This window comes from Streptomyces sp. NPDC007907, from assembly GCF_042959365.1.
Classification (GTDB): domain Bacteria; phylum Actinomycetota; class Actinomycetes; order Streptomycetales; family Streptomycetaceae; genus Streptomyces; species Streptomyces indiaensis.
The window spans coordinates 57,672-104,769 of sequence record NZ_JBIBKR010000008.1 but is presented as its reverse complement, the minus strand read 5'-3'; the positions used below and the strand labels follow the sequence as shown (position 1 = coordinate 104,769).

Sequence of the window (47,098 nt, the reverse complement as noted above, 5' to 3'; positions counted from 1 at the left end):
TCCCCCCGCCCCCCCCGCCCCGGGGGGGGGCGGGGGCGGGGGGGGCGGGGGGGGGGGGCGGGGGCGGGGGGGGGGGGGGGGGGGGCGGGCCCCCCCCCCCCCCCCCCCCCCCCCCCCCCCCCCTGGTCTTGCACCTGAGGGGTACTCAGGAGTCAGTGTGCGGTCAGGAGTTGACCTGCGTCGTGACCAGGTTGGAGAAGGTGGTCAGCCGGGTGTAGACGCCCGGGTAGCCGGCCTGGGCGCAGCCTTCGCCCCAGGAAGTGATGCCTGCCAGGACGCCCCCGATGAGCAGGGGGCCGCCGCTGTCGCCCTGGCAGGTGTCCACGCCACCGGAGGTGTATCCGGCGCACACCATGTCGCTCTTCACGTAGTCGGAGCCGTAGGAGCTTCCGCAACTGGAGTCGGACACGGTCGGTACGGTCGCGGTGCGCAGCTGGTTGGAGGAGCTGCCGTTCGAGGCGGTGGTGCCCCAGCCGAGGATGCGGGCGGTGGTGCCGGCCGCGTACGCCGAGGTCTGGGAGGCGGAGACGTACTTCGCCGGGGTGTACGGCATGGACGTCGACAGCGTCAGCACGGCCACGTCGTCGCCGCGGGAGACGTCGGTGTAGCTCGGGTGGATCCATATTCTGCTGACTCTGCTGACCGTGCCGTTGGTGCCGTTGAGGTAGGTGCGGCCGCCGACGACGCGCACGCTGCTCGTGGACTCGCCGACCATGCAGTGCGCGGCGGTGACGACCTTCGTCGGCGAGACCAGCGTGCCGCCGCAGAACTGGTTCTGCGAGGCGTCCGTGATCTGCATGACGAACGGGTACGCGGACGTCGTCGTCGTGGTGCCCCCGACGATCGGCTGGGGTGCGGCGACGGCCGAGGGGGCGGCGAGCAGCGCGGTCGTGGCGGCGGCAGCGGTCGCCGCGGCGACGGCGGCGAGCTTCCTGGCAGCGTTGAGCCCGAACATGGGTCTCCTTGGGGAGTTGCCGGTGGGGGGTCGCGCGGGTGGTGGAGCACGGGGACCCTGACGCCATTGTTCGGATCTCCGTGTGCCCGGCGAGCGGCACGCCCCCAAGCTAGAGCCCCACGGGGAGCGCCCCCAATGAGGGAACCCCCTAAGGGAGTTGGGCAGGGATAACCCTCGGTCAGGTCCCGTAAACCCAGGTGGGTCAGCTCGGGCGGCGGCCCGCGGCCAGCCGGACGATGTCAACCCGGGAGCGGATCCCGAGCTTGCGGTAGACCCGGGTGAGGGTCGCCTCGACCGTCTTGACGCTGATGAACAGACGGGCCGCGATCTCCCGGTTGGTCGCGCCCTCCATCACCAGCGAGGCGACCTGACGCTCCATCGCGGCGAGGCCCTCCAGCGCGTCCAGGGCGGCGGGCGGCGCGGTGGCGGCCGGTGCCACCGCCGTGGGTCCCGCGGTGGCGGCCGCGTCGACCTGCCGCAGCCAGGGCAGCGCGCGGCAGCGCCGGAACAGCCGTGCGGCCTCGTCGTACGACGCGGGTCCTCCCGGCAGGGGCCTGGCCCCCGGGCGGGGGGAGGCGGCCGCCTGGGCGCGCAGGCGGGCCAGGGCGAAGGCGGCCCGCGCCTCCTCCAGGCCGTAGCCGAGCCGACCGAGCCGGTCCTGCACGGACGTCAGCCGGGCGACGGCGGCCTCGTGGTCTCCCCGTGCCGCCCGCACCAGCGCCTCGGCCCGGTCCAGGACGGCCAGGACGCTCTGCCGGCCCAGCCGCAGCGCGTGCGTCCGGGTGGTGTCGATGACGTCCTGGGCCTCTCCCGGCTCGCCGATGCGGACCAGGGCCTCGGCGAGGTCGCCGTGCCAGCGGCCGCGCCCGGGGTCGTTGATGCCGAGGCCCTGCTCCAGCTCCCGCACCCGGCGCAGCGAACGGACGGTGGCGGCCGGGTCGCCGGCCACCAACTGGGCGTAGCCCAGCGCCGCGAGGGCCCGGGACAGGTACATCTGGTCGCCGTCGACCTCCGCGTGGTCCGCCGCCTCCCGGGCCAGGGCCAGGGCCCGCTCGACGTCCCCGGCCGAGGCCTCCGCGAGGGAGGCGAGCATGGCGGAGGCGCCTTCGCCTATCCCGGAGTCCCGGGCCAGCCGCAGACTCTCACGGGCCAGGTCCAGGGCCCGTCCGCAGTGCCCGGAGCGCAGCTCGGTGTCGGCGAGGAAGCGCAGGAAGTGCACCTCGCTCTCGACCATGCCGCGCCGCCGCACCTCGCGCAGCAGCGCGGTGATGGTCGCCCGCGCCTCGGGCAGCTGGTCGCTCATGATCAGCCAGCGGAACCGGGCCGACCCGGCACCGTTGTGGTGGCAGGCCACGTAGGGGTCCTGGGGCTCCTTGAGGGCCCGTTTCACGGTCACGGGGGCGTCCGGGTGGCCCATCAGGGTCTCGGTGGAGGCCTGGAAGGACAGTGCCATGAGCTCGGTGCGCCGGTCCCCACCCCGTGCGGCCAGCTCCGCCGCGTGCGCGGCCTCCTGCCGGGCCTCGGCGAAGTCGCCCTCGACGACCAGACCGCGCCAGGCCAGCTGGTAGTGGACCTGGGCGAGCAGGCACGGGTCGTCGCCCGCGTCGGCCAGGACCTGCGGGAAGACGGCGTCGACCTCGCCGAGGGCCTGGCCGGCCGCCTCGATGACCACCATCCAGGCCCGGACCCGCTCGGCCGGCACGGTGGCACGCGTCAGTACGTCGCGTGCGATGTCCCGGGCGAGATCGGCCTCACCGGCGGTGATCGCGTCCTCCGCGGCCTGTAGACGCCGCTCGTCGGGGCCGGGGGTGCTGTCGGCCGGGGTGTGCCGGGCGGACAGCAGTCCGAGCGAGGCGGCGACGGACGGGGCCCCGCGGTCCCGGGCCAGCGCACCGGCCTCGGCGAGCCGGGTGGCGACCTCCGGGTCGGTGCCGGTGGTCGCCAGGGCCAGGTGGCGGGCCCGCTCGATGGGGTCGGAGGCCGCCGTGGACAGCGCGGCGTGCACCGCCCGCCGCTCCTGCGCCGGGGCCTCCGCGTAGAGGGCGGCCGAGATCAGCGGATGCGCGAACCGCAGGGCCGGCGCCTCCGTGTCCGTGGCCAGCAGTCCCAGGGCCGCCGCCTGGGCCGTCTCGGCCTCGGCGTGCTCCCGCCCGGCCGCGTGCAGCAGCGCCACGGTGGGACGGGCACCGGCGCTGGCCACCAGGAGGGTGCGGCGTGCCTCGTCGGACAGCATCTCCAGCCGGCTCAGCACCAGGGCCCGCAGCGAGGTGGGCACCGGCAGCGGTTCGCCCGGGCGCGGCCGGGCGGGGCTCTCGGCCAGGGCCCGGCCCAGCTCCAGCGCGAAGAGCGGGTTGCCGCCGCTGGTGCGGTGGATGTCGCGGATCGTGGACCGGGACAGAGGGGTGTAGCCGCGGTGGTCGAGCAGCGTGGAGACCTGCGTGCGGTTCAGCGGGCCCAGCCGCACGGCGAGCGTGTCCGGCGGGGACGCGGGCAGGTGGCGGTCGTACTCCTGGCCCTCGGTCCGCACAGCGCACAGCATCTGCACGGGCGTGTCACCCAGCCGGCGGGCCGCGAAGCCGAGCAGTTCCGCACTGGCGGCGTCCAGCCACTGCAGATCGTCGGCGACCACGAGCACCGGGCCCTTCGCGGCCAGGGCGCGCAGCGCCGACAGCACCGCGAGACGCAGCGCGAGCCCGTCGCGCTGGAGCGTGGACTCGCCGCGGCCGGTGAGCGCCGACTCCAGGGCGGTGCGCTGGGCGCCGGGCAGCGCACCGGACACGTCGTCCAGGACCAGCCCGAACAGATCGGCCAGCGCCAGGAACGGCAGGTGGGATTCCGACTCGGTCGCCGAGCAGCGCAACACCGTCCGGTCCGGACCACCGTAATCCGCGGCCAGCGCCCGCAGGACGGTCGACTTTCCAATTCCGGCCGGGCCGTGGAGCAGCACACTGCCCCCTCGGCCGAGCTGTTCACGCGCCGAGGCGAACAGCTCCTCCCGGCCGATGACCTGGTCGGGGCGGCTTCTGGGAGGCTCCTGGAAGTCCCGTCGTGCGGTCACCGCTCCCCTCCCTGTGTCGTGTCCTGGCCAATATTAGGCAACAGTTCTTTGAATTTCGGAGGGACGGCCTCGTGAGGGAAATAACAACATGTGACGGCTGGAGAATTCTCCGGACTCCCGAATGCCCCGGAAGACGGGGCCGGCGCCCTCGCGGGGACCCCTCGGCGCAGCGCTCGTACACGCATCACGGAAAACACCCCAAACCTACGGCAACCACCCCGCTCGGCGCGCGGCGACCACGGCCTCGCCGCGGGTACGGGCCCGCAGCTTCCGCATGGCCGACCGCAGATACCCCTTGACGGTCTCCGGCGTCACGCCCAGCCGCTCCGCGGCGACCGCATTCGTCGCCCCCGCCGCCACGCACGCCAGCACGTCCACCTCGCGCGGCGCGAGCCGGACCCGGGGCGGCCCGGCCGACTCGTCCGTCAGCAGCGCACACGCGCCGAGCAGCTCCGCGCGCAGTTCCGGGTCCGCGATCCGCGTGGCCAGCGCCCGCAGGGCCGCGTGCGCCTCGCGCACCCGCTCCCACCCCGGGCCCGCCCCGGCCGCGGCGGTCAGGGTGCGGGCCTCGTCCCGGACCACCAGCGCCCGCTCCACGTCCTGCGCCGCCTCCACGGCCGCGTCCAGCATCCGCCCGCCCAGCGGCAGGGCGGTGCGCAGCGCCCCGTACAGCACCCCGCGCACCCGGTGCCGCACCACCACCGGCACGGCCAGCACCGAACGCAGCCCCTCCGCGCCGACCGGGGCGTCGTACTCGTGGCTGATCTGCCGCGACGCCGAGTAGTCGGTCACCACGCACGGCCGGGCCAGCGCGACCGTCTTGCCGCCCAGACCGGTACCGGACGTCACCACCAGCGACCGCAGGGCGTGCGTCGCCGTGCCGCTCAGTTCGCTGATGCGCATCCGCTGCCCGGCCTCCATCAGGCCGCCGAAGGCGACGGGCAGGCCGGTTCCCCGGCGCAGCCGCAGCAGCGCATCGCGTATCTCGACCGCGTCGGACGCGTCCGTCGTCACCTGATCGCCCCTTCACTACGGCTCCTGTGCGGGCGCACCCCCCGTTCGGGGGTAGTGAGACCTGCATCACGGATTACACGATGGCTCAGAGCCGCCCGGCAATGGTCCGGCACCCAGGAGGACAGATGACATCGGCGACGGAGCTGTTCCGCGACGCGCGGGATTTCCTGCTCGAACACCGCGAGGACTACCCGACCGCCTACGAGGGCTTCCGCTGGCCCCGCCCCGAGTACTTCAACTGGGCGCTCGACTGGTTCGACGAGATCGCCTGCGGCAACGCCCGCACCGCCCTGCACCTCGTCGAGGAGGACGGCGGCGAGACCCGGCTGTCCTTCGCGGAGATGTCGGTGCGGTCGGCGCAGTTCGCCACGTGGCTGCGGGAGCAGGGCGTGCGCGCCGAGGACCGGATCCTCGTCATGCTCGGCAACCAGGCCGAACTGTGGATCACCGCCCTCGCCGCGATGAAACTGCGCGCGGTGGTCATCCCGGCCACGCCGTTGCTGGGCCCGGCCGACCTGCGCGACCGCGTCGAGCGCGGCCGGGTGCGGCACGTCATCGCGCGCGTGGCGGACACCGGCAAGTTCGCCGAGGTCCCCGGCGACTACACCCGCATCGCCGCGGGCGAGGCCGGTACCGTGCCGCCGGGCTGGCTGCCGCTGGACGACGCCCACGGCGCCTCGGCGGACTTCGCCCCCGACGGCCCGACCCGGGCCGACGACCCGCTGATGCTGTACTTCACCTCGGGCACCACCGCCCGGCCCAAGCTCGTCGAGCACACCCACACGTCGTACCCGATCGGCCATCTGTCGACCATGTACTGGATCGGGCTGCAACCCGGCGACGTGCACCTGAACATCTCCTCACCCGGCTGGGCCAAGCACGCCTGGTCCAACCTGTTCGCCCCGTGGAACGCCGAGGCGACGGTCTTCCTGCACAACTACACGCGTTTCGACGCCGTCCGTCTCATGACCGAGATGGACCGGGCGGGCGTCACCACCTTCTGCGCCCCGCCCACCGTGTGGCGCATGCTGATCCAGGCCGACCTGACGCAACTGCGCACCCCGCCCCGCGAGGTCGTCGCGGCCGGCGAGCCGCTCAACCCGGAGGTCATCGAGCAGGTCCGCCGCGCCTGGAACATCACCATCCGCGATGGTTTCGGCCAGACCGAGACGGCCGTCCAGGTCGCCAACAGCCCCGGCCAGCCGCTCAAGACCGGCTCGATGGGCCGGCCGAGCCCCGGTTACCGCGTCGAACTCCTCGATCCCGTGTCCGGCGCGCCGGGCGCGGCGGAGGGCGAGATCGCGCTGGACCTGTCCGACCGCCCCGTCGGCCTGATGACCGGCTACCACGGCGACGCCGACCGCACGGCCGAGGCGATGGCCGGCGGCTACTACCGCACGGGCGACGTGGCCTCCAGGGACGACGAGGGCTATCTGACGTACATCGGCCGCAGCGACGACGTCTTCAAGGCCTCCGACTACAAGATCAGCCCGTTCGAGCTGGAGAGCGCGCTGCTGGAGCACGAGGCGGTCGCCGAGGCGGCGGTCGTGCCCGCCCCGGACGAGCTGCGGCTGGCCGTTCCCAAGGCGTACGTCGTGCTGGCCGAGGGCTGGCAGCCCGGCCCCGACACCGCCAAGGTCCTCTTCGAGCACTCCCGCGAGGCCCTGGCCCCCTACAAGCGCATCCGCCGGCTGGAGTTCGGCGACCTGCCCAAGACCGTCTCCGGCAAGATCCGCCGGATCGAGCTGCGTGAGGCCACGGCGGCCGGCTCGGACGCCGAGTACCGCGAGGAGGACTTCCGGTGAACTCCTACAGCCACGGCACCGGCGCGACGGCGCTGCTCGGGGACACCATCGGCGCCAACCTGGACCGGGCCGTGGCGGCCTGGCCGGACCGCGAGGTCCTGGTCGACGTGCCGTCCGGACGGCGCTGGACGTACGCCGAGTTCGGCGCGGCGGTCGACGAACTCGCCTCCGCGCTGCACGCCTGCGGCGTCACCAAGGGCGACCGGGTGGGCATCTGGGCGGTCAACTGTCCCGAGTGGGTGCTCGTCCAGTACGCCACCGCCCGCATCGGCGCGATCATGGTGAACATCAACCCGGCGTACCGCACCCACGAGGTGGAGTACGTCCTGAAGCAGGCGGGCGTGTCCCTGCTGTTCGCCTCCCTCGGCCACAAGACGAGCGACTACCGGGCGATGGTCGAGCAGGTCCGCGGCGGCATCCCGCAGTTGCGGGAGGTGGTCCACTTCGGTGACCCGGGCTGGGAGGCGCTGCTCGCGAGGGCGACCCCCGACGCCACGTACGAGGAGCTCTCCTGCGACGACCCGATCAACATCCAGTACACCTCGGGCACCACGGGCTTCCCGAAGGGCGCGACCCTCTCCCACCACAACATCCTCAACAACGGCTTCTTCGTGGGTGAGTCGATCGCCTACACCGAGCAGGACAGGATCTGCATCCCTGTCCCCTTCTACCACTGCTTCGGCATGGTCATGGGGAATCTGGCCGCCTCTTCGCACGGCGCCTGCATGGTCATCCCGGCCCCCTCCTTCGACCCGAAGGCGACCCTGGACGCGGTCCAGCAGGAGCGCTGCACGTCCCTCTACGGCGTCCCGACCATGTTCATCGCGGAGCTGAACCTCCCCGACTTCGCCTCCTACGACCTCTCCTCCCTGCGCACCGGCATCATGGCGGGCTCGCCCTGCCCCGTGGAGGTGATGAAACGGGTGGTCGCGGAGATGCACATGGCGGAGGTGTCCATCTGCTACGGCATGACCGAGACGTCCCCGGTGTCGCTGCAGACCCGCAGGGACGACGACCTGGAGCACCGCACCGGCACGGTCGGCCGGGTCCTGCCGCACATCGAGGTCAAGGTCGTCGACCCGGCGACGGGCGTCACCCGACCGCGCGGCAGCGCGGGGGAGTTGTGCACCCGCGGCTACAGCGTGATGCTCGGCTACTGGAACGAGCCGGAGAAGACCGCCGAGTCCGTCGACGCGGGCCGCTGGATGCACACGGGCGACCTCGCCGTCATGCGCGAGGACGGCTACGTCGAGATCGTCGGCCGCATCAAGGACATGATCATCCGGGGCGGGGAGAACATCTACCCCCGCGAGATCGAGGAGTTCCTCTACGGCCACCCGAAGATCCAGGACGTCCAGGTCGTCGGCGTCCCGCACGAGCACTACGGCGAGGAGGTCCTGGCCTGCGTCATCGCCCGCGACCCGGCCGACCCGCCGACGCTGGAGGAGCTCCGGGCCTTCTGCGAGGGGCAGTTGGCGCACTACAAGGTCCCGGCCCGGGTGCGGATCCTCGACTCCTTCCCGATGACGGTGTCCGGGAAGGTCCGCAAGGTGGAGCTGCGCGAGAGGTTCGCCGACGGCTGAGCGGCGCGCCGGTCACAACGAGGCACGCATACACACCCGTGGCCAGAGGTCCAGGCCGTGTGCCGCCTCCGCCGCGCGGATCTCGCGGAGGCCGGGCGTGAGGTCCGCCTCGGCCATGGGCCGGAATCCGAGGCGGGCGTAGTACGGGGCGTTCCACGGGACCTCCGTGAAGGTGGTCAGCGTCAGGGCGGTCAGGCCCTCCTCGCGGGCGCGGTCGGCGGCGTGGGCCAGCAGGGCGCGGCCGATGCCCTGGCGCGCGGCACGCGGGTGGACCGAGACCTGCTCGATGTGCAGGGCGCCGTCGACGGGTTCGGCCAGGAGGTAGGCGACCGGCCGGTCCCGCCCGTCGGCGGCGACCCAGCAGCGGCCCGCCCGCCGGTAGCGCTCCAGGACGTCCGCGGTCGGCGGTTCGTCGTCGGCGATCTCCGGCATGCCGAGGTCGCGGAAGGGGGCACCGGCGGCCCGTTCGATGTCCTGCAGGGCGGGGAGTTCGGCCGGGGTCGCGGGGCGGATGCGCATGCGGTGAGTATGCGGGGCGCGGGCGTGGTCAGGGGGCCCGGTTCCCGGTTCCGGATGCGGCCAGGGCGTCGGCCGGGGCGTTCACCGGCCGCGGTGTGCCGGTGAGGTCGAGCACGAACAGGGCGACGCCCAGGGCGTCCGCGCGGGCCCGGGCGTCGTCCGCGTACCCGGCGAGGGAGAAGTAGACGCCCTCCACGGACTCCGTCATGGCCGTGAGCCACAGGCACTCGACGTCCCGCAGGGTCGCCGGGCGTACGGCCGGGTCCACCTGCGCGACGACACCGCGGGCGGCCAGACCTATGCCGGAGGGCGGACGCTGGTCGGCCCTGCGGACACCCCGGTAGCCGAGCCAGCGCAGGTACAGGGCGGTGGCCGTGACGGCGTCGCGCGCCGTACGGATCGTGACGGAGGGGAAAGGGGGCCGCGCGGCCGGGGCGGCGGGCCGGACCGTGTCGGTCTCCGGGGCCGGCGCGACCTCCGCACCGGGCGTGCCGTCACCGTCGGCGGCACTCTCCCCGTCCTCCACCACCGCAACCCGCAGCACCACCCCGCACGCGCACCCCACCTCCGGGCGCGGCCATTCACCGCGCCGCCCGCACGAGGCGCACCGCACCGCCACCCAGTCGTCCTGCCAAACCCGGTGCGAGACGGGCGTCGCCGCGCCGCCCCGGTCCAGGCGCGGGGCGACCGGTGCGCCGCACACGCACGGGTACGCCGGTGTCGTGTAGCGGTGCTCGCGGCGGCAGGCCGGGCAGCGCACCGAGGCGGTCTCGGCCATGGCACTCCAGAACCGTGTCGTATCGGGACGGCGGGCCCATCGTGCTCCCTCCGGCCCCGCCCTGTCCGGCGCTTTCCGTCTCTTGACGCCCCTCGCTCGCCCCACCTACATTAATTCCAGATCGTAGAAAACAATTTCCGCCATACGGAAGAGCTCACCGCGGGGCGCGACGGGAGTGCGAATCCGACAGCCGAAGCAGGAGTACTCGATGGCTCGAATGACCGCTGCCCGCGCAGCAGTTGAGATCCTCAAGCGCGAGGGCGTCACCGACGCGTTCGGTGTCCCCGGCGCGGCGATCAACCCGTTCTACGCGGCGCTCAAGGCCTCCGGCGGCATCGCCCACACCCTCGCCCGGCACGTCGAGGGTGCCTCGCACATGGCCGAGGGCTACACCCGCACCCACCCGGGCAACATCGGCGTCTGCATCGGCACCTCGGGCCCGGCCGGCACCGACATGATCACGGGCCTGTACTCCGCGACCGGCGACTCCATCCCGATCCTGTGCATCACGGGCCAGGCCCCGACCGCCGTGATCCACAAGGAGGACTTCCAGGCCGTCGACATCGCCTCCATCGCCAAGCCGGTCACCAAGATGGCCGTCACGGTGCTGGAGGCCGCGCAGGTCCCGGGCGTCTTCCAGCAGGCGTTCCACCTGATGCGCTCCGGCCGCCCCGGCCCGGTCCTCATCGATCTGCCGATCGACGTGCAGCTGACGGAGATCGAGTTCGACGCGGAGACGTACGAGCCGCTCCCGGTCTACAAGCCCGCCGCGACCCGGGCCCAGATCGAGAAGGCGATCGGGATGCTGATCGCGTCCGAGCGGCCGCTGATCGTCGCGGGCGGCGGCATCGTCAACGCCGACGCGGCCGAACTCCTCGTCGAGTTCGCCGAGCTGACCGGCACTCCGGTCGTCCCGACCCTGATGGGCTGGGGCCTGCTGCCCGACGACCACGAGCTGAACGCCGGCATGGTCGGCCTGCAGACCTCGCACCGCTACGGCAACGCGACCTTCCTGGAGTCCGACTTCGTCCTCGGCATCGGCAACCGCTGGGCCAACCGCCACACCGGCAAGCTCGACGTCTACACGGCCGGGCGGACGTTCGTCCACGTCGACATCGAGCCCACCCAGATCGGCAGGATCTTCGCCCCGGACTACGGGATCGCCTCCGACGCCAAGGCCGCGCTGGGGCTGTTCGTCGAGGTGGCACGTGAGCTGAAGGCGGCGGGCAGGCTGCCCGACCGCTCCGCGTGGGCCGCGTCCGCGCAGGAGCGCAAGGCGACCCTCCAGCGCCGCACGCACTTCGACGACATCCCGATCAAGCCGCAGCGTGTCTACGAGGAGATGAACAAGGCCTTCGGCCCGGAGACCCGGTACGTCTCCACGATCGGCCTGTCGCAGATCGCCGGCGCGCAGATGCTGCACGTGTACCGGCCCCGCCACTGGATCAACTGCGGCCAGGCCGGCCCGCTCGGCTGGACCATCCCGGCCGCGCTGGGCGTGGCCAAGGCCGACCCGGAGGCCTCGGTCGTCGCCCTCTCCGGCGACTACGACTTCCAGTTCATGCTGGAGGAACTGGCGGTCGGCGCGCAGCACCGGATCCCGTACGTCCACGTCCTGGTGAACAACTCCTACCTGGGCCTGATCCGCCAGGCGCAGCGGGCGTTCGAGATCGACTTCCAGGTCAACCTGGAGTTCGAGAACCTCAACTCGCCGGAGCTCGGCGTCTACGGCGTCGACCACGTCAAGGTCGCCGAGGGCCTCGGCTGCAAGGCGATCCGCGTCACCGACCCGGCCGACCTGGGTGCGGCCTTCGAACAGGCCAGGAAGCTGGCCGCGGAGTACCGGGTCCCGGTCGTCGTCGAGGCGATCCTGGAACGCGTCACCAACATCTCCATGTCGGCGACCAACGACATCGGCAACGTCGTGGAGTTCGAGGAACTCGCCACGGAGCCGGGCCACGCGCCCACGTCCATCAGGACGCTGAAGGTCTGACGCACAGGGCAGCAGAGGGGCGGCCCGTCCATCGTGGACGGGCCGCCCCTCCGGCGTGTGCGTGAGGGCGGGCCGCTCCCCTGCTGGTACGTGCCTACCGGGTCGCGTCCTCGCGCATGACCGCCCCCGCACGCACCGCTCGGGCGCCGCCCGGACCGCCTCCCCGCGCCAGGCCGCTCACGCGCGCACGGGGTCAGCTTCCGCTGCCACCGCAGCCACCCCCGCCGGTACCGCAGTAGTGGTGACCCCCGCCCCCGCGGTTTCTGCCGCGCGGCGAATCCTTGAGGAGGGTCGCTCCGCCCACGTCCGCCCGGCGGATCAGGCCCGTCCGCAGGGCGAAGCGGGGCATCAGCAGGCGCAGGGCCGCCTCGCCGTGCGGGGCGACCAGCAGCAGCCGTATGAGGGCCACCGCGAGGCGGATGTCGGCAGTGGGATCTCGTGCGGCTCCGGCCGGGCCGCCGTACCGTCGCTCGTGGCTTCACCCCCGTACCGGGCCCGCCGCCCCACGTGCCGAAGGGCCCTGTGACGGGAATGTGCCCGGCCCCGGGGGCGGTTGAAGCCCCCGGGGCCGGGTTCAGAGGTGAAGGTGAGGGTGCCGTACGGGCTGTACGACCGGTGCTGTAGACGCACTCACGCCTCGTGGTGCTCCGACAGCCCCGGCCAGTCGTCCGGCCCGCCGCCCTGCCACTCGACGAGGTCGCTCTCCGCGACGTCGGTGACGTACAGGTCGGCCAGGCGCAGGATCTCGGCGACGTCGTCCGTGTGGGTGGCGACGCCCAGCGGCTCCTCGCCCAGGGTGACCCGGCGGGAGCCGTCCAGGGCGGGAGCGTGGACCACGACGTGCGGTTGCTCGGTGGGAGGTGCCATGCCTTCAGGCTGCTGCGAACGGGACGGTTCCGCACCCTGGGAGGGCTGGGCCGCCCGGCGGTGCGAGGCTGGGCGCGACAGGACGTTCGCGCCGCCGGACGGTGTCGGGGGAGAGGGATGGGTGGTGCTGGGACCGCGGCGGGTGCGACGGGCTCCGGGGCCGGCTTCCCTCAGGTCGAGAAGCCGGTCCGGGCCCTTCACCACCGCACTGGCTCGCACGCCGCCGCGGTCCGCGCCCTGGCCGTGTCCGTGCCCGGGGGACCACCCCTCATCCGGGCCTCCCCGGGCGGTCGGACACGGTCAGGGAGTTCAGTCCTCGCGCAGGGCGTGGACCGCCTCCTGCACGCGCCGCCCGTACTCGGGGTCGGCGGCGTGGAAGTGCGCGAGGTTCTTCTCGATCACGTCGTCGCGGGAGACCCGGGACAGGCCCCCCGCGATGTTCGCGATCAGACGGGACCGCTCCTCGGCGGACATCAGCCGGTACAGCTCGCCCGCCTGGAAGAAGTCGTCGTCCTTGGTGTGCGCGGGCGCCTCATGGGTGCCGGTGTGGCCGGAGACCGCCAGCGGCGCCGACAGCGGGCGGCCGGTCTCGACGGGGCCGTCGTAGGAGTTCGGCTCGTAGTTCTTGGCGTACCGGCCCTGTGGGTTGGACGCCATGAGGCCGTCCCGGCCGTAGTTCCGCGCGGTCGTGGCCTTCGGCGCGTTGACGGCCAGCAGCGTGTGGTTGACGCCCAGGCGGTAGCGGTGGGCGTCCGCGTAGGCGAACAGCCGGCCCTGGAGCATCTTGTCGGGAGAGGGACCGATGCCCGGCACGAAGTTGTTCGGAGAGAACGCGGCCTGCTCGACCTCCGCGAAGACGTTGTCCGGGTTGCGGTCCAGCACGAGCCTGCCCACGCGCCGGAGCGGGTAGTCCGCGTGCGGCCACACCTTGGTCAGGTCGAACGGGTTGAAGCGGTAGTCCGCCGCCTCCGCCGCCGGCATCAGCTGCACGTGGAGCGTCCAGGACGGGTGCACACCCCGCTCGATCGCCTGGAGCAGGTCCGTCTGGTGCGAGTCGGGGTCCTTGCCCGCGATTTCGGCGGCCTGCTCGCTGCTCAGGGAGCGGATGCCCTGGTTGGTCTTGAAGTGGTACTTGACGAAGAAGGCCTCGCCCCGGCTGTTGGTCCACTGGTAGGTGTGCGAGCCGTAGCCGTTCATGTGCCGGTACGAGGCCGGGATGCCGCGGTCGCCCATCAGCCAGGTCACCTGGTGCGTGGCCTCGGGGGAGTGCGCCCAGAAGTCCCAGACGTTGTCCGGCTCCTGACGGCCCGTGAACGGATCGCGCTTCTGGGAGTGGATGAAGTCGGGGAACTTGACCGGGTCCTTGATGAAGAACACCGGGGTGTTGTTCCCGACGAGGTCGTAATTGCCTTCCCCGGTGTAGAACTTCACCGCGAAGCCGCGGGGGTCGCGCACCGCGTCCGCGCCGCCGAGCGAGTCGGCCACGGTCGAGAAGCGCACGAACACCTCGGTGCGCCGGCCGACCTCGCTGAGGAAGTCGGCGTGGGTGAAGTCCGTGACGTCGTCGGTCACTTCGAAGTGGCCGTAGGCACCCGAGCCGCGGGCGTGCACCACGCGCTCCGGGATGCGCTCACGGTTGAAGCGCGCCAGCTTCTCCAGCAGATGCTGGTCCTGGAGCAGGAGCGGGCCGCCGACACCGGCGGTGGCGGAGTTCTGGTTGTCGGCGACGGGGGCGCCGGACTCGGTGGTGAGCACGCGCTGCGACATCGTGACCTTCCGTACGAGAGGGCAGCGGAAACAGTTTTCCGCTTTGTGGAGCCTAGGGTCGGGGCGAGCGGAGCGTCAACAGTTTGTTGAAGCGGTGGGCATGGCTGGTTCCGGGCGGCGCCGCCGCTTTGGGCGCGACAGGACAGGTGTCAGCGGCGGCGCCGCCCGGGGATCGGGGGACCCCCGGGTCACGAGGGTCTGCGGAGGGTCAGAGCCGGGCGCCGGAGAGCCGCTCCACGGCCCGCAGCAGCGCCGAGTGATCCAGGCCGCCGTCGCCCTGCGCACGCAGGCTCGCGACCAGCTGGGCGACCACGGCACCGACCGGCAGGGCCGCGCCGACGTTGCGGGCGGCGTCGGTGACGATGCCCATGTCCTTGTGGTGCAGGTCGATCCGGAAGCCCGGCTTGAAGTCCCGGCCGAGGAAGTTGTCCTTCTTGCGGGTCAGCACGGTCGAGCCGGCGAGTCCGCCGCCCAGGACGTCCAGGGCGGCCTTCAGGTCCACGCCGGACTTCTCCAGGAAGACCACTGCCTCGGCGCACGCCTGGATGTTCACGGCGACGATCAGCTGGTTGGCGGCCTTCACGGTCTGGCCGGAGCCGTGCGGACCGCACAGCACGACGGTCTTGCCGAGCGCCTGGAAGATCGGCTCGGCCTCGGCGAAGTCCGCCTGCTCACCGCCCACCATGATCGACAGCACGGCCTCGATCGCACCGGCCTCGCCGCCGGACACCGGGGCGTCCAGGACGCGGATGCCCTGGTCGGCCGCCGCCTTCGCCAGGTCGACCGAGGTCTGCGGGGTGATCGAGGACATGTCGATCAGCAGCGCGCCGGACCGCGCGTTCTCCAGGATGCCGTCGGGGCCGTAGGCGATCGCCTCGACCTGCGGGGAGGCCGGGACCATCGTGATGACGACGTCGGCGTCCTCGACGGCCTCGGCGATCGAGCCGGCCGCGGTGCCACCGGCGGCGGCCAGGCGGTCCAGCTTGTCCTGCTCCAGTGTGTAGCCGGTGACCTGGTAACCCGCCTTGATCAGGTTCTCGGACATGGGGGAGCCCATGATGCCGAGTCCGATCCAGGCGACCTTGGGGAGTGTGCTCATGATGGGTGCCTTTCGGGTACGGGGTCAGCGGGACAGCCAGCCGAAGGCCTCGGCGCTCGGGCGGTCGCCCGGCTTGTACTCGAGGCCGACCCAGCCGTCGTAACCCGCCTTGTTCAGCTGGTCGAGGAGGTCTTCGAGGGGCAGCGAGCCCGTGCCGGGCGCGCCGCGGCCCGGGTTGTCGGCGATCTGGACGTGCCCGGTCGCAGCCGCGAACCGCTCGATCACCGCCGGCAGGTCCTCGCCGTTCATCGACAGGTGGTAGAGGTCCATGAGGAAGCGTGCGTTGCCGAGCCCCGTCGCCTCGTTGACCTTGTCGACGACCTCGACGGCGGCGGGCGCGGACACCAGCGGGTACAGCGGCGACTCGGGCTTGTTCAACGCCTCGATCAGCAGGATCGCGCCGATCCGGTCGGCGGCCCGGGCCGCCAGGGCCAGGTTCTCCAGCGCGAGCGCGTCCTGCTCGGCCGGGTCCACGCCCTCGACGCGGTTGCCGTACAGGGCGTTGAGCGCCGTGCAGCCCAGGGAGGCGGCGAAGTCGGCGGTCACGTCGATGTTGGCGCGGAACCGCTCCGACTCCTCGCCGGGGACCGACAGGGCGCCGCGGTCCGGGCCCGGGAGCTGTCCGGCGTAGAAGTTCAGGCCGGTGAGCCTGACGCCGGCGTCCTCGATCGCGCGCTTGAGGGCGTCGAGCCGGGACCGCTCGGGGACGGGTGAGTCGACCCAGGGCCACCACAGCTCGACCGCGGTGAAGCCCGCCGCGGCGGCGGCCGCGGGGCGCTCCAGGAGGGGGAGCTCCGTGAAGAGGATCGACAGGTTGACGTTGAAGCGCTGGTCTGCGAATCCCATCGGGGGCGGCGCTCCCTTCCTTGTCTCTGCTGCGCTTCCGCGCTATTTCCGTATCGTGGAATCTCATTTCTGCTTAACGGAAGATTGCCTGTGGGGCGCGAGGGCTGTCAAGAGGGGCTGCCGGAAAGTCCGCCCCGCGCGTTAGGTTGAGCGCGTGCGACTGAGAGTGGAGTTCACGACCGAGCCGTTCGACCTGGACGAGGCGCCCGCGCACGCGGTGGTGGCCCGCGAGGTCGTGGAGGCCGCCGAGCTGGACGCCGTGGACGTGGGCCCGTTCGGCAACACCGCGGAGGGCGGTGCCGACGCGGTGCTCACCGCCGTGGACACCCTGCTCCGCAAGACCCTGAAGGCCGGCGCCACCCGCGTCTCGCTCCAGATCAACGTGGTCGAGGAGGGAGGGGCGTGAGCGGCGGCGGGGACGAGCCGTTCATCGCGGCCGTGAAACCCCTGGTCGACGCGATGGGCGGCGAGATGATCCCGCCCGACGAGGCCGGCCCCGACGACGTCGTCCTGGCCTGGGAGGGCAGGGACGCCGTCGCCGTACGGTTGCCGCAGCTCGCCGACTCCCTCGATCACATCCTGGCCGCCATGGAGCGCCGCAAGGGGATGCCGCTGGCCGACCTCGACCGCAGGGCCAAGCAGGAAGTCGTGCGGATACTCGAGGCGCGCGGCGCCTTCTCCGTCCGGCACGGGGTGGAGACGGTGGCGAGCGCCCTCGGCGTCAGCCGCTTCACCGTCTACAACTACCTCAACCGCGAGAAGGGGGCCTGACCGGCGCCGGACGTTTCGGTCCGGTTTCGCGCCACAGAATTTTCAACAAACTGTTGACGTGCTGTCGCGGGAGGGCGTTAGCTGTCGGCACGCCCGTTCAGCACGAAGGCCGAATCCGGCCACGGAGGCTCCCGTGACGTCCACTTCCACGCCGCCGGGCCTGACCCGGTTCAACACCCTCGAGGAGCACGCGGCCCACGCCGCCCTCCACGAGGTGTGCGCCGCCACGGCGTGGGCGAAGCGCCTGCTGGCCGCCCGCCCCTACGCCACCTGCGAGGACCTGTACGCCGCGAGCGACGCCGCCATGGCCGGCCTGACGGCCGCGGACCTCGACGAGGCGATGGCCGGCCACCCGCCCATCGGCCGCCCCCGGCCCGGTGACCCCACCTCGGCACGGGAACAGCGCGGCATGGCCGGCGCCTCCGACGCGCTCAAGGCGGAGATGCTGGAGCTGAACCTCGCCTACCAGGAGAAGTTCGGCCATGTCTTCCTGATCTGCGCCACCGGCCGGACCGGTGAACAGATGCGCGACGCGGTCAGGGAGCGGATCGGCAACACACCGGAGCAGGAGCGGGAGATCGTCCGCACCGAACTGGGGAAGATCAACCGCATCCGCCTCGCCCGACTCGTCGAAGAGGAAGCCTGACCCCATGAGCACCAGCACCACCGCCTCCGTGTCCACGCACATCCTGGACACCAGCGTCGGCCGGCCCGCCGAAGGCGTCGCCGTCCGCCTCTCCGCCCGCGCGGGCCGCGAGGCGGCCTGGCAGGAGCTCGGCGGCTCCGCCACCGACGCGGACGGCCGGTGCAAGGACCTCCCGGCGCTGCCGGAGGGCACCACCCACGTACGGCTCGACTTCGCGGTGGAGCCGTACCTCGAAGAATCTGCGAAGAAGCAAGCCGATGCGCAGCAGGACGCCCCCGCGAACCGGGACAGCGGTGCGTTCTTTCCAGAGGTGGCCATCACCTTCGCCGTCGAGGCCGGTGAGCACTACCACGTACCGCTGCTGCTCAACCCGTTCGGCTACTCCGTATACCGAGGGAGCTAGCTAGAGATGCCCACCATTCTGGGACAGAACCAGTACGGCAAGGCCGAGAACCGAGTCGTCAAGATCACGCGGGACGGCGCCACCCACCACATCAAGGACCTCAACGTCTCCGTCGCGCTGAGCGGCGACATGGACGAGGTCCACTACTCCGGCTCGAACGCCAACGTCCTGCCGACCGACACCACCAAGAACACGGTCTACGCGTTCGCCAAGGAGCACGGCATCGAGTCGGCCGAGCAGTTCGGCATCCACCTGGCCCGGCACTTCGTCACCAGCCAGGAGCCGATCCGCCGGGCCCGGATCCGCATCGAGGAGTACGCCTGGGAGCGGATCGAGGCCTCCGACGCCACCTCGCAGTTCATCGGCGCCGACGAGGTCAAGCACTCCTTCGTCCGCAAGGGCCAGGAGGTCCGGCTGACCCAGATCACCTACGACGGCTCGTCGTGGGAGGTCGTCTCCGGCCTCAAGGACCTGGTCGTGATGAACTCGACCAACTCCGAGTTCTGGGGCTACGTCAAGGACAGGTACACGACGCTGAAGGAGGCCTACGACCGCATCCTGGCCACCGAGGTCTCCGGCCGCTGGCGGTTCAACTGGACCGACGACGAGCAGCGCATGCCGAACTGGGAGAAGTCCTACGAGCAGGTCAGGAAGCACATGCTCCAGGCCTTCGCCGAGACCTACTCCCTCTCGCTGCAGCAGACGCTGTACCAGATGGGCGCGCGGATCATCAACAACCGCAGCGAGATCGACGAGGTCCGCTTCTCCCTCCCGAACAAGCACCACTTCCTGGTCGACCTGGAGCCGTTCGGGCTGAAGAACGACAACGAGGTGTACTACGCCGCCGACCGCCCCTACGGCCTGATCGAGGCGACGATCCTCAGGGACGGCTGCGAGGCGAAGATCCCCGAGGACCTCACCAACCTCTGACGCTCACCCTTTCGGCACCCGTGGCCGGGGAACCCTCCTCCCGGCCACGGCACTCAAAACTCCCAGGGTCCTGCCGTGCCCTCTCCAATTCAGCACACTTCGTGAAAAGGGACGAACCATGGCAGCAGAGCGGCGCACCGTCATCGAGAACTGTGCGATCGCGACCGTCGACGGACACGACACGGAGTACGCCTCCGGGCACGTCGTCCTCGCCGGCAATCGCATCGAGTCGCTCGGCGCGGGCGCGGCCCCCGAGGGCCTGGAGAACGTCGTACGCCGTATCGACGCCACCGGCCACCTCGTGACCCCCGGCCTGATCAACACCCATCACCACTTCTACCAGTGGATCACCCGCGGCCTGGCCACGGACCACAACCTCTTCAACTGGCTCGTCGCGCTCTACCCCACCTGGGCGCGCATCGACGAGCCCATGGTCCGCGCCGCCGCCCAGGGCTCCCTGGCGATGATGGCCCGCGGTGGCGTCACCACCGCCATGGACCACCACTACGTCTTCCCGCGCGGCTCCGGCGACCTCTCCGGCGCGATCATCGGCGCCGCCCGCGACATGGGCGTCCGCTTCACCCTCGCCCGCGGCTCCATGGACCGCAGCGAGAAGGACGGCGGCCTGCCCCCGGACTTCGCCGTGGAGACCCTCGACGGTGCGCTCGCGGCCACCGAGGAGACCGTGCGGCAGCACCACGACTCCTCTTTCGACGCCATGACCCAGGTCGCCGTCGCGCCCTGCTCGCCCTTCTCCGTCTCCACCGAACTGCTCCGCGACGGCGCCCAGTTGGCCCGCCGTCTCGGTGTCCGGCTGCACACCCACGGCTCGGAGACCGTGGAGGAGGAGAAGTTCTGCCACGAACTGTTCGGCATGGGCCCGACCGACTACTTCGAGTCCACCGGCTGGCTCGGTGAGGACGTGTGGATGGCGCACTGCGTCCACATGAACGACTCCGACATCGCCGCCTTCGCCCGGTCCCGCACCGGCGTCGCGCACTGCCCGTCCTCCAACGCCCGCCTCGCGGCCGGCATCGCCCGCGTCCCCGACATGCTCGCCGCCGGCGTCCCCGTCGGCCTCGGCGTGGACGGCACCGCCTCCAACGAGTCCGGCGAACTCCACACCGAGCTGCGCAACGCCCTCCTCATCAACCGCCTCGGCGGCCACAAGGAGGCCGCCCTGAACGCCCGTCAGGCCCTGCGCCTGGGAACGTACGGCGGTGCCCAGGTCCTCGGCCGGGCCGCGGAGACCGGTTCCCTGGAGCCCGGCAAGCTCGCCGACCTCGTGCTGTGGAAGCTGGACACGCTCGCCCACGCCTCCATCGCCGACCCGGTGACCGCCCTGGTCTTCGGCGCTGCCGCGCCGGTCACCGCCTCCTTCGTGAACGGCCGGCAGATCGTCGAGGACGGACGGCTCCTCACGGCCGACGAGGACGCCATCGCCCGCGCCACGCGGGACGAGGCCCGACGGCTGGCGAAGATCGCCGCCGGGGCCTGACCACCCGGATGACTCCGGCCGGGAGGGACGGCTCCCGGCCGGTGGCCGTGAACCCGAGCGGGGTGCACGGCGGTCGTCTCCGGGGTGCGCGTGACCGCGCGCGCCCCGGAACGGCCACCACCGTCCGCGCACATCCGGTCCCGCACGACCACCCGCACCACCTCCCTGACACCCACGGCCGCATCGGCGCGGCCGTGTAACCGACCGGAGGGACGCCGCCGTGGCCGACCACCCCGTTGACGAAAAACTCCCCGCGCTCAAGATGGCGACGACCGGCCTGCAGCACGTGGCCGCCATGTACGCCGGAGTCGTCGCCCCGCCCCTGATCGTCGGCGCGGCCATCGGCCTCACCGCCACCGACCTGACCTTCCTCACCGGCGCCTGCCTGTTCACCGCGGGCCTCGCCACCTTCCTGCAGACCCTCGGCATCTGGAAGATCGGCGCCCGGCTGCCGTTCGTCAACGGCGTCACCTTCGCCGGTGTCGCCCCGATGACCGCGATCGTCGCCTCCACCCAGGACAAGTCCGACGCCCTGCCGATCATCTTCGGCGCGGTCATCGTCGCCGGACTCCTCGGTTTCCTCGCCGCCCCCGTCTTCTGCAAGGCCATCCGCTTCTTCCCGCCCGTGGTGACCGGCACGGTCATCACCCTCATCGGCATATCGCTGCTGCCGGTCGCCTTCGGCTGGGCACAGGGTCCCAACCCGGGGGCCCACGACTACGGTTCGGCGACCAACCTGGGCCTCGCGGCCGTCACCCTGCTGATCGTGCTGCTGCTGCGCCGCTTCACCACGGGCTTCGTCAAGCAGATCGCCGTGCTGCTCGGACTCGTGATCGGCACGCTGATCGCGATCCCGTTCGGCGCCACGGACTTCACCCCCGTCGCGGACGCCGCCGTCATCGGCTTCCCCACCCCGTTCCACTTCGGCGCCCCACAGTTCCAGCTCGCCGCGATCATCTCGATGTGCGTGGTGATGGTGGTGTCGATGACCGAATCGACCGCCGACATGCTGGCGCTGGGCGAGATCGTCGAGCGCCCGGCCGACGAGCGGACCATCGCGGCCGGCCTGCGCGCCGACACCCTCGGCTCGGCGCTCAGCCCCCTCTTCAACGGCTTCATGTGCAGCGCCTTCGCGCAGAACATCGGCCTGGTCGCCATGACGAAGATCCGCAGCCGGTACGTCGTCGCCGCGGGCGGCGGCTTCCTGGTGCTGATGGGCCTGTGTCCGATGGCGGCCTCGCTGATCGCCGTCGTACCGCGCCCGGTGCTCGGCGGGGCGGGCGTCGTCCTGTTCGGCTCGGTCGCGGCCAGCGGCATCCAGACCCTGGTCCGGGCCGCCCTGGACAAGGACAACAACGTCCTGATCGTGGCCGTCTCCCTGGCCGTCGGCGTCATCCCCATCACGGCCCCGGAGTTCTACCACGCCTTCCCGGAGACGGCCCGTATCGTCCTGGACTCCGGCATCTCGACGGGCTGTGTGGCGGCCGTGCTGCTCAACCTCGTCTTCAACCACCTGGGCAAGGGCGCCCGGGACGCCCACGACGTGACCCACCCGATGGAGGCGGGCGAGGAACTGACGAACACCCCGAAGGCCCCGGCCGCGTCCTGAGGCCGCCGGACTCCGCTTAGGCTTCTGCCTTGGTCAACTCAGGGTTGACCGGGGGTCAGGGACGAGGGGGAGACGGGCCGATGAACCACGCGAGCGAGGTGTTCCAGCCGTTGCGGGCGGACGATCCGCCCATGGTGGCCGGATACCGCCTCGCCGCCCGGCTCGGTGCGGGCGGCATGGGGCGTGTCTACCTGTCGCACACGCAGGGCGGCCGGCCGGTGGCGATCAAGGTGGTACGGCCGGAACTGGCCGACGACCCCGAGTTCCGGCGGCGGTTCCGCCGGGAGGTGGAGGCGGCCCGGCGGGTCCGGGGCGCCTACACCGCCGAACTGATCGACGCCGACGCCGACGGCACACCGCCCTGGGCGGCCACGCTGTACCTCCCCGGCCCGTCCCTCACCGACGCCGTCGCCCGACGCGGTCCGCTGCCCGTCCCCGCGGTGCTGTGGCTGGTGGCGGGGGTGGCCGAGGCGCTCCAGGCCGTCCACGCCGCCGGCCTCGTGCACCGGGACCTCAAGCCGTCCAACGTGCTGCTCGCCGCCGACGGGCCGCGCGTGATCGACTTCGGCATCTCGCTGGCCGCCGACTTCACCTCGTACACCGCCACCGGCGCCGCCGTCGGCACGCCCCACTTCATGGCTCCCGAGCAGGCGTCGGCGGGGGAGGTCACGGCTGCGACCGACGTCTTCGCGCTGGGCCAGACGGCCGCGTTCGCCGCCCTGGGCCGCCCGCTGTACGGGGAGGGCTCCGCGGTCGGCGTGCTGTACCGGATCGTGCACGACCGGCCCGACCTGTCCGTGCTGCCCGAGCAGCTCCGACCACTGTTCGCCCGCTGCCTGGCCGCCGACCCGAAGGACAGGGCGGACCTGGCGGAGATCGTCGACTGGTGCCGGCAGCGACTGGGCGCCGACGCCGACGCGGGCGCGGGCCCCGCCGTGTGGCGGGACGTCACAGGACCGGAGCCGACGGTCCCGTCGCCGCTCTCCACTCCCACGAGTCTCTCCACTCCCACACGCGTCGAGCCTCAGCCGCTGGTCGTCACCCGGCCCCAGCCGCTGCCGGGCGCGCCCGGGGAGCGGCGGGCGCGACACCGGCGCACCGCGCTGATCACGGCCGCGGCCGTGACGGCCGGGGTGGTGGCGCTGGGCGGCCTGCTCTGGACGGTCCAGGACGCGGGGAACAGGTTCCGCGACTGGGTGGCCGGCGCACCGGCGACGCCGGACCCGGACAGGTCCGGGCGGTCGGCGGACGCGGCTACGCCGTCGCCTTCGGCGTCCGGGGCCGTCGCGGATGCCGAGGGCCGGACACCGCGGGCCTCGCAGCCCTCCCCGACCGCCTCCGGGACGCCGCGCCCCATCGGCCGGGTGCTCCAGAGGCTGGACGCGAAGAGCTCGCTGAGCTTCGAGGAGCCGTTCCAGCGCGAGGACCGCGAGGGCGACATCCGCTTCGACTGCGAGAACGCCGGATGCGCGCTGCAGAGCGACACCAGTGTCTTCGTGCAGATGTTCACCGACGAGGGCGTCTCCCTCGACGACTGCCGGCTCATGCTGGCGCATGCCGACCGGCGCCGCTGGCCGCTGGCCTCGGTGCCGGTGGGAGGTCAGATCTGCGTCAGGCACACGTCCGGGGACATCGCCCTGCTCACGGTCCAGACGAAGTCGACCGCGCTGCCGGAACTCGCCGCCCTCACGGTGGACCTGACGATCTGGCGGCGTTCGGCGACGTGACCGCCGCGCGGTCACACGGTGAGCATCACGGCCTCCAGCCAGACGTCGATGTCCAGGGTGCCGCCGAAGGCGAGTCGGGGCGGGGCTTGCTGCATACGCCGTGGGCCGGAAGGCGTTGGCGGCGGACCCGCCGACGCCGTGCACCGCGGGCGCTGACACCGGCACACCGCGAGGCCCCGGAGGCCACCTTCTTCGCCGACCGCACGACGCACCAGGCGGCCAACGTGCCGGGCGTCCCCCAGGGCACGGTGAAGTCCCGCGTCCACTACGCCCTGCGCAGCCTCAGAGCGGCCCTGGAGGAACGCGGTGTGCGATGACCGGCGCCGCGCGACCGCCCGCCGGGGATCGGGCCCACGGCCCTACGCCAGTCCGAACAGCCCCGGGTCCGAAGCCAGCTTCCTGAAGACCGCCGCGGGATCTGCGACCAGCCTGCGCTGCTCCAGGTCCAGGATCCCGCCGACCGCCGTGATATGCGCGGCCACCGTGCCGTCGGCCTTCACGACGGTCTGCTCGATCCGGAACGTCTTGCCACCGCTCCACTCGAAGGCGCAGGTCACCCGGACCTCGTCGCCCGCGAGCAGCTCGCGTTCGTAGCGGATGGTCGTCTCCAGGGCGACCGGGCCCACGCCGCTGCCGACGAGGGCGGACTGGCTGATCCCCGCGGCGTGGAGCAGCGACCAGCGGGCGTGCTCCGCGTAGTTCAGGTAGACCGCCTGGTTGAGATGTCCCTGGACGTCCGTCTCGTAGCCACGGACGGTCACAGGGACGGAAAACGGCTCGCTCACGGCTTTCCCTTCTCGCGCCGGGTCTCTCGCACCGGACTCTCGTGCACTGCGCAACGATCCACCGATCTTGGCATGCCCATCACGCCCGGCGCGGCGAAGCCAGCACATACCGGCTCCCGGTGCGCGGCTCGCGGTGCTCGCTCACCTGCCAGCCTGCCCCTTCCAGGGTGGCCGCGCAGGCCCGCAGCGCCTCCCCGTCCGGCTCGTGGACGGCGACGGCCTCCGGCTGCGGGGTCTCCCGTACGCGATAGCCCCCGCCCTCAGGCCCCGCAGGAGCGTGCCCGGCAGCCTCCAGGGCCAGCGCCGCCGCCCGCACCAGGTGCGTACGCTCCCAGCCGCACGGCCGGTCCACGTCCCCGCCCGGGTTGGTCATCCGGCGCAGCTCCAGCAGCCCCTGCCAGGCGCTGTGCACCTCACGGCGCCGGGCGGGACCGGCGGCCGCGGCGGTCTCCTCGCCGCCCACGCGCGCGGCGAACACGCCCGTCGGCTGGGGGGCGTCCCCGGCCCCGGACGCGGCCCCGGCGGCCTCGGGCAGCTGGGTGATGCCCTGCCGCACCCGGTGCCCCTCCGGCGTCAGGAAGTGGTCGTGCGGCGGCCGCGGGTGCCGGAAGGCCAGCCCCCGCTTCACCAGGGCGGTGAGCTGCGCCTCCGTGCCCCGCAGCCGCCCGGTCACGGGATCGGCGGCGTCGATGACACGCCGCTGCGCGGCGGTCGGCGGTCGGGTCACGGCGCACTCCTCTCCGGCCGGCGACGGGCCCAGGGCGCGAGGCTCGACGCCCCCGCCTGCTCGAAGGGGCTCCACACCTGCGCGAACAGGCTCGAAGCCCCACCTGCTCGAAGGCTACGACCCGCCACTGACATTCCGGGCCGGGACGACTCCCCGCCGCGCACCCCGGCCCCACGCACCCCGCGCCGCCGCCCGCCGGGGCTCGGGCCGCCAGGTGGCCACCAACGCGGCGGCCAGCAGCAGCTCGGCCAGGTCGCCGCCGTAGTACATGATCTCCGCACCGCCCTGCACCTGGTCGACGGGCGCGTGGATGTCGACCCAGAAGCCGCCGTACATCAACTGGGAGATCACGGCGTGTGCCGCGATCGCGACGCCGAGATAGACCAGCCGGGCCCTGACCCCCGGCCGGGTGGGGGCCGGGTCGGGTCCGGCGATGGCGTGGGCGAACAGGCATCCGGACAGCAGGAAGTGCGCGTGCAGCAGCCAGTGCGCGGCCGGGTGGGCCGTGGTCGCGTGGTAAAGAGGCGTGAAGTGCAGCACCGCGAGGCCGCCCGCCGAGAGCGCCAGCGCGACCGCCGGGTGGGTGAGCACGCGGGCAGGCGGACTGTGCAGCACCGCGGTCAGGCGCCGGGCCCGGGAGGCGGGCAGGGTGCGCAGCAGGAGCGTGACGGGGGCGGCCAGGACCAGGGCGAGCGGCGCGTACATGCCGATGAGGAGGTGCTGGAGCATGTGCCCGCGGAAGTCCTCGTGGGCGAAGGAGGCCACGGGCGGCAGCAGTGCTGCTCCGAGCAGGAGGATCCCGCCGAGGAAGCAGCCGGTCCGCCACCGGCTCCAGCCGAGGGCGGGATTGCGGTTGCGCGCCCGGCGGACGAGCAGCAGGTAGGCACCGCAGGCGGCGAGCAGCAGGAGCGCGGGCGGCAGCCAGTCCGGGGCGCCGCCGCCCGCGGCGTGTCCGTGCCCGTGCAGGTGGTGGCCCATCAGCCGTGCAGACCCTCATGCCGGCCGGCCGCCGCACCGGGGTCGACCGCCCGGCCGCTGCGCTGGAGCAGGTGGCCGCCGGCGACCAGCAGGGCGCCCAGGACCAGGAAGCCGATGTCCCACCAGACCCGGTCCGCTCCGGCGTGGACGTGGTGGATGCCGAGGACGTGGTGGTCCAGCACGCCCTCCACGAGGTTGAACAGGCCCCAGCCGACGAGCATCCAGCCCCACAGCACCCGGGAGGTCCACACCCGCAGCCGGTCGTGGGTGACCCGCGCGTACAGCACGGCCAGCCCGAGCAGGACCGCGAGCCAGCACACGGTGTGGAAGACGCCGTCCCACACGGTGTTCATCTGCAGGCCGGAGACGGTGTGGGGGTCGTAGTACTTCACCCCGATGCGGTCCTGGTCGGTGCTGGAGAGCATGTGGTGCCACTGCAGCAACTGATGCAGCAGGATGCCGTCGGCGAATCCGCCCATCCCGACCCCGAGCACGATGCCCGGGAGCTTGATGTCCGCCGGCCGTGCCGTGCCGAACCGGGATGCGCCCTGCGTGGTGGCCATCACTCGTCTCCGCTCCTGCCTGGGGGAAGGACCGAAGACGACCTTCCCTTCTGTGCGGCGCTCACGCCCTGCTCTCGGCCCCCGTCCGGCTCAAAGACCCTTTCCGGTCGACCCCGCGGACCGGCGGGAAACGGCCGGCGGCTACTGTCGGTACCCGCCGAGGAACCGCCCGATCCGGCCGATCGCCGCCTCCAGGTCCTCCGCGTGCGGCAGCGTCAGGATGCGGAAGTGGTCCGGAGACGGCCAGTTGAAGCCGGTGCCCTGCACCACCTGGATCTTCTCCCGCAACAGCAGGTCGAGCACGAACCGTTCGTCGTCGTGGATCCTGTGCACCTTGGGGTCGAGGCGCGGGAAGGCGTAGAGCGCGCCCTTCGGCTTCACGCACGTCACGCCCGGGATCTCGTTGAGCATCCGCCAGGCCACGTCCCGCTGCTCCAGCAGCCGCCCGCCCGGGGTGGTCAGCTCGCGGATGGACTGCCGCCCGCCGAGCGCGGCCTGGATGGCGTACTGCGCGGGCGCGTTGGCGCACAGCCGCATGGAGGCCAGCATGGTGAGGCCCTCCAGGTAGTCCTTCGCGTGCTGCCTCGGGCCCGTCACCACCAGCCAGCCGGAACGGAAGCCCGCCACGCGGTAGGTCTTGGACAGGCCGCAGAAGGTGAGGACGACCAGGTCGGGGGCGAGGGCGGCGGCCGAGTGGTGCACGGCGTCGTCGTAGAGGATCTGGTCGTAGATCTCGTCGGCGAAGACCATGAGGCCGTGCCGCCGGGCGAGGTCGAGGATGCCCTCGACGATCTCCTTGGGGTAGACCGCGCCGGTGGGATTGTTCGGGTTGATGATCACGACCGCCTTCGTCCGGTCGGTGATCTTCGACGCCATGTCGTCGAGGTCGGGGTACCAGTCGGCCTGTTCGTCGCACAGGTAGTGGACCGCCTTGCCGCCCGCCAGGGTCGTCACCGCCGTCCAGAGGGGGAAGTCCGGGGCGGGGATGAGGATCTCGTCGCCGTCCTCGATCAGCGCCTGGACGGCCATCGACACCAGTTCCGAGACGCCGTTGCCGAGGAAGACGTCGTCGACGCCGACCTCCAGGCCGAGCGTCTGGTACCGCTGGGCCACGGCACGCCGGGCGGAGAGGATGCCGCGCGAATCGGTGTAACCGTGCGCCTGGGGCAGCATCCGGATCATGTCCTGGAGGATCTCCTCCGGCGCCTCGAAGCCGAAGAGCGCGGGATTGCCGGTGTTGAGACGCAGCACGCTGTGGCCCGCCTCCTCCAGCGCGTTGGCGTGCTCGATGACCGGGCCGCGGATCTCGTAACAGACCTCACTGAGCTTGCTCGACTGCCGGAACTCCATGCGCTGCTTCCCCTCTGGCGACTGGTGCTGCTTGGTTTTACCAAGTACACGCTTGGAAAGTCCAACAACTTGTCTAGACTGCGTCGCATGCCACCTCGCCGAAGCTACGACCAGTACTGCTCCGCCGCCCGCGCGCTCGACGTCGTCGGTGACCGCTGGACCCTGCTGATCGTCCGGGAGCTCCTCGCGGGCCCCCGCCGCTACACCGACCTGCACGCGGACCTGCCCGGCGTCAGCACCGACGTACTCGCCTCGCGGCTGAAGGACATGGAGCGCGACGGTCTCGCGACCCGGCGCCGGCTGCCGCCTCCCGGGGCGGCCTACGTGTATGAAGTCACTTCACGGGGGCGCGAGTTGCTGCCCGTGCTGCAGGCGCTGGGGGAGTGGGGGCGGGCCGGGCTCGGCGAGCGCCGGCCGACGGACGCGGTGCGGGCCCACTGGTTCGCGCTGCCTCTGCTGCGCCTGCTGGACGGCGAGGGGCTCGTCGAAGTCCGCCTGGAGGAAGGCCTGTTCCATCTGTACGCCGGTGCCGAGGAGGGCCCCGTGTACGGCGACGGCCCCGCCCCCCGGGAACCGGACGCCCGGGTGGCCCTCGACACGGCCACGTGCACGGCCGTAGCCCGGGGTGAGCTGAGCCTGACCCGCGCCGTGCGCGAGGGGCGGGTCGCGGTGAGCGGCGAGGGCACGCTCGCCAAGGCGCTGCGCGAGACATGACAGAAGGCCCGCGGGCAGCGGGCCTTCTGTGCGGCAGGCAGGTGAGGATCGGGCAGGTGTGAGACGGTCAGGCCGCCGGCGGCACCCGGGACGGCCGTCCCGTCCCGCGGGTCAGGGCGTACCCGCCGACACCCGCCAGCGCGGCCAGGATCCCGCCGACCGCGGTCCACACCCACCGGTCCGACCACCAGCCCGACGTCCAGCCGTCCTCGGGTTCGAGGCCGGCCAGCACCGCCGCGTCCTGCTGCTCCTCCTCGGGCTTGGAGGCGATCCCCGGCACCAGCGGCTCGGCGAGCGAGCCGTCCACCGCCGCCGATCCGCCGACGTCCTCGGAGTCCGCCCGCACCTCGGTGCCGACCGGCAGGCCGAGGTCGGCGGTGGCGACGCCGACGGGAGTCACCCGGATGTAGTACGTACCGGGCAGCGGGTCGTTCGCCCACGGCTCCGACCAGGCGCGCACGGTGCGCAGCACACAGGCCAGCTCCACGGAGGAGGCGTCCGCCGCCGCGGTGCGGGTCTGCGCCCCGTACTGGCAGGCCTGACGGCGGCGCAGACCGTCGTAGACGTCGATCTGCCAGGTCTGGGCGGCGTGCGTCTCCGGCAGCTTCACCGTCGCCCGGACCGTGGGGCGCTGTCCGGTGTCGGCGGGGAAGGACCAGTACAGGTAGTCGCCGGTGGAGCCGCTCGCCGTGGCCCGCTGACCCTGTTCGATCTCGGTCGCCGTACGGAACGACGTGCCGGCCTGCGTGGGGGCCGACGAACCGTCCTGCGACGGGCTCGGTGAGGCGTCGGCGGCGGCCGGGCCGGCCGCCACGCCCACGGTCAGCAACGCCGCGCTCAACGCTCGTATCACTCGCATCAGTTGGTCCTCCAGACCGCGACCCGCCAGCGCGACAGCCAGCCCCAGACGAGACCGGCGAGGAAGCCGGCGAGGATCAGCACGCCCAGCAGCCACCAGCCGCGGCCCAGGCCGAAGGCGGCGACATCGCCCGCCTGGTCCGGGGCGTCCACCACGTCGACCGTCAGCTCCAGCGGCAGACCGGGCGTGGTCTTCACGCCGGAGGCCGGGGAGAAGGAGTGCGACACGGCGAGGCAGACCGCCTCCGCGGGGGCGTCCTCGTCGTCGCTGTCGGCCTTCGGGTAGCGCAGACCCGTCGAGAGCACGTCCGTACGACCGGTGCCGGCCGCCTCGCCGCGCACGATCTCGCGGCCCTTGGACGTGACGGCCCGCAGCAGCACGCCATGGCCCGGGTTCACCGCCCGGTCCGCGCCGACGCTCACCGACGCGCGCAGCTCCTGGCCCGGCCGCACGTCCACCCGGTAGAAGCGCTGCTGCCCGAACTCCTCACGGTCGGTGTACAGACCCGACTTCAGCGTCGGTGCGGCGGAGCACCGGTCGGCGCCCTCGGCCGGCACCGGCGTCACCACCGGATCGGCCGCGCGGTCCACCAACTGGTTGACCTTGTCGGTGAGTTCGTCCTGGTGCTCCACCGAGGTGTAGGTGCCGCCGGTGGCCTCGGCGATGCAGCTCAGCTGCCGGCTCAGCTTGGCGGTCGGCACCAGGCCCAGGGTGTCGATGGTCAGGCCGATGCCCTTGGCCGCGATCTCACGGGCCACCTCGCACGGGTCGAGCGGGGCGCAGGTGTCCTCGCCGTCGCTGATCAGCACGATGCGCTTGGAGCCGTCGCCACCCTCCAGGTCGTCGGCCGCCTTCAGCAGGGCCGGACCGATCGGCGTCCAGCCCGTGGGCGTCAGGGTGGCGACGGCCGTCTTGGCCTCGGTGCGGTCGAGCGGGCCGACCGGATAGAGCCGCGCGGTGTCCTTGCAGCCCGTCTTCCGGTCGTTCCCGGGGTAGTCGGCGCCGAGCGTGCGGATGCCGAGTTCGACCTCCTCGGGCGTCGCGTCGAGCACCTCGTTGAACGCCTGCTTCGCGGCGGCCATCCGCGACTGGCCGTCGATGTCCCGGGCCCGCATGGAGCCGCTCACATCGAGGACGAGGTCGACCTTGGGGGCGTCCTGGCCCGTGGGTTCACCGGCGGCCGCTCCGGCCGGGAAGGCGAGCCCGGCCGTCAGCGCGGCGAGCAGGGCACAGACCCCGGACGCCAGCCGTGTTCTTGTGATCATCGCCGGATCCTATTGATGACCCCCTTCCGGTTCCAAAACGGGGTTCAGCGCAGCGGATTGGGCAGTTCCGCCCACTGGTCCCCGGGCATGTGCGGCGAGAGCCGCATCAGCGTCAGCGCCTTGGTGGGCAGGGGATCCACATACAGCGCCGCGAGGTCCGGGCTGCGCGGCAGATCCCGTACGGCCGTCTCCAGGGCCGCGCCGAGGGCCGGGCCCGATCCGGCCGTGCCGGCCAGCGCGCCCGCCACGAGCGACCCGAACAGCTTGCGACGGAGCGCGCGTACGTCGTCCGTGACCATCCGGGCCGGCAGGTCGGGCACCGTGATGCCGTGCCGGGCCAGACGCGCCGGGCTGACGCGGATGTCGGCCAGGTCGCGGTAGACCAGCCGCAGCGGTTCGCCCGCCGCCGAGAGGACCACCAGCAGGTTCTGGCCGTGCGCCTCCAGGGCCACGCCCAGCTCCAGCAGCCGCAGCCCGACGGTCAGGGCGAGCCGCGCGAAGCGGGCCAGCCAGGCGGGGGAGCCGGGCAGGTCCGTGGTGGCGAGCGCCGCCACCGGCAGCACCCGCTCACCGCTGCCCGCGTACGTCCGCGGGGACTCCCGCAGGACGGCCGCGAAGTCCGGGGAACCGGCCGCCGCCGCGCCCAGGGTGCGTGTGATGTGCAGCAGACCGTCCGTGCGCGCCGCGGGCACCCCCGCGAAGTCCGACAGCAGCGCCGACGCGGCGACCGAGGGCAGGGAGATGTCGCGCACCGAGGACGTCAGACGGGCGCTCAGCGAGGTCTTCACCTGCGGCCCGCCGGGCAGGGCCAGTGTCCGCAGGGACATCAGCGGATGCGCGGGCCGCCCCTGCTCGCACGTCCGCTTGAGCACGTGCGCCGCCTGCCACGGGTGCACCGGCAGCACCACCCGCCCCCCGTCCCGCAGCTCGCCCGGCCACACGCCCGTCACCAGGCACTCCTCCTCCGGTACCGGCACCAGCCCCAGCTCCACGACCGGCCGGTGCTCCGGCCCGTAGGCCAGCTGCTCGGCCACCGAGAAACCGGGCCGGGAGCGGCACGTCGGATGGAACGGATGCCCGTCGACGATCCGCTGCTCCCACTCCCAGTCGCTCTCCGGCCAGCCGTCCCGGACGCCCTCCTGCCCGGCCCTCGACAGCGCCAACGAGGCGACACTGTGACCGAGTTCGGCGGCGAAGGAAGCGGAGTGCGGCACCCCCAGACCGGTCATCAGCCGGGCCGGGTCCGCGTAGGCGGTGTCGTCGAGCCGTACGGCGGTGACGTATGCCTCGGTCGCGTACGGATCCAGCCGGGGGCCGTGCAGGCGGCGGCCGTCGGACAGGGACAGCGTCAGACCGTCCCCGGCCCGCTCCCGGCCCACGACCCAGGGCAGCGGCTCGTGGGCGAGACCCCGCCACAGCCTGGACAGCACGGCCGCCCGGGCACCGGGCAGTTCGGCCTCGTACCGCGGCAGGAGACCGGGCCGTACGACGGACAGCTCGTCGGCCACCTCGGCCTCGGCGGTGGGGAGACGGTGCACGGGCGGGCTCCTCGGGTACGAATAGGGACGTCACAGCGGAACGGCGACGACCGACATACTGATCATCGCCGCCCGGCACGCTGGAACGACCCTAGGGACGAGTGGAACGCGTGGACCTCATGCCCCCGCCCGCCGACGACGACTCGGCCCACGGTGCCGACCCGGACACCGGGTGCCTCGCCGACGCCCGCGCCGCCGTGCCGTTGCTGAACTGCCTGCTGCGGGAGGTGGCCCGGCCGGTCCGCCGGGAGGGCGACCATCGCGTCCACCGGCTGCCCTCGGACCGGCTGCTGCGGGTGCGCGGTACCCGGCGGCCCGTCGAGCCGGAGATCGAGGCGGCCGGTACCTGGCACCGCCTCGATCACACCGAACTGGTCAAGCTCGTCGCCGAGGAACTGCGCCGGTACACCGGGCTGTCCAACCACGAACTGTTCGCCGAGATGCTCGACAGCCGGGACGTCGTGGCCGCCCTGCTCGCCGCCCGCGCCCGGGCCACCCCGCCCGACGACCTCTACCTGCGCTCCGAGCAGTCCCTCCTGACCGGCCACACCCACCACCCGGCCCCCAAGGCGCGCGGCGGCGGCCCCGAGACCGAGTGGCTGCCGTACGCGCCCGAGGCGTACGCCCGCTTCCCGCTGGTGCTGCTCGGCCTGCGCGAGGACACCGTCGTCGACGAGGGCGACACCTCCGCCCTCGACGCCCTCGGCGCGGCCCCGCCCGGCTACCGGCTGCTCCCGGCCCACCCCTGGCAGCTGGACCTGGCCGCGCGAGAACTCGCCGGGGCGTTCGCGGACGGCAGGCTGATCCGGCTCGGCACCACCGCCTTCGACGCCTGGCCCACGGCGGCGATCCGCACGCTCTACACGCCCGAGTGGGACCTCTTCCTCAAGTTCAGCCTGGACGTGCGCATCACCAACGACATCCGCCGCCTGTGGCGCCACGACCTGCTCGCCCTGCGCAGGACCGACGCGGCCGTGTGCGCCGCCTTCGCGGCGTGCGAGGGGCCCTCGGCGTGGCTCGGCGACCGCGGTTACCGCACCGCCGGCTTCGCTTTCGAGGCCCTGGCCGTCCTCGTCCGCGACGGCTTCGGCGGCCGCCTCCTGCCCGGTGCGGCCCCGGTGCTCGCCGCGGCTCTCGTCGAGGGCTTCGACGACAGTCCGCTCGACCGCGCCGCCGACCCCGGTGCCTGGTGGACCGCGTACCTCGCCCAGGTGGTGCCCCCGGCGCTCACGGCGTTCGCCGAGCACGGCGTCGTCATCGAGGCCCACCTGCAGAACACCCTGGTCGCCGTGGACGCCGACGGCCTGCCGGTGCAGGCGCTGTACCGGGACGCCGAGGGCGTGAAACTCCTCGCGGACGTGCCGCGGCAGGCCGGCTGGGAGCGGCTCGTGTACTGCCTGGTCGTCAACCACCTCATCGAGATCGCCGGCGCCCTCACCGAACGCCATCCCGGGTTCGACCCCTGGCCCGCGGCCCGCCGCGAGTTCGCCCGGCACGACCTCCCCGAGATCCCCGCCCTGCTCGCCTCGCCGACGCTCCCCGCGAAGACCAACCTGCTGCTGCGCTGGACCGGCGCCGACGGCGCAGACGCCCGCTACCGCCCCCTGCCCAACCCGCTCGCGCAGAACACCTGACGCACGGGGCCCGGCGCCCGCATGGAAAGATGATCACAACGGTCAGCGAGGGAGGGGGCGGCATGTCCGCGACGCCTGACGCAGGGGTCCCCTGCCGCATCGTCGTCTGCCGGGACTGCTGCTGCGGCAGCCCCAAGGTCACCGGCGTCGACCACACCGCCCAGACCGAGCGCCTGCGCGAGGCCGCGCCGGTGCGGATCTCCGACTGCCTCGACGTCTGCGATCAGGCCAATGTCGTCGTCGTCCGGCCCTCCGCCGCGGGCCGGGCCGCCGGGGGCCGTCCGGTGTGGCTCGGACTGGTCAACGACCCGGCCGCCACCGAGGACGTCGTCTCCTGGGTGCGCGAGGGCGGCCCCGGTGTGGCGCCCCTGCCGGACATCCTCGGCCTGTACGTCTTCAGCCCGCGCACCGCACGCGCCGCCGACGGCTCATGAGACAGGGCTCACGACAGGGCCGCAGGACTCGGCCGGTGTGACGGAGCCTCATCACTTCGTCGCCGGCCCACAGAGCACCGGCACGCTCGACAGGTGCAGCAGCTTGTACGGGGTCGAGCCCGGCAGCGCCCCGCCCACCGGGCTCTCGCCCCACGCGCAGGGCGTTCACAGCGCCCGGGACCCCTCGAAGCCGGGGACCACCGACCTCTTCAGGACTCCTTGCCGTCGACGAGGGACGGGTCGACCACGCTCGGGTGTTCCGACCAGAAGGCGGGCGCCATCAGCCGCCGCACGACCATCAGGATCACGCCGGCGACGACGATGCCGATGCCGATGACGAGCGGCGGACCGATCCCGAACCACGAGACGCCGCTGTAGGAGTTGTCGGGGTCGGACATGTCCGCCACGGACTCCGCCAGCAGCCAGGCCAGCAGCCCCGCGCCGATCAGCGGTCCGAGGCCGATCAGGAGGAAGTTGTGCACACTGCGGGTCAGTTGGCGGCGGTAGTAGACCGCACAGGCCACACCCGTCAGGGCGTAGTAGAACGCGATCAGCAGCGACAGGGCGGTGAGGGAGTCGAAGAGGGCGTTCTCGCTGAGATGGAACAGGACGAGGTACCAGACGATGGCGATGCCCGCGACCCACCAGGTGCTCACCGCGGGGGTGCGAAAGCGCGGGTGGATGTGGCCGAAGCGCGAGGGCAGCGCGTACCGGCGTGCCATGGACAGGCCCGTGCGCGAGGCCGGGATGATCGTGGTCTGCGTGGAGGCCAGCGCGGACGTCGACACCGCCAGCAGCACCACCCAGTCCCAGCCGCCCATGGCCTCCTCGGCGAGCTGCGCGAAGACGAACTCCTCCTCCGCCGCGTTCTCGGCGAGGTAGTCCGTGCCCGCGTAGGCCACGACCGCGAAGGCGACCGCGACATAGGTCACCAGCAGCAGCACCGTCGACCAGACGGCCGCCTTGCCGGGGGCGGTGGCCGAGTCCTCGACCTCCTCGGTGAGGTTGACCGCGGACTCCCAGCCCCAGTAGATGAAGACGCCCAGCAGCAGGGACGCGGTCAGTGACGCCCCGCCCGCCCCGAACGGGTCGAGCCAGTTGAGCTCCGGATCGATGGCGTCGAGCGTGCCGGTGCCGGCGTAGACGCGGTAGAGCGCCACCGTGGCGAAGGCGAGCAGACAGGCGACCTGCGCCAGGATGAGGACGTTCTGCACCTTCGCCGACAGCTCGGTGCCGATCACGCAGACGGCCGTCATCACCACGATGAGAAGCACCGTCAGCACCTGGCGGACCACGTCGTTCCCGGCCCAGCCGTCCAGGCCGACGGCGAGCAGGAAGAACGTCACGGCCACGTCCGCGAGCGAACCGACGACCAGGACGCCCGTCATCGTGATGGCCCAGCCGCCGAGCCAGCCCGCCCACGGCCCCATGGCACGGGTGACCCAGGAGAACGTCGTGCCGCAGTCCTGGTCCACCTTGTTGAGGTAGTAGAACGCCGAGGCGATCAGCAGCATGGGCACGAACGACGCGAGCATCACACCGGGCGCGTAGATGCCGACCAGCGCCACGACGGGACCGATCACCGCCGCCACGGAGTACGCGGGGGAGGTCGAGTTGAGCCCGATGACCAGCGCGTCGACGAACCCGATGGCGTCCGGCTTCAGGCTCGCCTCCGGCGGCGGGCCCGAGTCCGTCACGTCCTTGGCCATGCTCCCCCGCTCCGTTGTGCGTGCATCCATACAACAGGCACTTTTCGGGCGAGTCGGGCATTGATGACTCTTCAGGGCTTCATGTCGTCCAGGGCTTCATGTCGCCTTCCGGCCGCGCACCAGCAGGTGCAGGAAGTACGGCGTGCCGACGACCGCCGTCATCAGCCCGGCGCCCAGCTGGGCGGGCGCGATCACGGTCCGGCCGAGCAGATCGGCGGTGCAGACCAGCGCGGCGCCGAGCAGGACCGCGACGGGGACGACCCGCACAGGCCGTCGGCCCACCAGGGCCCGGACCGCGTGCGGGGCCACCAGGCCCACGAAACCGATCGTGCCGGCCGAGGCGACGGCCTTCGCCGCGAGCAGCACGCCCACCACCGGGAAGCCCAGCCCGGCCGGGGGGAGTCCGAGGCCGAGCAGCCGCGGGGTGTCCTCGTCCAGGGAGACGAGGTCCAGCTCCGTACGCCGGGCGACCGCGACCGCCAGGCCCAGCGCCAGCACGAGCGCGACGGGCAGCAAGTCCGCCGTGGTCCGCCCGTACGTCGAACCGGACAGCCAGGGCAGCGCCTTGGTGGCGTTGAACGGGTCGGTGAGCACGATGAGCAGGCTGATGGGGGCCGAGGTGCCGGAGGCCATGCCGATCCCGCCGAGGACCAGCCGGTTCTGCCGGTAGCCGCCCCGGGCGGAGAGCCCGAAGACGACCGCGGAGGCCAGTGCGGCGCCCGCGAACGCGGCGCCCGCGATGCCCCACGACCCGACAAGGGGGTGCGGCCACCGAACTCCCGGCGGGACGGCGCTCGGCCTCCTCGTCGGTCGTCGTCAGTCCTCGCCGGTCGCCCGGTCCATCAGCGCGCCGTACGCCAGTTGCAGCGTGTCCGCACCGGCCAGGGCGGTGAGGGTGCCCATGGCCGTACGGGTCGCGCGCGGCCACAGCACCTGGCCGGCGGTCAGGGCGGAAGCGACCCAGACGCTCATGCAGAACGGGCAGGTGGCGAGCTCGCCGACGGTGTGCTTGCCGCTCTCGGGCTGCGCCTCCTCGTGTAGCTCGGCGGGACCCTGCGGCCCGACGTACCGGGTGAACGGGGCACGGAGCGGGCTGGTCACCGATGCCTTGCTGAGCAGCCGGCTGAGCCGGAAGGTGGCCACCGAGGTCAGGACCACGTCCCACGGCTCGGGCCGCTCCGGCAGCGGGCGCCCGCTGCGTCGTACCGCCGTGGCCCAGGCTGCCGTGAACGCCGTGAAGCCCGTCATGGCCGCGAGATAACCGCCGAGCGGACGGTCGTGGCCCGCCGCGTAGGCCCGGCCGGTGCGCTGGAGTGCTCCGCGCAGCCGCCGCGCAAGGCGACTGTCAGCCATGGTCGCCGCGCCCATGGGCCGCCCCCGATCGCGTTTCGTTCCCTCGTGGGGCGGGCTCCCCGCCGTTCTGATGACGCAGCCGCACCTCGACATGGCCGTCGACGACCCGCGTCTCGAAGGACGGCTGGGGTGCGGTGGCCGGTCCGCGGACGTTCCAGCCGTCCGAGAGCCGGAAGACACTGCCGTGCCACGGGCACCGCACACATCCGTCGGCGACCGTGCCCTCGGACAGCGGCCCCGCGAGGTGGCTGCACCGCTCGGCGAGCGCGTGGATCTCCCCGCCGCTCTCGCGCACCACCAGCACCGGCACGTCGTCCACGCTGCGCCGCACCGGCTCACCGGCCGGGAAGTCGGCCACGGCCCCGATCCGGTGCCAGCCCCGGGAGACGACGTTCGGGACCTCCTCGGCGTGGTTGGCGCCGGACGCCTGCCGGTAGGCCAGGTGGCCGCCCAGCATGCCGCCCAGTCCGACCGCGGTCAGCCCCAGGAAGCCGTACGCCCGCCCCGCCGTCTCGCGTCCCCGGGCACGGCAGACGAGCGAGGTGGCGTACAGGCTGACGGCCGCCGTGTTGGACAGGGCGTGCACCAGTCCGACGCGCTGCTGCGGGCGGTGCAGCTCCGCCCAGTCCACCCAGCCCGCCAGGGCCGCGGGAGCCGCGGCGCCCAGTCCGACCCCGACCAGCAGCCGCGCCTCGCGCGAGCGGCCGGGCCGCAGGTCCAGGACGGCCGCGGACAGCCAGCTCCCGATCGGCACCTGCACCATCAGCGGATGCACCGGGTGGCCCAGCCACCTGCCGTGCAGCAGGTCCCTGCCGGACCGCAGGGGCAGCGCCCGCACGCCCTTGCGGAGCGTCTCGATCAGTCCGTCGGCCCTTGAGTCCCGCTCAAGGCGGTCCAGCAGCCACAGGACCCGGTTCTGCCGCATCAGCCGGCGAGGTGGGGGTGCGCTCATGTCCCGCCGGGTCCCCACCGCCACCGGCCACAAACGGAGCGGGTGGGTGACATGCCTGGTCGTCGTCCCGTCGAAGAGCCGTCGTCCCGCCGGGGGCAGGGCGGACCCCGCTGCCGCCGACCGTAGGCGGGCTCCCGCCCGCGCGGGAGGGCGAACGGGATACCCGCACCCGCGCACGTCGGCCCCTGACCACCCGCCCCCGCCCGTGAACCCGCAGTGTCCGCCCGCGAGCGCGAGGGCCTGTGAACACCCCCGGCCGCGCCCGACGGCCGCGGACCACCCCCTTGTGTGGACCCCCACGGCACCCGCCCCCGCACGGCACCCGCCCCCGCGCGCGACGGCCTGTCCACACCCACGCTCGCGCACGATGGCCTCTGAACCGCCCGCCCGCGCGCGTGAACCCGCGGCGCACGCCCCCGCGCGCGGGGCCCGTGAACACCCGCGCCCGCGCGGGTGTCGGCCGCGTTTCCCGGCTGGGCCCGCGGGCACTCGCCGCGCCATGACATCAGGCCGCCGCCCACTGATCGCCGACAGCTCCCTCGCCCTCCTCGCCAAGGGATACACGTGGCTGCCCGACCGGAGGCGCCGCACCACCGCCCCGCTCGTGCGCACCCGGCTCATGGGACAGCCGGCCGTCGCCCTGCACGGCCCCGAGGCGGTGCGCTTCTTCTACGACGAGCGGCACGTGGAACGCCGGTCGGCGCTGCCCGGACCGGTGCTGAGCACACTGTTCGGGCACGGCGCCGTGCACACCCTGGACGGGGCGGACCACCGCGTGCGCAAGGAACTGTTCCTGTCCCTGCTCACCGGCGCGGAGGCGGTCGCCGGCCTGGTGGACCGCGTCGCCGCCGCATGGGACGAGGCGGTGGAGTCCTGGTCAGGCCGCCGGGTCGTGCTGTTCGACGAGACCAGCCGCGTGCTCACCCGCGGCGTGTGTCAGTGGGCCGGCATCGTCGTCGAGGACGTCGGGCCACTGGCCCGGGACCTCGTCGCCATGGTCGACGGCTTCGCCACGCCCGGGCCGCGCCACTGGCGGGCCCGCCGGGCACGGGCCCGCTGCGAGACCTGGCTGGGACGTCTGGTCGAGGACGTACGCACGGGAACCGCCACCGCGCCGGCCGGGTCGGTGCTGGAAGGGGTCGTCCGGCACCGGGACGCCGACGGGCGGCTCCTCGACCCGCACACGGCAGCCGTCGAACTGCTCAACGTCATCCGCCCGACCGTCGCGGTGTGCTGGTTCGTCACCTACGCGGGGCACGCGCTGCGCCTGCGGCCGGACCTGCGGGACCGTCTGACCGGCGACGACCCCGCCCACGCCGTGGCGTTCGCCCACGAGCTGCGGCGCTTCTACCCCTTCGCGCCGTTCGTCGGCGGCCGGGCCGTCACCGATCTGGAGTGGCGCGGCGAACCGATCCCGGCCGGCACGCTGGTCCTGCTCGACCTGTACGGGCAGAACCACGACCCGGCCCTCTGGGCCCGGCCGTACGCCTTCGAACCCCGGCGGTTCCTCGAGCGGCCGCCCGAGGGCGACGAACTGATCCCCCAGGGCGGCGGCGACCGGACCACCGGCCACCGCTGCCCCGGCGAGGACGTCACGATCGCGCTGCTGCGCGCCCTCGTACCGCGACTGGCCCGCCTCGAGTACGAGGTGCCCGACCAGGACCTGCGCATCCCGCTGAACCGCATGCCGACCCGGGTCCGCAGCGGCTTCGTCATGGACGCGGTCCGGTCGCCGGCGCCTGCCCGGCCGGCCACCCCCGCGGCATCCTGACGCCGGGCGGGCCCCCGGCGGCGGGGTCCCGCCCGGCCCGTCCCGCCCGGTTACCATGGCCCTTCGGATTCTGCCCTCCGTGGAGCCTGGACCATGCTGAGAGAGGTCACCGCGACCCGCTACGTCGAACCCCTGCGGTCCGGCGGATCGGTCCCCGGAGTCGTCGAGGCGGACGACCTCGGCACGTACGTCGTCAAGTTCACCGGCTCCGCGCAGGGCCGCAAGGCGCTCGTCGCCGAGGTGATCGTCGGGGAACTGGCCCGCGCCCTCGGCCTGCGCTTCCCCGAGCTGGTCCTGGTGCACTTCGACCCCGCCATCGCCGACGACGAGCCGCACCAGGAGGTGCGGGGCCTGCACGCGGCCAGCGCGGGCGTCAACCTCGGCATGGACTACCTGCCGGGCGCCCGGGACCTCACACCGGAGCTCGCCCGCGTCTTCCCCGTCGATCCGCTGGAGGCGGGCAGGATCGTCTGGCTCGACGCGCTGACCGTGAACGTCGACCGCACGGTCCACAGCTCCAACCTGATGCTCTGGCCCACCCTCGGCGTCACGCCCCCGAGCCTGTGGCTGATCGACCACGGCGCCGCCCTCGTCTTCCACCACCGCTGGGACGGCTCCGACGGTTCCGACCCGGCGAAGGCCTACGACTTCAGGCACCACGCCCTCGGCCACCACGCCCCCGACGTGCGGGCGGCCGACGCCGAACTGGCGCCCCGGGTCACCGAGGATCTGCTGCGGCGGATCCTCGCCGAGGTCCCGGACGCCTGGCTGGCGGACGAGCCCGGCTTCGCCACCGCCGACGAGGTGCGCGCGGCCTACGTGGCCTACCTCCACGCCCGCGTGCGGTCCTCCGCGGCCTGGCTGCCCACCGACTTCCCCAGCCGGGAGGAGCTCGCCGCCGAGGAGGCCCTGAGGACGGCGAAGAACCAGCAGGGACGCCCCGCGTGGCTCCGGCAGGTCCCCGACCTGCACGGCAAGCCCGCGGCCCGGCAGGACTGGTCGGTGCACCTCGGATGAGCGACCGCGTCGAGATCGAGTACTGCACGCAGTGCCGCTGGCTGCCCCGCGCGGCCTGGCTGGCGCAGGAGTTGCTCACCACGTTCGAGGCCGAACTGACGGAACTGGCCCTGAAACCCGGTACGGGCGGGGTGTTCGTCGTCCGCGTCGGCGACGAGGTCGTCTGGGACCGTCGCACGCAGGGCTTCCCGGAGCCGACGGCCGTGAAGAAGGCCGTACGCGACCGAGTGGCCCCGGGGAAGTCCCTGGGCCACTCGGAGAAGCCGTCCGCGGGCTGAGTCAGCCCTTCCGGGTCAGCCCTTGAGCTGCTCGTACGCCGGGAGCGTCAGGAAGTCGGCGTAGTCCTCGTCGAGGGAGACCTTCAGCAGCAGGTCGTGCGCCCGCTGCCAGTTGCCGGCGGCGAAGGCCTCGTCGCCGATCTCGGCCCTGATGTTCGCCAGTTCCTCGGCGGCGACCTTGCGGGCCAGCTCGGCGGTGACCTGCTCGCCGTTGTCGAGGACGACCTCGGCGTTGATCCACTGCCAGATCTGGGAGCGGGAGATCTCGGCGGTGGCCGCGTCCTCCATCAGGTTGAAGATGGCGACCGCGCCCATGCCGCGCAGCCAGGCCTCGATGTAACGGATGCCGACCTGCACGGCGTTGACCAGACCCGCGTACGTCGGCTTGGCGTCCAGCGAGTCGACGGCGATGAGGTCGGCGGCCCGGACGTCGACGTCCTCGCGCAGCCGGTCCTTCTGGTTCGGCTTGTCGCCGAGGACCTTGTCGAACGACTCCATGGCGATCGGCACCAGGTCGGGGTGGGCGACCCAGGAGCCGTCGAAACCGTCGTTCGCCTCGCGGTCCTTGTCGGCGCGGACCTTCTCGAAGGCGACCTTGTTGACCTCGGCGTCCCGGCGGGAGGGGATGAAGGCCGCCATGCCGCCGATGGCGTGCGCGCCGCGCTTGTGGCAGGTGCGGACGAGGAGTTCGGTGTAGGCGCGCATGAACGGGGCGGTCATTGTCACCGCGTTGCGGTCCGGCAGCACGAACCTGGCGCCGCCGTCACGGAAGTTCTTGACGATGGAGAACAGGTAGTCCCAGCGGCCCGCGTTCAGGCCGGAGGCGTGGTCGCGCAGCTCGTAGAGGATCTCGTCCATCTCGTACGCGGCGGTGATCGTCTCGATGAGGACGGTCGCGCGGATCGTGCCTTGCGGGATGCCGACGTAGTCCTGCGCGAAGACGAACACGTCGTTCCAGAGGCGGGCCTCCAGGTGGGACTCGGTCTTGGGGAGGTAGAAGTACGGGCCCTTGCCGAGGTCCAGCAGGCGCTGGGCGTTGTGGAAGAAGTACAGGCCGAAGTCGACCAGCGCGCCGGGCACGGGGGTGCCGTCGGCGTCGACGAGGTGACGCTCGTTCAGGTGCCAGCCACGCGGGCGCATCACGACCGTGGCGAGCTCCTCGTTCGCCTTCAGGGCGTACGACTTGCCGGACTTCGGGTCGGTGAAGTCGATGCTCCGGGTGTAGGCGTCGCTCAGGTTGACCTGCCCGAGGACCACGTTCTCCCAGGTGGGCGCGGAGGCGTCCTCGAAGTCCGCGAGCCACACCCGGGCGCCCGAGTTGAGGGCGTTGATGGTCATCTTGCGGTCGGTGGGACCGGTGATCTCGACCCGGCGGTCGTTCAGGGCGTCCGGGGCCGGGGCGACCTTCCAGGAGTCGTCGGCGCGGATCGCGGCGGTCTCCGGAAGGAAGTCGAGGGTGGAGGTGCGGGCGATCTCGGCGCGGCGCTCGGCTCGGCGGGCGAGCAGCTCGTCACGCCGGGGCGTGAACCGCCGGTGCAGCTCGGCCACGAACGCGAGCGCCGCTTCGGTGAGGACCTCCTCCTGCCGGGGCAGGGGCTCGGCGTCGACGATGGCCAGCGGGGACGGCGCTGGAGCGGACATGAACGGTCACTTCCTTCAGCGAGCTGTGAAGACGAGCCGGCGTGCTCGGCACCGGGTGCCAGTCTTCCCGAATACGGCGTTCCACGCCCTGAGAGCCGTCGGGCGCTTCTGAACAGTGGATACTAGTTTCCTCATGGTGGAAGTTCAATCGTCTGTTGATGTCGAGATTCTCTGAGTCGAGGCAAGGTGGCGCTCCGTGCCACCCCGCTCACTCCAGGTGGGTCAGATCGGCTTCGGTGTCGATGTCGAAGGGCCGGGCCACGTCCCCGCACTCGATCAGGGCGACGTCCTGCCGATGCTCCTTCAGGTAGGCGCGGGCCCCCCGGTCTCCCGTCGCAGTCGCGGCGATGCCCGCCCAGTGGGCGGCGCCGAACAGCACGGGGTGGCCGCGCACGCCGTCGTACGCGGCGGAGGCGAGCGACTCCTCGCCCTCGTACGTCGTGAGGACCCGGGCGACCGCCTCGGGCCCGATGCCGGGCTGGTCCACCAGGGACACCAGGGCGGCCCGGGCGCCCGTGCCGGCGAGCGAGTCGAGCCCGGCGCGCAGTGAACTCCCCATCCCCTGCTTCCAGTCGGGGTTGTCGACCAGGACGCAACCCGCCAGCGAGGCCCGGGCGCGCACGTCGTCGGCCCGTGCGCCGAGGACCACGTGGACGGTCGCGCAGCCGCCCTCCCGCAGCACCCTCACCGCGTGCTCCACGAGGGGCCGCCCCCGGTGCGGCAGCAGTGCCTTGGGCCGTCCGCCGAGCCGCCGCCCGCCACCGGCCGCGAGCAGCAGTCCCGCGACCGCCCCCGTCCCGTCCGTCGTCTCCCGTGTCGTCATGGCTCCTGCATACCGCACGCCCCGTACAGGGGTGCGACGGCGCGGGGTGCGCGTCGGACAGGCGTGCGCTCCGGGCCAGAGAGTCACTCAGCGAAACAAGTCGATGACGCAATGGACTGGCGCCTGGCGGTCCGCGTCGTTTACTGTCGCCCGCACCGACCGGCCCGGTCCCCGGACGGGTGCCCGGTGTGGGGGACTTCGCGTCGGAACGGCACGCGCACGACGAGGTGCGAGGGGGAGGACTGTGGTGCCGAGCGTCGAGCAGAAGCGGCAGGGGCCCGTGGCCCGTGGCGGGGGCGACCCGCGCGTGACGGAGCTGCACGCGGCCGTGTCCCGGTTACGCCGCCGACTGGCCGCCCATCCGGGCGAGTTCGCCGACCGGACCATCGCCGAGGAGGAACTCGCCGCGGTGGCCGCCATGGCCGTCGACGGCATCCCCGAGATCCCCCGGCTGCGTCGCTCCCTCCTGCTGATCGCGGGCGCGATCGGTTCGGTGAGCGCCCTGTCCGCGGAACTGGCGGACGTGCGGCGGGCGGTGGATCTCTTCGGGGGGCCGGTGCGGGGTCAGGGGTGAGGCCCGCGTCCAGAGCGGGCCGCGGGAAAGGGGGAGCGCTGCGCGGGCCCCGTGTGCGGACCCGGCGCCGACCCGTTACGCGGGGCTCTGGCTGGCGAGTGCCTCGGACAGTTCGCCCGCGACCTGCTGGAGCACCGGCACGATCTTGTCCGTCGCCGCTTCCGTGACCCGTCCCGCCGGGCCGGAGATGGAGATGGCCGCGGCGGTGGGGGAGTCGGGCACCGGCACCGCGAGGCAACGGACCCCGATCTCCTGCTCGTTGTCGTCGATGGCGTAGCCCTGCCGGCGCACGTCCTCCAGGGCCGCGAGGAAGCCGTCGGGCGTCGTGATCGTCTTCTCGGTGGCGGCGGGCATGCCGGTGCGCGAGAGCAGCGCCCGCACCTCCTCCGGCGGGAAACCGGCGAGCAGGGCCTTGCCCACGCCCGTGGAGTGCGGCAGCACCCGCCGGCCGACCTCGGTGAACATCCGCATCGAGTGCTTCGAGGGCACCTGCGCCACGTAGACGATCTCGTCCCCGTCCAGCAGTGCCATGTTCGCCGTCTCGCCGGTCTCCTCGACCAGACGCGCGAGGTAGGGCCGCGCCCAGGTGCCCAGCAGGCGGGACGCCGACTCGCCGAGGCGGATCAGGCGCGGGCCGAGCGCGTACCGGCGGTTGGGCTGCTGGCGTACGTACCCGCAGGCCACCAGCGTGCGCATCAGGCGGTGGATGGTCGGCAGGGGCAGGCCGCTGCTCGCGGACAGCTCGCTCAGGCCGACCTCGCCACCCGCGTCCGCCATCCGTTCGAGCAGGTCGAAGGCGCGCTCCAGGGACTGGACGCCGCCGTTGGCGGAGGACCGGGCGGAGTCGGTGGTGCTGGCGCTGGACGTCGGCACGGCGCGTTCCTTTCGGGGCGGGCGGGAAGGGCAGAAGCCTACCCGGCGGTCGGTTGACTCCCCGCTCGTACGTAGCTACGTTCTGCTTGCTGGAAGTTTAATTCCGCTTTATGGAAACGTCCAGGGGTGTCCGCCTGAAGTGCGGCGCAGCCCAGTGTGCCCTTGACTGCGCGAAAGAGGGAGTGAAGACTCCTTCAACAGAAAGTTGAATTCCGTTACGCGGAAGTGGCTGGAAGTAAGGGGTCCGGGTGTCCGACGCTGAACTGGTGCTGCGCTCGACGCGAGTCATCACCCCCGAGGGAACGCGGGCCGCATCCGTCGTGGTGGCCGGCGGCACGATCACGGCCGTCCTCCCGCACGACGCGCCCGTACCGGAGGGCGCCCGTCTGGAGGACCTGGGCGACCACGTTCTGCTGCCCGGTCTGGTCGACACGCACGTACACGTCAACGACCCCGGCCGCACCGAGTGGGAGGGGTTCTGGACCGCCACCCGCGCCGCGGCGGCCGGCGGCATCACGACCCTCGTCGACATGCCCCTGAACTCCCTCCCGCCGACCACCACCGTCCCGCACCTGCGAGCCAAGCAGCAGGTCGCCGCCGACAAGGCGCACATCGACGTCGGCTTCTGGGGCGGCGCCCTGCCCGACAACGTCAAGGAGCTCCGGCCGCTGCACGAGGCCGGTGTGTTCGGCTTCAAGGCCTTCCTGTCGCCGTCCGGCGTGGACGAGTTCCCGCACCTGGAGCAGGGCCCCCTCGCCCGCGCCATGGCGGAGATCGCCGCCTTCGACGGCCTGCTCATCGTGCACGCCGAGGACCCCCACCTGCTCGCCTCCGCCCCGCAGCAGCCGGGCCCGAAGTACGCCGACTTCCTCGCCTCCCGCCCCCGGGACGCCGAGGACACCGCCATCGCCCGGCTGATCCGCGAGGCGAAGGCCCTCGACGCACGCGTGCACGTCCTGCACCTGTCCTCCAGCGACGCCCTGCCGATGATCGCCGAGGCGCGGGCGGAGGGCGTCCGCATCACCGTGGAGACCTGCCCGCACTACCTGACCCTCACCGCAGAGGAAGTCCCCGACGGCGCCAGCGAGTTCAAGTGCTGCCCCCCCATCCGCGAGGCCGCCAACCAGGACCTGCTCTGGCAGGCCCTCGCCGACGGCACCATCGACTGTGTCGTCACCGACCACTCCCCGTCCACGGCCGACCTGAAGACCGACGACTTCGCGACGGCCTGGGGCGGCATCTCCGGACTCCAGCTGAGCCTGGCCGCGGTGTGGACCGAGGCCCGCAGGCGCGGGCACGGCCTGGCGGACGTGGTCCGCTGGATGTCCGCGCGCACCTCCGCACTGGTCGGGCTCGACGACCGCAAGGGCGCCATCGCGGTGGGCCGCGACG

The 47,098-nt window shown here is 72.7% G+C and carries 43 protein-coding genes and 3 pseudogenes (1 of these 46 running past the window's edge); 20 read left to right on the top strand and 26 right to left on the bottom strand.

Going from position 1 to position 47,098, the window contains the following annotated elements; translation table 11 throughout:
• Positions 1-163: 163 nt before the first annotated feature.
• The 3 genes from ACFZDI_RS30035 to ACFZDI_RS30025 all read right to left on the bottom strand — a co-directional run bounded on the left by ACFZDI_RS30035 (position 164) and on the right by ACFZDI_RS30025 (position 5,027).
• Positions 164-955, bottom strand: coding sequence for a trypsin-like serine protease (locus tag ACFZDI_RS30035; RefSeq protein ID WP_234845724.1), 792 nt, complete (start codon positions 953-955; stop codon positions 164-166).
• Positions 956-1,157: 202 nt separating this feature from the next.
• Positions 1,158-4,013, bottom strand: coding sequence for a LuxR family transcriptional regulator (locus tag ACFZDI_RS30030; RefSeq protein ID WP_234845723.1), 2,856 nt, complete (start codon positions 4,011-4,013; stop codon positions 1,158-1,160).
• A gap of 204 nt (positions 4,014-4,217) precedes the next feature.
• Complete coding sequence (locus ACFZDI_RS30025) at positions 4,218-5,027, bottom strand: LuxR C-terminal-related transcriptional regulator (protein ID WP_391254675.1); 810 nt, start codon at positions 5,025-5,027, stop codon at positions 4,218-4,220.
• Between the two features lie 125 nt (positions 5,028-5,152).
• Here ACFZDI_RS30025 and ACFZDI_RS30020 point away from each other — a divergent pair, with 125 nt between their 5' ends.
• Both ACFZDI_RS30020 and ACFZDI_RS30015 read left to right on the top strand, forming a co-directional pair.
• Positions 5,153-6,832 carry an AMP-binding protein gene (locus ACFZDI_RS30020; RefSeq protein ID WP_391254672.1) on the top strand — a complete coding sequence of 560 codons (1,680 nt, stop codon included), beginning with the start codon at positions 5,153-5,155 and terminating at the stop codon, positions 6,830-6,832.
• The gene (locus tag ACFZDI_RS30015; protein ID WP_391254670.1) at positions 6,829-8,415 is read left to right on the top strand and encodes an AMP-binding protein; all 1,587 of its coding nucleotides are present in this window, start codon (positions 6,829-6,831) and stop codon (positions 8,413-8,415) included. Before ACFZDI_RS30020 ends, ACFZDI_RS30015 begins: the two co-directional genes overlap by 4 nt.
• Before the next feature lie 12 nt (positions 8,416-8,427).
• Here ACFZDI_RS30015 and ACFZDI_RS30010 read toward each other — a convergent pair whose 3' ends face one another.
• Together ACFZDI_RS30010 and ACFZDI_RS30005 are read right to left on the bottom strand one after the other, a co-directional pair.
• On the bottom strand, positions 8,428-8,934 hold the full coding sequence (locus ACFZDI_RS30010; protein WP_361110268.1) for a GNAT family N-acetyltransferase: 507 nt from the start codon (positions 8,932-8,934) through the stop codon (positions 8,428-8,430).
• A gap of 28 nt (positions 8,935-8,962) precedes the next feature.
• The gene (locus ACFZDI_RS30005; RefSeq protein WP_234845718.1) at positions 8,963-9,712 is read right to left on the bottom strand and encodes a hypothetical protein; all 750 of its coding nucleotides are present in this window, start codon (positions 9,710-9,712) and stop codon (positions 8,963-8,965) included.
• Positions 9,713-9,920: 208 nt separating this feature from the next.
• Between ACFZDI_RS30005 and gcl the strand changes: the two genes are divergently transcribed.
• Positions 9,921-11,705 carry a glyoxylate carboligase gene (gcl, locus tag ACFZDI_RS30000; protein ID WP_391254666.1) on the top strand — a complete coding sequence of 595 codons (1,785 nt, stop codon included), beginning with the start codon at positions 9,921-9,923 and terminating at the stop codon, positions 11,703-11,705.
• 193 nt (positions 11,706-11,898) lie between these two features.
• Here gcl and ACFZDI_RS29995 read toward each other — a convergent pair whose 3' ends face one another.
• The 5 genes from ACFZDI_RS29995 to ACFZDI_RS29975 all read right to left on the bottom strand — a co-directional run bounded on the left by ACFZDI_RS29995 (position 11,899) and on the right by ACFZDI_RS29975 (position 16,284).
• Entirely contained in the window at positions 11,899-12,114 is a 216-nt protein-coding gene (locus ACFZDI_RS29995) for a hypothetical protein (RefSeq protein ID WP_234845716.1), read from the bottom strand.
• Positions 12,115-12,335: 221 nt separating this feature from the next.
• The gene (locus ACFZDI_RS29990; RefSeq protein ID WP_167526512.1) at positions 12,336-12,572 is read right to left on the bottom strand and encodes a hypothetical protein; all 237 of its coding nucleotides are present in this window, start codon (positions 12,570-12,572) and stop codon (positions 12,336-12,338) included.
• Positions 12,573-12,881: 309 nt separating this feature from the next.
• Positions 12,882-14,339 carry a catalase gene (locus ACFZDI_RS29985; RefSeq protein ID WP_391254664.1) on the bottom strand — a complete coding sequence of 486 codons (1,458 nt, stop codon included), beginning with the start codon at positions 14,337-14,339 and terminating at the stop codon, positions 12,882-12,884.
• Between the two features lie 208 nt (positions 14,340-14,547).
• The gene (locus ACFZDI_RS29980; protein WP_391254661.1) at positions 14,548-15,438 is read right to left on the bottom strand and encodes a 2-hydroxy-3-oxopropionate reductase; all 891 of its coding nucleotides are present in this window, start codon (positions 15,436-15,438) and stop codon (positions 14,548-14,550) included.
• Positions 15,439-15,462: 24 nt separating this feature from the next.
• Positions 15,463-16,284, bottom strand: coding sequence for a TIM barrel protein (locus ACFZDI_RS29975; RefSeq protein WP_234845713.1), 822 nt, complete (start codon positions 16,282-16,284; stop codon positions 15,463-15,465).
• A 154-nt stretch (positions 16,285-16,438) separates the two neighbouring features.
• Here ACFZDI_RS29975 and ACFZDI_RS29970 point away from each other — a divergent pair, with 154 nt between their 5' ends.
• The 9 genes and pseudogenes from ACFZDI_RS29970 to ACFZDI_RS29930 all read left to right on the top strand — a co-directional run.
• Positions 16,439-16,690 carry a thiamine-binding protein gene (locus ACFZDI_RS29970; RefSeq protein WP_234845712.1) on the top strand — a complete coding sequence of 84 codons (252 nt, stop codon included), beginning with the start codon at positions 16,439-16,441 and terminating at the stop codon, positions 16,688-16,690.
• Positions 16,687-17,055: a helix-turn-helix domain-containing protein gene (locus ACFZDI_RS29965; protein ID WP_234845711.1), complete on the top strand. Its 369-nt coding sequence runs from the start codon at positions 16,687-16,689 to the stop codon at positions 17,053-17,055. The genes ACFZDI_RS29970 and ACFZDI_RS29965 overlap by 4 nt, the downstream gene beginning before the upstream one ends.
• A gap of 133 nt (positions 17,056-17,188) precedes the next feature.
• Positions 17,189-17,701 carry a 2-oxo-4-hydroxy-4-carboxy-5-ureidoimidazoline decarboxylase gene (uraD, locus tag ACFZDI_RS29960; RefSeq protein ID WP_234845710.1) on the top strand — a complete coding sequence of 171 codons (513 nt, stop codon included), beginning with the start codon at positions 17,189-17,191 and terminating at the stop codon, positions 17,699-17,701.
• A gap of 4 nt (positions 17,702-17,705) precedes the next feature.
• Complete coding sequence (uraH, locus tag ACFZDI_RS29955; protein ID WP_361110290.1) at positions 17,706-18,104, top strand: hydroxyisourate hydrolase; 399 nt, start codon at positions 17,706-17,708, stop codon at positions 18,102-18,104.
• Between the two features lie 6 nt (positions 18,105-18,110).
• Complete coding sequence (gene pucL / locus ACFZDI_RS29950; RefSeq protein WP_234845708.1) at positions 18,111-19,034, top strand: factor-independent urate hydroxylase; 924 nt, start codon at positions 18,111-18,113, stop codon at positions 19,032-19,034.
• A gap of 118 nt (positions 19,035-19,152) precedes the next feature.
• On the top strand, positions 19,153-20,532 hold the full coding sequence (locus tag ACFZDI_RS29945) for an 8-oxoguanine deaminase (RefSeq protein WP_391254655.1): 1,380 nt from the start codon (positions 19,153-19,155) through the stop codon (positions 20,530-20,532).
• A 220-nt stretch (positions 20,533-20,752) separates the two neighbouring features.
• Positions 20,753-22,141 carry a solute carrier family 23 protein gene (locus tag ACFZDI_RS29940; RefSeq protein WP_391254654.1) on the top strand — a complete coding sequence of 463 codons (1,389 nt, stop codon included), beginning with the start codon at positions 20,753-20,755 and terminating at the stop codon, positions 22,139-22,141.
• 80 nt (positions 22,142-22,221) lie between these two features.
• Complete coding sequence (locus ACFZDI_RS29935) at positions 22,222-23,868, top strand: protein kinase (RefSeq protein WP_391254652.1); 1,647 nt, start codon at positions 22,222-22,224, stop codon at positions 23,866-23,868.
• Positions 23,869-24,020: 152 nt separating this feature from the next.
• A pseudogene (locus tag ACFZDI_RS29930) lies at positions 24,021-24,185 on the top strand (sigma factor-like helix-turn-helix DNA-binding protein); the annotation flags it as partial.
• 42 nt (positions 24,186-24,227) lie between these two features.
• On the opposite strand, the gene ACFZDI_RS29925 reads toward ACFZDI_RS29930, so the two are convergent.
• The 5 genes from ACFZDI_RS29925 to ACFZDI_RS29905 form a co-directional block, all read right to left on the bottom strand.
• Positions 24,228-24,653, bottom strand: coding sequence for a thioesterase family protein (locus ACFZDI_RS29925; RefSeq protein ID WP_391254649.1), 426 nt, complete (start codon positions 24,651-24,653; stop codon positions 24,228-24,230).
• Positions 24,654-24,732: 79 nt separating this feature from the next.
• Positions 24,733-25,380 (bottom strand): hypothetical protein, encoded by a 648-nt coding sequence (locus tag ACFZDI_RS29920; protein WP_391254647.1) that lies wholly within the window; start codon positions 25,378-25,380, stop codon positions 24,733-24,735.
• Positions 25,381-25,494: 114 nt separating this feature from the next.
• A complete protein-coding gene (locus ACFZDI_RS29915) occupies positions 25,495-26,358 on the bottom strand; it encodes a cytochrome c oxidase assembly protein (protein ID WP_391254644.1) in 864 nt (287 codons plus the stop codon).
• The gene (locus ACFZDI_RS29910; RefSeq protein WP_391254642.1) at positions 26,358-26,921 is read right to left on the bottom strand and encodes a DUF2243 domain-containing protein; all 564 of its coding nucleotides are present in this window, start codon (positions 26,919-26,921) and stop codon (positions 26,358-26,360) included. The genes ACFZDI_RS29915 and ACFZDI_RS29910 overlap by 1 nt, the downstream gene beginning before the upstream one ends.
• 141 nt (positions 26,922-27,062) lie before the next feature.
• On the bottom strand, positions 27,063-28,271 hold the full coding sequence (locus ACFZDI_RS29905; RefSeq protein WP_234845700.1) for a pyridoxal phosphate-dependent aminotransferase: 1,209 nt from the start codon (positions 28,269-28,271) through the stop codon (positions 27,063-27,065).
• An 87-nt stretch (positions 28,272-28,358) separates the two neighbouring features.
• Between ACFZDI_RS29905 and ACFZDI_RS29900 the strand changes: the two genes are divergently transcribed.
• Entirely contained in the window at positions 28,359-28,985 is a 627-nt protein-coding gene (locus tag ACFZDI_RS29900; RefSeq protein WP_391254639.1) for a winged helix-turn-helix transcriptional regulator, read from the top strand.
• 67 nt (positions 28,986-29,052) lie between these two features.
• Here the strand turns inward: ACFZDI_RS29900 and ACFZDI_RS29895 are convergent, their stop codons facing one another.
• Genes ACFZDI_RS29895 through ACFZDI_RS29885 form a run of 3 tightly spaced genes read right to left on the bottom strand, consistent with a single transcriptional unit; the run spans position 29,053 to position 32,647 of the window.
• Entirely contained in the window at positions 29,053-29,844 is a 792-nt protein-coding gene (locus ACFZDI_RS29895; protein WP_391254637.1) for a hypothetical protein, read from the bottom strand.
• Positions 29,844-31,109 carry a VWA domain-containing protein gene (locus ACFZDI_RS29890; RefSeq protein WP_234845697.1) on the bottom strand — a complete coding sequence of 422 codons (1,266 nt, stop codon included), beginning with the start codon at positions 31,107-31,109 and terminating at the stop codon, positions 29,844-29,846. The genes ACFZDI_RS29895 and ACFZDI_RS29890 overlap by 1 nt, the downstream gene beginning before the upstream one ends.
• Positions 31,110-31,153: 44 nt before the next feature.
• On the bottom strand, positions 31,154-32,647 hold the full coding sequence (locus ACFZDI_RS29885) for an IucA/IucC family protein (protein ID WP_391254634.1): 1,494 nt from the start codon (positions 32,645-32,647) through the stop codon (positions 31,154-31,156).
• A 101-nt stretch (positions 32,648-32,748) separates the two neighbouring features.
• On the opposite strand from ACFZDI_RS29885, the gene ACFZDI_RS29880 reads away from it, so the two are divergent.
• Positions 32,749-34,281: an IucA/IucC family protein gene (locus ACFZDI_RS29880; protein ID WP_391254631.1), complete on the top strand. Its 1,533-nt coding sequence runs from the start codon at positions 32,749-32,751 to the stop codon at positions 34,279-34,281.
• Positions 34,282-34,343: 62 nt separating this feature from the next.
• A complete protein-coding gene (locus ACFZDI_RS29875) occupies positions 34,344-34,715 on the top strand; it encodes a (2Fe-2S) ferredoxin domain-containing protein (protein ID WP_234845695.1) in 372 nt (123 codons plus the stop codon).
• Positions 34,716-34,766: 51 nt separating this feature from the next.
• Here the strand turns inward: ACFZDI_RS29875 and ACFZDI_RS29870 are convergent.
• The 5 genes and pseudogenes from ACFZDI_RS29870 to ACFZDI_RS29850 form a co-directional block, all read right to left on the bottom strand.
• Positions 34,767-34,868 (bottom strand): annotated as a pseudogene (locus ACFZDI_RS29870) (universal stress protein); the annotation flags it as partial.
• A gap of 56 nt (positions 34,869-34,924) precedes the next feature.
• The gene (locus ACFZDI_RS29865) at positions 34,925-36,424 is read right to left on the bottom strand and encodes an amino acid permease (protein WP_391254627.1); all 1,500 of its coding nucleotides are present in this window, start codon (positions 36,422-36,424) and stop codon (positions 34,925-34,927) included.
• A gap of 96 nt (positions 36,425-36,520) precedes the next feature.
• Positions 36,521-37,186 (bottom strand): annotated as a pseudogene (locus tag ACFZDI_RS29860) (iron chelate uptake ABC transporter family permease subunit); the annotation flags it as partial.
• 54 nt (positions 37,187-37,240) lie between these two features.
• Positions 37,241-37,777 (bottom strand): DUF1360 domain-containing protein, encoded by a 537-nt coding sequence (locus ACFZDI_RS29855; protein WP_234845693.1) that lies wholly within the window; start codon positions 37,775-37,777, stop codon positions 37,241-37,243.
• The gene (locus tag ACFZDI_RS29850; RefSeq protein WP_234845746.1) at positions 37,770-38,702 is read right to left on the bottom strand and encodes a Rieske (2Fe-2S) protein; all 933 of its coding nucleotides are present in this window, start codon (positions 38,700-38,702) and stop codon (positions 37,770-37,772) included. The genes ACFZDI_RS29855 and ACFZDI_RS29850 overlap by 8 nt, the downstream gene beginning before the upstream one ends.
• A 526-nt stretch (positions 38,703-39,228) precedes the next feature.
• On the opposite strand from ACFZDI_RS29850, the gene ACFZDI_RS29845 reads away from it, so the two are divergent.
• The 3 genes from ACFZDI_RS29845 to ACFZDI_RS29835 all read left to right on the top strand — a co-directional run bounded on the left by ACFZDI_RS29845 (position 39,229) and on the right by ACFZDI_RS29835 (position 41,795).
• Entirely contained in the window at positions 39,229-40,500 is a 1,272-nt protein-coding gene (locus tag ACFZDI_RS29845; protein WP_234845692.1) for a cytochrome P450, read from the top strand.
• A 93-nt stretch (positions 40,501-40,593) separates the two neighbouring features.
• A complete protein-coding gene (locus tag ACFZDI_RS29840; protein ID WP_391254624.1) occupies positions 40,594-41,517 on the top strand; it encodes a HipA family kinase in 924 nt (307 codons plus the stop codon).
• Positions 41,514-41,795 carry a SelT/SelW/SelH family protein gene (locus tag ACFZDI_RS29835; RefSeq protein ID WP_361110328.1) on the top strand — a complete coding sequence of 94 codons (282 nt, stop codon included), beginning with the start codon at positions 41,514-41,516 and terminating at the stop codon, positions 41,793-41,795. The genes ACFZDI_RS29840 and ACFZDI_RS29835 overlap by 4 nt, the downstream gene beginning before the upstream one ends.
• A gap of 15 nt (positions 41,796-41,810) precedes the next feature.
• On the opposite strand, the gene aceB is transcribed toward ACFZDI_RS29835, so the two are convergent.
• Together aceB and ACFZDI_RS29825 are read right to left on the bottom strand one after the other, a co-directional pair.
• Positions 41,811-43,436, bottom strand: a complete 1,626-nt coding sequence (gene aceB, locus ACFZDI_RS29830) for a malate synthase A (protein ID WP_391254622.1) — start codon at positions 43,434-43,436, stop codon at positions 41,811-41,813.
• A gap of 208 nt (positions 43,437-43,644) precedes the next feature.
• Positions 43,645-44,259 carry an NTP transferase domain-containing protein gene (locus ACFZDI_RS29825; RefSeq protein ID WP_234845688.1) on the bottom strand — a complete coding sequence of 205 codons (615 nt, stop codon included), beginning with the start codon at positions 44,257-44,259 and terminating at the stop codon, positions 43,645-43,647.
• Positions 44,260-44,506: 247 nt separating this feature from the next.
• On the opposite strand from ACFZDI_RS29825, the gene ACFZDI_RS29820 reads away from it, so the two are divergent.
• The gene (locus ACFZDI_RS29820) at positions 44,507-44,833 is read left to right on the top strand and encodes a DUF5955 family protein (RefSeq protein ID WP_391254619.1); all 327 of its coding nucleotides are present in this window, start codon (positions 44,507-44,509) and stop codon (positions 44,831-44,833) included.
• 75 nt (positions 44,834-44,908) lie between these two features.
• Here ACFZDI_RS29820 and ACFZDI_RS29815 read toward each other — a convergent pair whose 3' ends face one another.
• The gene (locus ACFZDI_RS29815) at positions 44,909-45,706 is read right to left on the bottom strand and encodes an IclR family transcriptional regulator (RefSeq protein ID WP_161369035.1); all 798 of its coding nucleotides are present in this window, start codon (positions 45,704-45,706) and stop codon (positions 44,909-44,911) included.
• Between the two features lie 248 nt (positions 45,707-45,954).
• Between ACFZDI_RS29815 and allB the strand changes: the two genes are divergently transcribed.
• Positions 45,955-47,098 carry the 5' portion of an allantoinase AllB gene (gene allB / locus ACFZDI_RS29810; RefSeq protein WP_391254616.1) on the top strand. It continues 197 nt past the right edge of the window, so the window shows 1,144 of its 1,341 coding nt (coding positions 1-1,144); its start codon is at positions 45,955-45,957; its stop codon lies beyond the right edge, outside the window.

Excerpts from the sequence above, each read along its gene's own strand:
- ACFZDI_RS30005 (WP_234845718.1), bottom strand. The coding sequence starts at position 9,712 with ATGGCCGAGACCGCCTCGGTGCGCTGCCCGGCCTGCCGCCGCGAGCAC.
- ACFZDI_RS29850 (WP_234845746.1), bottom strand. The coding sequence starts at position 38,702 with ATGCGGCAGAACCGGGTCCTGTGGCTGCTGGACCGCCTTGAGCGGGAC.
- ACFZDI_RS29985 (WP_391254664.1), bottom strand. The coding sequence starts at position 14,339 with ATGTCGCAGCGCGTGCTCACCACCGAGTCCGGCGCCCCCGTCGCCGAC.
- ACFZDI_RS29840 (WP_391254624.1), top strand. The coding sequence starts at position 40,594 with ATGCTGAGAGAGGTCACCGCGACCCGCTACGTCGAACCCCTGCGGTCC.
- ACFZDI_RS29980 (WP_391254661.1), bottom strand. The coding sequence starts at position 15,438 with ATGAGCACACTCCCCAAGGTCGCCTGGATCGGACTCGGCATCATGGGC.
- ACFZDI_RS29935 (WP_391254652.1), top strand. The coding sequence starts at position 22,222 with ATGAACCACGCGAGCGAGGTGTTCCAGCCGTTGCGGGCGGACGATCCG.
- ACFZDI_RS29835 (WP_361110328.1), top strand. The coding sequence starts at position 41,514 with ATGAGCGACCGCGTCGAGATCGAGTACTGCACGCAGTGCCGCTGGCTG.
- ACFZDI_RS29845 (WP_234845692.1), top strand. The coding sequence starts at position 39,229 with ATGACATCAGGCCGCCGCCCACTGATCGCCGACAGCTCCCTCGCCCTC.
- ACFZDI_RS30020 (WP_391254672.1), top strand. The coding sequence starts at position 5,153 with ATGACATCGGCGACGGAGCTGTTCCGCGACGCGCGGGATTTCCTGCTC.
- ACFZDI_RS29990 (WP_167526512.1), bottom strand. The coding sequence starts at position 12,572 with ATGGCACCTCCCACCGAGCAACCGCACGTCGTGGTCCACGCTCCCGCC.
- ACFZDI_RS29975 (WP_234845713.1), bottom strand. The coding sequence starts at position 16,284 with ATGGGATTCGCAGACCAGCGCTTCAACGTCAACCTGTCGATCCTCTTC.
- ACFZDI_RS29910 (WP_391254642.1), bottom strand. The coding sequence starts at position 26,921 with ATGGCCACCACGCAGGGCGCATCCCGGTTCGGCACGGCACGGCCGGCG.
- ACFZDI_RS29855 (WP_234845693.1), bottom strand. The coding sequence starts at position 37,777 with ATGGCTGACAGTCGCCTTGCGCGGCGGCTGCGCGGAGCACTCCAGCGC.
- ACFZDI_RS29895 (WP_391254637.1), bottom strand. The coding sequence starts at position 29,844 with ATGCGAGTGATACGAGCGTTGAGCGCGGCGTTGCTGACCGTGGGCGTG.
- pucL (WP_234845708.1), top strand. The coding sequence starts at position 18,111 with ATGCCCACCATTCTGGGACAGAACCAGTACGGCAAGGCCGAGAACCGA.
- ACFZDI_RS30010 (WP_361110268.1), bottom strand. The coding sequence starts at position 8,934 with ATGCGCATCCGCCCCGCGACCCCGGCCGAACTCCCCGCCCTGCAGGAC.
- ACFZDI_RS29875 (WP_234845695.1), top strand. The coding sequence starts at position 34,344 with ATGTCCGCGACGCCTGACGCAGGGGTCCCCTGCCGCATCGTCGTCTGC.
- ACFZDI_RS29900 (WP_391254639.1), top strand. The coding sequence starts at position 28,359 with ATGCCACCTCGCCGAAGCTACGACCAGTACTGCTCCGCCGCCCGCGCG.
- aceB (WP_391254622.1), bottom strand. The coding sequence starts at position 43,436 with ATGTCCGCTCCAGCGCCGTCCCCGCTGGCCATCGTCGACGCCGAGCCC.
- ACFZDI_RS29915 (WP_391254644.1), bottom strand. The coding sequence starts at position 26,358 with ATGGGCCACCACCTGCACGGGCACGGACACGCCGCGGGCGGCGGCGCC.
- ACFZDI_RS29890 (WP_234845697.1), bottom strand. The coding sequence starts at position 31,109 with ATGATCACAAGAACACGGCTGGCGTCCGGGGTCTGTGCCCTGCTCGCC.
- uraH (WP_361110290.1), top strand. The coding sequence starts at position 17,706 with ATGAGCACCAGCACCACCGCCTCCGTGTCCACGCACATCCTGGACACC.
- ACFZDI_RS29825 (WP_234845688.1), bottom strand. The coding sequence starts at position 44,259 with ATGACGACACGGGAGACGACGGACGGGACGGGGGCGGTCGCGGGACTG.
- gcl (WP_391254666.1), top strand. The coding sequence starts at position 9,921 with ATGGCTCGAATGACCGCTGCCCGCGCAGCAGTTGAGATCCTCAAGCGC.
- ACFZDI_RS29865 (WP_391254627.1), bottom strand. The coding sequence starts at position 36,424 with ATGGCCAAGGACGTGACGGACTCGGGCCCGCCGCCGGAGGCGAGCCTG.
- ACFZDI_RS30035 (WP_234845724.1), bottom strand. The coding sequence starts at position 955 with ATGTTCGGGCTCAACGCTGCCAGGAAGCTCGCCGCCGTCGCCGCGGCG.
- ACFZDI_RS29905 (WP_234845700.1), bottom strand. The coding sequence starts at position 28,271 with ATGGAGTTCCGGCAGTCGAGCAAGCTCAGTGAGGTCTGTTACGAGATC.
- ACFZDI_RS29945 (WP_391254655.1), top strand. The coding sequence starts at position 19,153 with ATGGCAGCAGAGCGGCGCACCGTCATCGAGAACTGTGCGATCGCGACC.